The organism is Jeotgalibaca sp. A127 (assembly GCF_052266745.1).
Classification (GTDB): Bacteria; Bacillota; Bacilli; order Lactobacillales; family Aerococcaceae; genus Jeotgalibaca.
On the sequence record NZ_JBQPRC010000006.1, the window covers coordinates 1 to 57,671 of the forward strand.

Genomic DNA, 57,671 nt, shown 5'->3' on the forward strand with positions numbered 1-57,671 from the left:
TTTACCCAACTATCCAGCAGAAACAGTCTATTGAACGGAACTTTACGCTGAACCGATTCCTCTGGAACCAGTTACTGGCCATGCAGAAGGAACGCTATGAGAACGGCGGCTCCTTCGTCAATAAGTTTGGGATGAACTACCTCATCAAAGCGATGAAGTGGGAATTTCCGTTCCTGAAGGAGGCGGAGAGCACCAGCCTCCTGTATGCGTCCGCCGATTTGGCCGACTCCTTCGACCGCTTCTTCCAGAAACAGAACGCCTTCCCCCGCTTCAAGTCACGCAAGCGTCCGAAAAACAGCTACAAATCCAATTGCGTCAACGGGAACATCCAGGTGGTGGATAACCACTATCTGAAACTACCGAAGCTGGGGCTGATGAAGGCCTACGGCCTGGATCGCATCCGCGGAAAAATCAAGAGTGCCGTCATCCGGAAAGAATCGACCGGCAAATATACCGCCTCAATCCTGGTGGAGGAAGAGATGAAGAAGCTGCCCCTCACCGAAAAATCCATTGGTATTGACTTGGGTCTCACACATCTAGCTATCCATTCTGATGGAACAAAGCTTAATAACAAACACTTCGAACGCTCCCTGGCCAAAAAGAAACGAACGTGGGAACGAAAATTAGCCCGCCGCCGTCGGCTTGCTTTGGAAAAGATGGAAGCGCATAAGGAAACGACCGGAGAAGAGTTGGAACTGTCGTCCTTCCGCAACGTCCAGAAGGCGAAAGAGATGGTCGCGAAGTACAACCGCAAAATCCGGAATCAGCGCAACGATTATCTGCACAAGTACACGACCCACCTCGTCCAAAACTACGACACTATCGTCCTGGAGGATTTACGCACCCAAAACATGATGAAGAACCGGAAACTTTCCCGCTCCATCGCGGACGCCAGCTGGGCGATAATCAAGTCCATGCTGGCATACAAGTGCGCGTGGTATGGAAAGAACCTGGTCCTGGTTAACGCGTCTTACACGAGCCAGGATTGTTCTGCCTGCGGGCGTCCGGACGGAAAGAAGCCGCTCCACATCCGCGAATGGACCTGTCCGGGATGCCACGCGCATCACGACCGGGATATCAATGCCGCAAGGAATATCCTTGCCAAAGCGTCCGCCGGACGGTAAACGGCACGAGCCAGGGACTGGCTCTGGTCAAGAGACGTACCCGCTGCCCGTTGGAAACCCATCGGGTAAGGCAGCGTTGTTCCCAGAAGCTCGGGCATTCATGCCCGAGTAGTTCACCTGGGATTTAGAAAGGCTGAATGAAGCATGAATCAAATGATGTTACAACAACTAGTTGAGGATATTTCCTTAAAATATTTTTCCCGTCCGTTTTTACACCAAGCAACTTTCAACCCACGTTTGAAAACGACCGGGGGGCGCTATCTATTACGTAGTCATAATCTCGATTTCAATAAAAGGGTTTGGGAATTATATGGAAGAGAAGAGTTAATTTCTGTTATAAAGCACGAACTTTGTCATTACCATTTACATTTGGAAGGGAAAGGTTATCGTCATAGGGATCAAGATTTTAAGCAGTTATTAGCTGCGACAGGTGGTAGTCGCTACGTGAAGGATTTACGCTCTGAACTTGAAAAAGAAAAATTGCTTCATTATATGTGTTCAGATTGTGGGCAAATGATCCCAAGGAAAAAGAAAATAAATACCGCTAAATATGTATGTGGACGATGCAAAGGAAAGTTGACTTTGAAAATAATGTGAAACATGGGGATGAAGAGGATGGACTATTCCAAAGAAGAGCTGCTCGAAGCAAAAAGACAAATTGCTTCGATATTACATAAATTGAGGGAAACGTTGAAGACACTAAAAGCGAAAGAAAATAGCGAAAGATACAAATCACAAATTACTTTGGCTAAACGGCGAATAACGGCTTTCGAAATAGCAATAGATTTGATCGAGAAGGAATTAAAGACCTAAGGTAACAAAGAAACCAGGAACAGGTTTTGATAACAGTCTGTACAAGACTCTGTAAAATCCAAATAGTTGTGCATTTTTTTACTTACACTGCAATTTTTTTCTAACAGTTTTGTTTTCGCAAACAATTATTTATACAAAAAAAGCCACCCGATTAGGTGGCTTTAATAATTTATCGTATGCGGCCAAGAGGACTTGAACCTCCACGGGGTTGCCCCCACCAGCCCCTCAAGCTGGCGCGTCTGCCATTCCGCCATGACCGCGCAACTATTTCAGTATAGGTCTGAAAACGATTTTTGTCAACACAAAAAAACGTGTTCCAACGATAGTTTGTTGGAACACGGAAAATTTATTAATAGCCTAGTTTCTTCGTTTTAGGCAGGAATAAAGTAGGCGTGGTGCGAACAATGACCAACAATACAACGACTGTAAAAGTAGCTGTAGCAAAGGCACTGGCACCATTCATAACGATTGAATAAAACCAAGGGCTCCATCCTTCTGGTGCGTATTGCCCCCAGAAATAATAACCAGCGATTGTATGCCAGAAGAATCGAGCTGCGGTTCCGACAACAGAAGCGAGAACTATATATAGGCTAGCGCGAAATTTATCATCTGACTGCATCATTTTTTGTGTTTTGCTGGACCAAATTCCGGCAAACCCACTGAATCCGAATGCAACAAAATATTCAATAAAACCTTGCAGAGGAGTCAGGATGTCTGCATTTGCGACAAAAATATGCATGATTCCCCATAGAAAACTTGCTACCATACCGGGAACAAAGCCACGACGTAGGGCATATAAGATTAGTACAGGCTGGCCAACTGTAATAGTGAAGCTCGGACCAATCTCTAGTGGGACGAACGATAACGCCGTAGCTAAGGCTGCCATTATTGTGGCTTCAATCCAGACATTTAAATTTTTTGACATAAAAAAATCTCCTCCTTATTGTAGAATGGAACTAACCTACTACAAAGGAGGAGAAAACAATTATTAACGTGTTCTCAACTCACACAATCCCTACGCTCGCATTAACGAAACAGGTTCAGAGGGTTAGAATTCTCATTCAATCTCAGCCGTTTCCGGCTCCCCTTTGTGATAAGTGTCCTATTCAATTGTATATAGCTTACCATAGCCGATAAAACAATGCAACACAATCGTTTAATCTGTACTATTTTCTAATGTACGATTAAATTTTTCCTCGAAATTTTTTTTCTTGCGGAAATTGATAATAAAGTCGATGAGGGCACCTGTAAATAACCCGATTCCAAAGCCCCAATTTATTTCATTAAATAAATAACCGATGATCAAGCCAGCGAACATCCCGATTGTTGAGAATGTATACGAATTAACGTGTTCAGTTTGTTTAGTTTCTGTCTCTTTTTTATAATTACCCACAGAAGGGTGGATAATAGATGTTTTCGTTTGGATATTTTTTCGTTGGATGTTAGATCCTTTTTTCTTTGCCAAAAAAATCTCATTCCTTTTCTAATGTATTTATTTGCTAGTATAACAAATAAAGTTGCCTTGCCGCAACGTCAGAAAGGAACCTTCCATCTTATTCTTCGCCCGGTTCCATGTCGACTGAATCTTCTTCCTTGAAATCCAATACACCATCTTGAAGCATTTTGAAGGCATCATCTTTAGGTGTATAGCCAATGTCAAAATGCGCCTGGGAAATATCCATGCGCGGGAAGCGATTGTTCGAGACGCCATTGACCAATAAGAAAGGTTCAGCCAATTCGGCTTCCAGGCAGCAATCGATTAGATGGCACATGTCTCTTTTGGACAAATATATGGCAAGTCCGTCCATATCTGTTACACCGGGTTCAATTTTACTATCAAAACCGCCAATTCTGATTCCAATCGCTTCTTGCTTGGAAGTATAGGCATGGAAACTAGCCAATGCTTCCATGTATACTTTTGAAACACCATATGCATCTGCCGGTTTTGGATAATCTGATGTTTTTACTTGAACATTTTTAGGATATCCCATAATTGCGTGCACAGAGCTGGCAAAAATAATGCGTTTAACGTTGCTTTTTATAGCCGCTTCGAATAAATTATGGGGAACTTTATAATTTAAATCGAGTAAGGTACCGTAAAAATCTGCTTCAGGACTAGGATCACCGGCCAAATGGATAACGTACTCAATATCAGTCAACAAGTCATTCCAATTTTCTGGTTTGACTAAATCGATATCCAAATAAATGAGTCCTTCGAGTAATGTATCAGACAAATTAGTAAATTCGACATCAACTAAAGTTAGTTCATGATTTGGTTTTAAATATTCGGTTAATACGGTCCCTATATTCCCGTTAGCACCAGTAATCAATATTTTAGCCATTTTACATACCTCCTGCACGTTTATAGACTAAATTTATAAATATAGAAATTAAATGTCAATTAAAAGCCATCGAAAATGAAAGAAAGTATTCAACTTTTAGGATATACTACATTCACACATAAAATACCGAGGGGGGACCGAGTAATGCCGAATATGGATTACGAACTTTATATGGATACAGCGGTACTCGCTGGGAAAATAATGCTGGAAAGCAATGCAGAGACGTATCGCGTGGAGGAGACTGTTACACGAATATTGAATCTAACAGAATTAAAAATGATTGATGCCTTGGCGCTTACAACTGGATTGATAGCGACTTTGGATAGTCCGGAGATGGATGCCATAACTGTTGTCAAACGAATCAGTGTGCGCAGTACGAATCTGGGAAATATTACCAGAGTCAATGATATTTCACGTCGTGTGACTAGTGGGGTCATTACAATCGAAGAGGCTTATAAGCAACTGAACGATATTAATGGAAAAACGTATAATGAATTATTTCAATCGATTGCCCTTATCGGGTTTATCCAAGCGATTGCCATTATGTATCAGGGCGGATGGACAGAATTTACAGCTCTCATTCCCATTTCAATAGCTGTTGCTTTTATTCGCTATTATGGTGGCCGTTGGCGTGTAACATCTTTTATTATTGACATGGTCGCAAGTTTCTTTATTGCCCTGCTTACTTATTTTATTGGGACAAGCGTTTCAGTTCCGATTTCTCAAGATATTATGATAATTTCTGCAATTATGCCTTTATTGCCTGGTACGGCCATGACAAATGGGGTGCGGGATATATTCCGAGGAGATTATATGTCCGGAGGGGCAAAAATACTTGAAGCATTCTTAATTGCTGTTTTTGTGGCAATGGGGATTGGTTTTGGATTAGTTTTAGGAGGGAGATTATTCGGATGATTACGATAATTTTTGAATCACTCGTTGCTTTTATTGCCGATGTTTTATTTGCGGTACTGCTGCAGTCTCCTAAACGCTCTCTCTTCCATATCGGTTTAACGGGAGCTCTGGGATGGTTTGTATATTTGATTAGTTTACAGTTTTTTGAAAATGTGGTTGCGACTTTATTGGCAAGTTTGACCATAGCTCTCTTTTCGCAATATTTTGCCCGTATTTTGAAAACACCCACGACTATTTATTTTTTACCTGCATTTTTTCCGCTTGTACCGGGGGAAGGGATTTATCGAGCTGTTTTTTCTTTTATTGAAGGCGATTATAGTAGCGCCACGGTTTATTTAAACGGAGCTCTACTCGTGTCGGGCGCAATTGCTGTTTCCATATTTTTGGTTGATTCGATGTTTAATCTTCAAGCACGCCTGAAAGTAATCAGTTTATCAAAAAAGTAATCATGTTGTAATCAAATTATTAAACGGTAGTAAACTAGTAATGGTAAGATATTCGTTAGGAGGCGAGTTTTTTGTCAGATAAAATACAATCTCGTGCACAGCGAAATAAACACAATAAAAAAAATAATGGTCGTTCTGATTTAGTATTGAAATTATCTATTGGTTTACTTGTTCTTGCTATCTTTATATTACTGCTGGAATTAATTTATCCTGGATCAAACGGGGCAAACGAGAATGATTTAGCCCTTGATTCCAAACAATCTGAATCTTCAATGATCATTCAAGAAACAGAATCTGAAGTAGATTCGGAATCATCTGAGGAATCGGTGGAATCAACTGAAAGTAAAGAATCTGAATCGAAAGAATCAGAGGAATCAGAAGTACGTGAAGTGGCATCCAACGATCCAAATGTTATCAAAGCATATGTTGGAGATTGGGCACCTATCGGAACAACGCAAACCGGGACACATGTGACGAATTATAACGACGGAAGTGCGGATCGCATTGAAATAAAGCAAGCAACTGCTCAAGCCACAGGCATCCCTGAGGGGGACATGGTTGAGTATTGGATTGGAAACGACGGGGACCAGCGTGTTACCGCAACAATTATGCAAACTTCAACAGGACGTTTTTATAAAGCTTATCTCACCTGGGTTGACGGCAAGGGTTGGCAAGTGACCCGCTATGACGAAATTAAAGAAGTTGTACAATGATAAAAAGAGGCGAACCCATTGGTTCGCCTCTTTTTGACTGTGAAGTTTTGTTAAATCAGTTCTCTTCCTCGTATCGTAATTCCATCTCTTTCATTTCAGTGAAGCTAACTTGGTCGAGTGTTTTTGCTGCAAGAAACAGATTAAAATCGTCGCGCGCTTCGTGATCTGCGGCATCCCACACGGCGAAGTCTGCCTCTTCATTTTCGTCCCATTCCAAGTCTTCTTGAAAAAGCAACATACTATCCCGCCATTCACGATACGCTTCGTATCTCATAGAATCCATAATTACCTCCATCATCTAGCGAACAATAAAAACCATCTCATTTTCGCGTTTTTCTATATTTGTAAATCCCCGCATGAAACCAGCAGATTCAAGGGTTTTTCTACCGATTAAATCCCCTGTTCCAATAATACAACGTATATGTTGTATATGATTCAAGCCGTCGACATATGCAATAAACCTACGCAAGGCTTCTGTACCGAATCCTTTGTTTTGGTGCTGCCAAGCCATCATAAAATAGGGCAAGTTGATTGAATCACCAGTTTTTGAAAACTCGAATACCATAAAGCCGACAACTTCCTCTCGCTGGTTGATAACTAAAGGTATCCGTATATCAGGTGCAACATAAGCCTTGGCTATTTCTTCTGCCACAGTGGGTAATTTTCCGGCTTGCCAAGCTTCCATTTTAAGACTGAGTACTGCATCAAGGTTTTCCTCTGTTAGATTGGTTAACTTCAGCATCTCAACGATCCTTTCATATTGCTATTTTACTTATTATAGTAGAGAAGGTAGGAAAAGTCAGTGGTAACGTGATAAAATATAATTAATGAATTTCTGGAAAAGGGGGATATTGATGAGTACTGTGGCACGAAGGCAAGAGATTTTAGAATGCCTCAAACGGGTTGAGGTGGCTGTGAGTGCGAGGAAATTGGCAGAGCAATTCAATGTCAGCCGACAAGTCATAGTGGGGGATATAGCATTATTAAGAGCAGAGGGATATGATATCTTATCGACTCCAAGGGGTTACCTCCTCCCAAGGAATGAGGAAGAAACTTATCTTTATCAAGGTAAAATTGTCTGCTTGCACACCGCTGATCAAACGAAAGAAGAACTCCAGATCATAGTTGATAATGGGGGACAGGTGTTGGATGTCATCGTAGAACACCCATTGTACGGAACGATCTCGGGAAAATTAAGAATTGCCAATCGTTTTGACATTAAAGAGTATTTAAAAGAAGTGAAGAAAAATGAATCAAAAATGTTAGCTTCATTGACTGGTGGAATTCATACACATACCATTCAGTGTAAAGATAAGAAGACCTTTAACCGTATTAAATCTGAACTCGAAACAGCAGGGATTTTATATGGTTGACTTTTTCAATGAAAAAACTATAATCAAAAGGTAGGTGTCAAGACACCTGTTTTGACATAAAATTGTGATGAAGGGTTTTGATGTATTTTGAAAAATAGACAACGTACCAGAAAAATCACTATTGCAGCGTTATTGATTGCAGTAGGAATACTTATACCGATGATTTCTCCCTTGAAAATAATATTGGAACCCGCTTCTTTTACTTTAGCAAGCCATGTAGCTACTTTTATCGCGATGTTTATTTCCCCCTATGTAGCTGTTGCAGTTGCGATTGGAACTGCGTTTGGTTTCCTTTTAGGTGGATTCCCGATTGTTGTTACCCTTCGAGCAGCGAGCCATTTAATTTTTGCTTATTTAGGAGCAGTGTATTTATCTAAACACCCAAAAACTATGGCAATCACCAAAAATAGATGGATTTATAGTTTTTTAATTGGAATTTTACATGCATTATGTGAAGTGCTGGTTGTATCAGTTTTTTATTTCGCAGGCAATTTGTCGACCGCTTATTATGATCAAGGCCTACTTATTTCTGTTATGGGGCTCGTCGGTGTAGGTACGGTCATCCATAGTATGGTTGATTTGGAACTTGCTAGAATGGTATGGCGTGCTGTACCGAGTAAAACTGTCAAAGCTTAATGGTAAATACATCCTAGGTTGGATGTCTATTAAAACAATAAAGATTACTCTTATTGTTATAGGAGGGTGAATAAATGAAACATTTAAAAAAGTCGCTTGTATTATTAACTACTACTGTAACGCTAGGTGCTACGGGGACACTGGACCCTAAAAACGTATTAGCGAGTGAATCAGGAATTGATACGACTGTAATCAATGAAAAGTGGGGCAAACCCACCTTTGTCTATGGCGGGGGTCTGTCAGAAGTTCAAATAGAAGAAACAGCGGAATTATTAGGTATCGAAGTCATGGACAATGTTAATAGCATGGCTGTTACCGGTGAGGACCTGGCTAACTATTTAAATGAAGGTGCAGCCGACACATCAGTGATGATTTCATCTGTTCTTGTCCAGAAAGAGGATGCCGGTGAAGGTGTTGAAGTTACAATCCAAACACCTGACAATATCACTGAAATAACTGAAGAGCAATACACAAATGCCGCTATTACGGCTGGTGTTGCTGATGCAGATGTGATTGTTGCAAGTATCAGCCGTGTAACCGGTGAGAGTGCCTTGACGGGTATTTATAAAGCGTTTGATGCCAATGGTGAGAAACTAGATCAAGATCGTATGGAAGTTGCCCAGGAAGAACTGGAAACGACAAATGCAATTGCTCAAGAAAATGCTGCGGACGAAGGCTTTGATACTACCCGTTTGGATCAAGCTATCATTGAAATCAAGCAGGAATTGGCTGATTTAAAAGACCAGGTTGGCGAATTGGCTACTAGAGAAGATATTGAACGCATTATTAATGAGGCGTTGGCAAACAATCAACTTGAAGGCTATGTAACGCAAGAACAATTCCAACGGCTGCTTGACTTGTTTGAAAAGTACCAACAAACATCCGCGATTGACTCACAACAAGTGAAAGAACAATTGCAGGATTTGTCTAAAAATGTTCAAGGTAAAATCTCAGATTTAGTCTCAAAAGCTGAAGACAGTGGTGTCATTGACAAGATTGGTAATTTCTTCAATGAAATTTGGCAAGCAATTCTCAATTTATTTAACTAGGATATGAAAAAAGCGTTCTGCATTTTTGCAGAACGCTTTTTGTTATAAGGCATAGACTATTTCCGCTAATTGCAGCATTAAAGGAATCGTTATGATAGAAATGAGCGAAGTTAAAACGACTATGCGTGCTCCATACTCGTAGTTTCCTCCGAATAAACGCCCGAGAATTGCTGTGTTCGCTGCTGCTGGGGCAACGGAAGCAATCGTCATGACAAGTTCTACTTCGCTATTATTTATAGGCAACAATTTGATGATGATAATGGCCAGTATGGGGGTAATCACTAAGCGCATAGCTGCTGCTTTATATGAAGTCCTATTAGTGAAAATTTCTTTCAATTCGCTATTAGCCAGAAAACTACCGATAATAATCATTGCTAGAGAAGTATTCAGGGCTGCAACGCTATTAACTGCTTTCCACATGAATTGTGGAAGTGGCAGTTGGGTGATGTATATAGATAGGCCAATTAAAGCACCAACCATACCAGGATTGGTGAATACTTTTCGTAAACTCATGGAACTACGATCCCCAGAAATTAAAGCACGGCCATAAGTCCACTGAAGGATATTGTTGCACATAATATAGGCCGACATAAAAAATACTCCTTGTGTACCGATTAAAGCTGTAACAATGGGAATACCAAAGAATCCAGAGTTAGAAAAAGTAACACCATACTTTGCCGTGCGATCTTCTTCGTCGAATACAAAGTGATTTAATAAAATACGACTCGTAATTGTTAGGACAGCGGCAATGATAGCCCAGCCGAACAATTTTAATCGGTTGAAATCAAAGTCAGCATTAAAGGACGCAATCATCGATGCGGGCATCACATACATTGATAAAAGAGTAGAAATTTGTTTCGCGCCATTTCCGTCGATGACTTTTCTTTTAACCAAAGCAAAACCAAAAAGAATGAGTATCAGCATTGTTAACATTTGCTGTAATAATATCGTGAACATGAGTTAATGAATTTCTCCCCTCTGAAGTTAAAGATAATTACTATCTTACCATATTATTTTCTACCTTTTCGACCAAATTAGATTATAATGAGAATACTTTATATGACATTCGGAGGGAAAATTTATATGACTGATTTTTTAACGATTCACCCTGGTCCGCAAGAATACATTTGTGCAGAAGGTGTCTTGGCTAGTTTGCCAATGCGGCTGCATAGGATTGGGATTACTCGCATCCTTATCGTACATGGGACTATATCATGGAAAAAAGCACAACCATTCTTGGAGCCGTTGTTAACTTCAGATATTAATATAGAGGAATACCATTTTATGGGCGAGGCAAGTGAAGAGGCAATAGCGGCAGTATCAAAGCGTGCCACAGAAACGGGAGCCGAAGCCATTATCGGCTTGGGTGGTGGTAAAATTCAAGATACAGCCAAATATGCAGCCTATCTCTCTAATTCATTACCATTCATTGCTATCCCTACACTAGCGAGTAACTGCGCACCATGGACTTCAGTTACTGTTGTTTACCATCCAGAGGGGAGCATGTCTGGTTTGGAAGTCTTACCAGTCCAAGCAAAGATGTTATTGATCGAACCAGCATTGGTTATTAATTCCCCTAAAGAATATTTTATCGCAGGAATGGCAGACACTTTGGCGAAATGGTATGAGTCAGATGTCATCTTGTCGTTGCCTGGGAACCAAATGAGTCCCATGTTACTTATGGCACGTAGAGCAGCAGAACTTTGTCAGAACATCATTTTGGAAAATGGAAACAAGGCGCTAGCTGATTTAGAAATGGGAGTCATTTCTCCTGAAATAGTAGCCGTCATAGAAACAATTATTTCTATTAGTGGAACGGTTGGCGGTTTTGGAGATTACTTGGCCCGCACCACTGTTGCTCATGAAATTCATGATGCGATAACCGTTTTTCCGGAATCACATCAATTTTTACATGGCCATAAAGTAGGCTATGGTATTCTGGTTCAATTAGCAGTCGAGAATAAATGGGAAGAAATTTCAAAGCTGAAAGAATTCTATTTTCCATTAGGGATTCCAACGTCCTTGAAAGAGATGGGGCTTGATTATTTAAGCGATGAACAACTAATGGAAATCGGTCAATTTGCGGCTCGTAGTGAATCACCTGTTGGTATGCATCCTTATAATATAACGGCAAAAGTGATTGCTGATGGTATGAGAATCTTAGAAAAAACTAATAATTAAAGCATTACAGTGAACATCGGTTATAATAGGAATACTAAACATTATCAAGGAGGTTGACTAGTTTGGATATTCTGCAAAATCAAATCGAATCATTGGCTGCTGAAGCTAAAAAAATTAAAGAAAAAGCTTATGTTCCGTATTCTCATTTTCCGGTGGGAGCAGCTGTTCTCTATAAAGATGGTACAGTAATTCCCGGTGTTAACGTTGAGAATGTATCTTTCGGGGCTACGAATTGTGCTGAACGTACTGCTCTCTTTACTGGTGTCACTAAGGGCTACGGCAAGCATGATGTAGCAGCCATCGCAGTTGCTGCGAATGTAGAAGACTACATCATGCCTTGTAGTATTTGTCGTCAGGTAATGGTGGAATTGTGTGATTCTGACACACCGGTTTTCGTGACAAATGGAAAAGGTGATATCAAACGTTTAACCGTCTCGGATTTGGTTCCTTATGCATTTGATACAATGGATAATTAAAAAAACGTGTACCCAACTTAACCACTAGGGTGGTGAATGGGTATACGTTTTTTTATATTTTTATTAATAAGTATGCAATAACCACCATCAATAGAAAATGGATGCTTGTAGAAATGAGACCCTGGTAATATTTTTTGTTAGCATTTATATTGTCGATAGTTAAAAGGAAACTTACCAAATAACTTAATTGGTGGATCGCCACAAATAGAAGGGCCGGAATTCCCAATCCAATGGGAGCAACAAAAGATAATAAAAAGAATGCGAGTAAAATCAAAATGTAGAGTGCATTCATGGCGCTGAACTCAGCCAGCCAACTTCCAAAGGTTGAAGGCCCTTCAACTTTATTCTTTTGGAAGAGGTAGGATAGGATACCATATAATAAATAATTTAAGAAGAAAAAGAGACTTAATTTTATTAACCATTCCAGCCAGGAATAGGAAAAACTTAGAACAGGTAAGATTGAGATAGAGGATAAAACTTGGTATGTATTTTCTAAAGCTCCGACGACTCGCGTCACTATTCCAGCAGATAAAACAGCGGAAATAACGAGCGTTAAATATCCATATAAGGTCAGAATATTCAGGTCGGGAACGCTCTCTAGCGGGTGAACGGTTTTTCTAGCCAGGAAAGTCCCGTAATGTGATAAAGAAGATAATCCTTTTCTAAAGCTGAATTGCTTTTCATCTTTCCTAGATGAAGCTTCGACATTTATTTTGTAGGATTGCTTTTCTATGAAAGGCTTATTTCCCTTTTCTTCGATCACTTCCATTCCACACATGGGACACACAACGGCGTCATCAGGAATAGAGTGATTACAAAAATAACATTGTTTCATTTAAAAATTGCCCCTTTACAATTTCGGTCTCCCTTAGCATAATCGAGTTTCAATTTGAGCACAAGTAAAATTAACAAATTTCAAGGCTCATGTTACAATGGTGACATTACATTAAAAGGAGTCGATCTTATATGAAAATGGTTCACACTTGTATTCGGGTAAAGGATTTAGAAAAATCATTGGCTTTCTACAAGGAGGCTTTTGACTTCGAAGAAGTTTCTAGAAAAGATTATCCTGAACATAAATTTACTCTGGTTTATTTATCCTTGCCGGGTGACGATTATCAATTAGAGTTAACATATAATTATGATCATCCAGGCTATGAGTTAGGAGATGGCTATGGTCATATCGCAATAGCTGTGGAAGATGTTCCAGCGGCGCATGAAGCTCATAAAACTGCCGGTTTTGAAATGACGGATTTAAAAGGATTGCCTAATTCCGATTTCCGTTATTACTTTGTAATGGATCCAGATGGCTATAAAATTGAAGTTGTACAAGATCGTTAAAAAAAACTTGCGTATCCCATTTTAATATGATAATATATCATTTATGCGACGAGGCGACTTACGATCCATTTGCGATCGTAGTTGATGCGGGACATATGTGTTTAACACACCACGGTAAGTGGATGTTTGATAACAATTTGATGTGAACAAGGCGTTATCCATGATTATCATGCCGCAGGAGAGCTACACCCTTTTGGGTGTAGCTCTTTTTTTTGTGGTTCTATTATTTATGGTGTTGGTAGGTATTCTTCGCGGAAATCCCGCAGGACGGTTGGGTTGCTGGTGGCCGTGTCAAGGATGCAATGCGAAAGTAGGGACCGTTGATGCTTCAGCGTCTACGGTCCCTTTGAGGCTTGCAAGCCCGGAGACTACAGGCTCAGGGCGGTCCCACGGCAGTACACAAGCAAACACGCAGGCCAAAGGGCATTTCCTTCACCAACACTAGATAACCAAGAACCTTTTTTTGTTTGGTAAGTAGATTGAAGGGTACAAATGAAAATGAAAAAAATGACTTTTGATAGTCATGACCCAGCAACATTTCAATAACATCAATAATGAAAACCCTTTCTTATATCCCTGGAGATTGCTATAATAAAGGTATAGATTCCCCGGAGGTGAGTGGTATGAAAACGTGCTGGAAATATTTTATGCTTTTAGTTTCTTTTATTCTTATAGGCTGTTCCACAAATCAGGAAGATAATATGCAATCGGATGGCGGGCTTTCAACAGGTGACAGTGACATGCGCGACGAAGCTGCCGTAACCGGACAATCCGATGCAATTGAAGAGGGACTAATCGGGGAAAAAGTTATTACTACTATTTATCTTGAATATGAAACGCTACTTTATGAGGAATCCCGCGAACATATTTTGGAAACTGTACGGGAGCAGAATGCCTATGTAGAATACTCTTATGAATCGCAGTACACTCCTGCAGGTTCCTTTGGAGCAGATCCAAAAAAATTTCGACGTGTTGATTACACGGTAAGAGTACCCAAAGAAAATTTAGAACTTTTCATGGATGCTTTAATGGGGATGGATGCAGAAAAAATCAGTGAACAGATAGGTTCTGAGGACGCGACTAAAAATTATCGCGATACGGAATCCAGAATACGCGTCCTCAATCAGAAAGAAACACGTTTAAATGAACTTTTGGAACAAGCAGAAACAATAGAACAAATCCTGCAAATAGAAGATAATTTGAGTCAAACTATCGCCGAACGTGAAATTCTGCAATCACAATTAGATCAAATTGATGATTTAATCGATTATACAGCAGTGCATGTACAATTATTGGAACGGCAACGTATTTCCAATACGAGAAATCAATCACAGTCGTTTTGGGAACGTATCAGAGAAGCACTTCTTGATTCTCTATACAGCTTCTATTATTGGGTTCAAGATGCGGCCATTTGGTTGATTTATGCAATCCCTTATATTGTGATTATCGTGTTAATCACTATGGTCATTATCCTGATACGCAAAACTATACGCAAAAAGAAAAAATAATAGTAGCATATAACAGCACTCTCTAATATTTCGGAGAGTGCTGAATTGTTCAATAGACAGAATGAGGACTACTTACAATGATATGGTATTATAAAAGGGAAAAGGGAGGTTGAACTATGACAAAAAAAAGACTATATATTGTATCTTTAGATGCATTTGGTGATGCAGATTTAGAATTTGCCCGAACATTACCCCATTTCAAAGAGTTGATGGGAATAAGCGCCCAAGTAACTGGGATCCGAACAGTATACCCGTCATTAACATATATGGCTCATACTTCAATCGCTACAGGTATGTACCCAAATCAACACGGGATAACCAACAATACTTTATTGCAGCCGGAACGTATTTCTCCAGATTGGTTTTGGTATGAGAAAGCAATAAAAACACCCACTATTTTTCAAGTCGCTAAACAAGCAGGCTATACAATTGGTTCTCTTTTATGGCCTGTAACCGGTAGGAGTAAGGTAATTGATTATAATCTAGCGGAAATTTTTCCGAATCGTCCTTGGCAGAACCAAATTATGGTTTCGGGTTATGCTTCGAGTCTCAAATATACTGTTGAAATGAATAATAAATTTAAACACCTTCGTAACGGGATTGAACAACCACAACTCGATGATTTTATTACAGCGGTAGCGGTGGACACCATCAGCAATAAGAAGCCCGACATGATGGCTATTCATCTTGTTGATTTAGACAGTACCCGACATGAGTACGGAGTTAATAGCACACAAGCAAAAGAAGCAATTGTTAGAATGGATAAACATTTAGGCCAGATTTTAAGTGCTCTAAGTGAGAGTGGCATGAAGGAAGATACAGTCTTGGCCGTCTTGGGTGATCATTATCAAATCGATACCCATACTGTCATTAGACCAAATCATTTGTTTGTTGATAAAGGTTGGATTACTGTAAATAAACGCAATCAAATTACGGATTGGAAAGTTATCTTGAAATCTGCAGATGGTTCGGCATACATTTATCGCAAAGATCCAACCATCACCAATAAAATGATTCTTGATGCTTTAAAGGGAATCGATTCCCGTTTGGATAATATTTTTGGTAAAGAAGATTTTAAATACGATGGCGTCGATGAAAATGCAATTTTTATCCTTGAAGCTAAAAGGGGATATTATTTTAAAGATGACATTATTCATCCTTTTATGGAAAGTACCGCGAAAACGATAAAAGGCAGAACACTGGCGAAAGCAGCTCACGGATTCCACCCAGATAAAAATAACTATCAAACCATGCTGTTATTATCTGGCCCTGGCATCAATAAAGATGCTCGCTTAAATGGGGCCAGATTAGTGGATGAAGGCCCAACCCTATTGCATGCGATTGGTCTTCGTTTTCCTAATAAAACGGATGGACATGTGTTAAAAGATTTATTTTTATGAGAGACCATATTGAATTAAGAGGCCGAACAATTTAATGTAAAATTGTTGCTCTATATCGCATTATGAAATGATAGCGAAAACATTCTCATAATTTATGTAAGGGAATAAAATTATATTTAAATAATGTCCCGAAACGTTCTGATGTCGTGGAAAAATAAAGTTAGGAATGTTATCATGAAGATGAGAATTTTTTAATGTTAAATGTTTTTGAAAAGTTCTAACACAATATTTGATGGAGGAGGATAAGGAAAAATGAAAAGTTCGGCTTTAGCACACATCGAAAAAGAAATGTATTTATTCAATAATGGTCAACATTTTGAAAGTTACCGTTTTATGGGAAGCAAACCCAGCTCTGAGAATAATAAAAACGGTTGGCGTTTTACGGTTTGGGCTCCGAATGCCAAAACTGTATCATTAGTAGGTGATTTTTCCGAATGGGGTGAAATCCCAATGGAACGCATTGGGGAAACTGGGGCATGGTCAATTTTCACTGAAAAAGCAGAAGTGGGCCATTGCTATAAGTACTTCATTGAGACCCAGGATGGAAAAACTTTTTATAAAATCGATCCTTATGCACTCGCTTTTGAAGTACCACCAAAAGATGCTTCAATTGTCCAAGATTTACCAGAAAAAAAATGGAAAGATAGTTTATGGTATGCAAACAAAAAAAGAAAATCTATCTACAAAAAACCTCTTAATATCTACGAAGTGCATTTCGCTTCATGGAAGCGCCATCCTGATGGACGTTCTTATTCATTTAAGGAATTAGCTGAAACATTAATTCCATATGTAAAGGAAATGGGCTATACCCATATTGAATTCATGCCTTTAATGGAACACCCGCTTGAAGCATCTTGGGGCTATCAAATAACCGGTTATTTTGCTGTTGCAGCTCGTTATGGAAATGTGTTAGAACTACGGGAATTCGTTGAAGAAGCCCATAAAAATGGCATTGGTGTCATTGTCGATTGGGTCCCAGGACATTTTTGTAAAAATGACTATGCACTTCCTTATTTTGATGGCACACCAACTTATGAGTATCACGATCCAAATCGGGCAGTGAATAACCGATGGGGAACAATGAATTTTGACTTAGGAAAAATGCAGGTCCATAGTTTTTTAATTTCAAATGCAATTTTTTGGATGCAGGAATTTCACTTAGATGGGATACGTGTTGATGCGGTATCCAATATGTTATACCTGGACTACGATGAGGGTCCATGGACACCTAACGAAGATGGCAGTAACCATAATCAACAAGGTGTAGACTTCTTGAGGAAAATGAATAAAACAATCTTTGCACGTGATTCAGACATGTTGATGATTGCTGAGGAAAGCACCTCTTGGGCTAATGTGACGAAGCCTAATGAGCTGGATGGATTGGGCTTCAATTATAAATGGAATATGGGTTGGATGAATGATACTTTGCGATTCTTTGAGATGGATCCATTGTTCCGTAAAGATAATTTTAACCTCATTACATTTTCTTTTATGTATGCCTTCAACGAAAACTTTGTTCTGCCATTTTCACATGATGAAGTGGTGCATGGCAAAAATTCATTATTGGGCAAAATGCCAGGGGATCGTTACAACCAGTTCGCTACGCTTAGAACTTTACAAGCCTACCAAATGGCTCATCCCGGTAAAAAATTGAACTTTATGGGGTATGAAATTGGTCAATTTTTGGAATGGCGTTTTTATGAGGAACTAGAGTGGGATGCCCTGGAAAAAAATGAATTTAATAAAGAATATCAGCATTTTATTAAAACATTGAATCACTTGTATCGTAATCAGAAAGCGCTACACGAAATAGATGAATCTTATGAAGGAATGGAAATTATCGATGCGGATAACAATGAAGAGTCAGTCATATCGTTTATTCGTAAGTCTGAAAAAGAACGCGATTTCTTAATTATTATCACCAATTTCACTCCAGTTGAAAGACGTCATTTCAAAATTGGGGTTCCATATCGCGGAACCTATGAGGAATTATTAAATACTGAAATGCTGGAATTTGGAGGAACATGGACAAAAGCACAACCAGAAATGAAATCAGTAAATCAACCTTACAAACAGTTCGAGCACACAATTGAACTGGTTGTCCCAGCTATGGGGACAGTATATGTACGGCCCAAAAGAGTTTATGGCTTGAACAAAAACAAGAAAGCATAAAAAGGAGGGGAAGGGAAGAATTGGCTGTTCTTCCTGAAGCATATGAAAAATAAAATGATGGCAATGATTTTGGCTGGTGGCCAAGGAACACGATTGGGTAAATTAACAAGAGAAACTGCTAAACCAGCAGTTCCTTTCGGTGGACGTTACCGTATTATCGATTTCGTATTAAGTAACTGTGCGAATTCAGGCGTTAGACAAGTTGGAGTTGTAACGCAATACGAACCACTCGAATTGAATGATCATATTGGAAATGGTGAGCCTTGGGGATTAAGCGGACACGAAAAGGGAGCAACTATCCTTCAACCGTATACAAACTCAGAGGGTGAAAAATGGTTTGAAGGAACAGCAAATGCGATTACCCAAAACATCGCCTTTATCGACTCCAAAAACCCAGAATATGTATTGGTTTTATCAGGGGACCATATTTACAAAATGGATTATGATGCGATGCTGCAATCCCATATCGACAGAGATGCGGACTTAACAGTTGGGGTAATTCCGGTTGATATTAAAGAAGCCTCAAGATTTGGAATCATGAATACAGACGATAATGGCAAAATTATTGAATTTGATGAAAAACCAAAAGAACCTAAAAGTAATTTAGCATCAATGGGGATATACATCTTCAACTGGAAAAAATTACGGAAATACCTTGTGGATGATAACAGCGGCAGCAAAGGAATGATGGACTTTGGTCATGATGTGATTCCAGCCTATCTCGAAAATAATGAAAGCATATATGCTTATTCCTTCGATGGGTATTGGAAAGATGTCGGAACGATCGATAGCCTGTGGGAAGCCAATATGGAATTTTTAGATCCCAATCATAGTTTGAACATCAGGGACGACAACTGGAGAATTTATTCTAAAAATCCGGTCGCTCCTCCACAATTTATTTCCGAAAATGGGAAAGTTAACAATTCTATGTTAGCAGATGGTTGCTATATTGACGGTTCTGTTGAACATTCAATCGTGTCACAAAATGTAGAATTAGGAGCTAATAGTTCCATTGAAGATAGTGTTATTATGGCGAATGCAACAATTGGCAAAGATGTTACGATTAAATACGCTATTATTGGTGAATTTGCAAATATCCAAGATGGTGTAAAAATAATTGGGACGCGCGATAATATCCAAGTAATTGGTTTTGAAGAACAAGTAGGAGGAACAGACTATGAGAATGAATAAAATTACGGCAATTCTGAGTTTAACTGATCCTAGTACAAGGGAAATGCAACCATTAACAACGTATCGACCAGTTGCAGCTTTACCTTTTGCAAGTCGGTATCGGGCCTTAGACTTCCATTTGTCAAATCTTAGCCACGCAGAAATGGATTCTGCGGCCATCTTTATTGGTGGTTCTGGACGTTCTGTGTATGACCACATTAGAAGTGGTGCTGTATGGAACCTGGAATCAAATTTAAGCGGTGGGATTTTCACTTTTTCCCAAACTTACATGAAACAGCAAATGAGCGATCAACATTTCGATGAAAATTATTTCTATGAAAACCAAAAAGAGTTTTTAGTAAAATCAAAAGCAGAATTTGTTGTAGTTGGCGGTGGGAAAATTGTTGCTTCATTAGATTTTTCTGATATTCGCGATTTTCATATGGCACATAGTGGGGATATGACAGTCGTTTATAAAAACATGCCCGTCCAAGAAGTTCAAGGTCACCCTCACGAAAAGGTGCTTCGCCTAGACGGTGATCATGATGTATTAGGGTTTGTTTCGAGCGCTGATTTCGATTATACAGAAGATAAGGTTCCAATGAGTCTAAACTTCTATATGCTGAGTGTTTCTAAATTATTAGAATTAATTGACCGGGCAGACAAAGAAGGGATTCGTATGGATATTGACCGCCTCGTTGCTTACTATGCCCAGTTCTACCAAGTTGATGCGTATGAACACAAAGGTCCGATAGCTAATTTAGATTCGATTAAGTCTTACTTTGAAGCAAACATGGCATTGCTTGATAAGGATTACTATGATGCTGTTTTCCATGGTCCTAGAAGAATTATTACAAAAGTTAAAAATGAAGCACCTACCTATTATTGCGACGGTGCAAACGTAAAACGATCCTTATTGGCAACTGGTGGCTTCATTGCAGGTTCGATTGAAAATTCAATGGTTTTCCGCAAAGTAGAAGTAGCGAAAAATGCAGAAATTCGTGATTCGATCATTATGCAAGGAGCTAAAATAGGTGAAGGGGCTGTATTGGAATACTGTATCCTGGATAAAAATGTCACCATTGAACCGGGCGTTGTCCTAAAAGGTTCAAAAGATAATCTGATTGTGATTGAGAAAAATAGAACCGTTCAGGCTTAGAAAAGAGGAGACTTATGAAGATCTTATTTGCAGCAGCTGAAGCAGCACCTTTTATCAAGACGGGCGGATTGGGCGATGTAGCAGGAGCTTTACCAAAAGAACTAGTAAAGCAGGGAGTCGACATTCGCGTCGTTCTCCCTTTCTACAGCCAAATATCTGAAGAATATAAAGATATGGCTGAAGACCTGGTTTATTTTTATATGAGCGTAGGAAAAAAATGGGTTTACTGTGGCATTAAAACACTTGAACTTGAAGGCGTAACCTACTACTTTGTGGACAATCAAGACTACTTCAATCGCCCAGGCTTGTATGGTGAGTGGGATGATGGTGAACGCTTTGGATTCTTTTCGATGGCAATTATTGAAATGATGGAAAAGATTGGTTTTATTCCAGATATTATCCACGTTAATGATTGGCAAACCGCTATGGTGCCAGTCCTGTTGGTTGACAAATACCATTGGGTTGAGGCACTTAAGGGGATTCGCAAAGTGATTACAATCCACAATATTCTGTTTCAAGGTGTTTATCCGCAAGATGTTCTAAGTGAGGTTTTTGGCACGGGGTATAACATTTTCCATGAAGCCGGAGTAGCTTACTACGATAACGTGAATTACCTTAAAGGCGGCATCAATTTCTCAGATGTTGTTACTACAGTCAGCCCCTCCTATGCCCAAGAAATTCAAACGCCTGATTTTGGAGAAGGGTTAGATGGCACGTTACGGTATAACTCGTGGAAAATTCGGGGCATTATTAATGGCATAGATTACGATATTAACAATCCAGAAACAGATAAAAGAATCCCACACCATTACGATATCACTGACTTGGGTGGTAAAGTCGCGAATAAAAAAGCTTTACAAGAGCGTCTAGGACTTCCTGTTGATGAAAAGATTCCTCTCATTGGAGCCGTCAGTCGTTTAACTGGACAAAAAGGCTTCCAGCTTGTAGAGGAAAAAGTACAAGAGTTAATGCATACCCGTGAAGTTCAAATTGTGATATTAGGAACGGGGGAAGCACAATTTGAAAATTCATTCCGTTATTTTACGCAAGCTTATCCAGATAAATTTAAAGCAGTTATTGATTTTGACGTGGCTTTAGCACAACAAATTTACTCAGGAGCAGATATATTCTTGATGCCTTCTGCCTTTGAACCGTGTGGCCTTTCTCAAATGATTTCAATGCGCTACGGGACGATTCCAATTGTTCACGAAGTGGGTGGTCTAAAGGATACCGTGATACCATACAACCAAATTACCGGAGAGGGTACTGGTTTTAGCTTCTGGGGATTCAACGGATACAATCTATTAGGGACAATTTACCGTGCTCTGGATGTTTATGAAGAAGAACCAGAACAATGGGGAAAAATTATCCATCAGGCCATGAGTAGCGACTTCAGTTGGACCCATCCTGCTCAAGACTATTTGTCACTCTATCAATCTCTTGTATAGAACAACTACTTAGTTTTAAGGGGGATGTACATGGAAGCAATGGACGTTAATCAATTCAAGGAAAGATTCAAAAAAAAGTTTGAAGAAATGTATGCATTTGATTATAAAGAAGGCTCGAAACGTGAGCAATTCCTTGCTTTAGGCTATTTGGTCAAGAATTTATATTCTGCCGATTGGCGCCAAACTGTCAAAGATTACAAAGACAAAGGTTCGAAACAGGTTTATTATTTTTCAATGGAATTCTTGCCTGGGCGGATGCTGAAAAGTAATTTATTAAATCAAGGTTTGCTGGACGTTGTTAAAGAAGGGTTGTCGGAATTAGGGTTAAATCTCGATGAAGTGGCAGATGGTGAGATGGATCCAGCATTAGGAAATGGCGGGTTGGGAAGACTAGCAGCTTGCTTTATGGACTCGATTGCTTCAACAGGTTTAGCGGGTCATGGAAATGGTATTCGCTATCAATATGGGTTATTCAAGCAGAAATTCATCGATGGTAATCAAATTGAACTACCTGAAAATTGGTTAAGAAATGGTAATGTTTGGGAAGTTCGTCGTGAGAACAAAGCTGTAACTGTTCGCTTTGGCGGTCAGGTCACTTTGGAAAACGATGATAGGAATGTCGCTCGCGCGCATTACCATAATGCGATGAATATTCTGGCTGTTCCTTATGATACGGCTCAAGTAGGCTATGAAAATGGCGTCGTAAATAACTTGCGTCTATGGTCTGCGGAAATTCCATATGGAGAAGAATACTTGTATCCGACCGATGAAGCCCGTGATCAAATCAAACAGATCACTGAGTATCTCTATCCAGACGATTCTAATTATGAAGGACGATTACTACGTCTAAAACAAGAGTACTTCTTCTCGTCTGCCGGTGTTCAAAGTATTGTACGTTATTTCAGGGAACTAAATTTGGACTGGAGTTATTTCCCGGATAAAATTGCCATTCATATTAACGATACCCACCCAACGTTAGTAATACCTGAGCTAATGCGTATATTGATGGATGAAGAGGGCTTATCGTGGGACCAAGCTTGGGAAATTACGAAAAAAACAGTCAGCTATACCAATCATACCGTTCTCCAAGAAGCAATGGAACGTTGGCCAGTTGATATGGTCGCTCAATTATTACCAAGAATTTATCAAATCATCTTAGAAATAAACCGCCGTCATATTGAAAAGAAAATTCCTCTATATGGTGAAGAACTAACTTACCGTATAGCTATTATTGCAGACGGTCAAATTAAGATGGCAAACTTGGCTATTATTGGGAGTCATAGTATTAATGGTGTAGCGAAATTGCACACGGATATTTTGATGAATCAAACGTTACATGATTTCTACTTAATGTATCCGAGTAAATTCAATAATAAAACCAACGGCGTTACTATGAGACGTTGGGTTCAAATTTCCAATCCAGGATTAACAGCGTTATTGGATGATGTCATTGGCACGGAGTGGAAAAAATCACCTAATGAACTGGTAGTCTTTAAGGCTTATGCAAATGACAAAAATGTCTTGAAACGTTTAGATGATGTAAAACTTGAGAACAAAAAGAAATTTGCAAAGTATGTCTGGAATGAAATGGGTATTGAAATCGATCCTACAGCTATTTTTGATGTCCAAATCAAACGTCTGCATGCTTACAAACGTCAATTATTAAACGTTCTGCACATTTTGGATCGTTATAATTACATTAAAGATAATCCCGGTGTAGATTTACCGAAACGCGTTTTCATTTTTGGAGCAAAAGCTGCCCCGAGTTACCATTACGCAAAACAAATTATTAAATTGATTAATGAAATTGCCAATATGATTAACAATGATGAATCTATCAATGACTTAATCAAAGTGGTATTTGTTGAGAATTATGGTGTATCGTTGGCCGAGTTGATTATTCCAGCTGCAGATATCAGTGAACAAATTTCTCTTGCTGGTAAAGAAGCTTCGGGGACAAGCAACATGAAGCTGATGGCCAATGGCGCTTTGACGTTGGCAACAATGGATGGTGCGACAATCGAAATCCATGATTATGTAGGTAAAGAAAATATTTATATTTTTGGATTAACGAATGAAGAAGTGCAAGCTTTGAATGAAAACAGAACTTATAATTCACGCCAGATTTATGATTCAAATCCGCGGATAAATAGAATCTTGAACATGTTGATTGACGGATCAATTCCAGGGATTGAACATGTGGGGCAAGATATTTTTGATAGTTTAGTTAAATATAACGATGAGTATTATTTGTTACAGGATTTTGATAGTTATATCGAAGCGCATAAACAAGTGGATGAAGATTTCCTTGATCGGGAATTATGGAATAAGCGTGCACTTATGAATATCGCTAACGCTGGACCTTTCTCTGCGGATTATACAATTTTGAGATATGCAGATGAAATCTGGAAAATCAAACCGGAAGAAGAACATGTTATGCTTTAACTTGAAGCAGAATATACAAAAAGAGATTAACCAAATTATTGGTTAATCTCTTTTTTAGTTCAGGGAAAAATAATTTTCAAGATAAATGGCTAAGCCATCGTCATGATTTGAAAATTCAGTTATATCATTGGCAATGTTTTTAAGTTTATCGATTCCGTTACTCATGACGACACCGTGTCCGGCGTATTCAATCATTTCCATATCATTATCTTCGTCGCCGAACGCCAAGATATTTTTGCGTTCAATCCCATAGAAACGAGCGACTTCATCGACACCAACAGCTTTCTGGATTCCAGGTGCAACTATCTCAAGACAAGGCAACGTGCCGCCCCACGTTCTGATAGAAAGGAGGTCCCCATATCTTTCCATTATCCGTAAGCGAATTGCTTCTTGTTTATGTTCATCCATGAATAAACTTAAAGCTGTGGGTTTCTCATCTAATTTAGTTGCGGTCGAAATAAAAGTGGAGTGTGTATCTTTGGGATAGAATTCATTGACCGGGATTTCTTTGTATGTAGCATAAAGACGTTGCTTGCCTTCAACACTGATCCAGTCAATTCCTAAATCTTCTTGGTGTTCCAACAAATCCGTTACTAAATCCAAATCCAACGTTTTATGGTAAAAATCCTTTGTCTCAGGCAAGTGACAAAGCGCTCCGTTAAAATTAACCAGAGGAGATGTTAGACCCAATTTGTCATAGAATTCTTTACTGTTACGATAAGGCCTGCCTGTCGCTATCATGACAATATGGCCTTCGCTTTTTATTTGGTCTAATGTTGAGATGGTTCGAGGCGATAATTGAGAGTGATTATTTAATGTCGTACCATCCAAATCAATTGCTATTAATTTCTGATTCATTTGTCCTGAACCTCCCTTTGTTTATTGGCGCTTATTTCTGCATAATGTTACACTAAATATAGTAAAAAATCTAGTATTAGGTACTTGGCAAGGGGTTGGTAAAATGATTATAGTTGATAAAAAAATCGTAAATAACATTCCTGTTATTGAATTGGTAAAGAGTAATCAGATTGATAAAAAAATACCACTCGCTATCTTTTATCATGGCGTTACCAATCAGAAGGAGCAGGGCTTAACGGCAGGATACGAATTAGCACAACGTGGCTTTCGAACCATTATTCCGGATGCCTTTTTACATGGTGAGAGAAAAGAAGAGCCTTACCAGGGACCAAAAGAAATGGCGTTTTGGCATATCGAATTAAAGACCGTAGAAGAACTGCCGGCTCTCGTGGATTATTATGTAGCAAAGGGCCTAGCGACCAAAAATCAAGTTACAGTAACGGGACTATCGATGGGAGCTATCGCTACTTGCATGGCCTTCGCTAAATATCCCTGGATAAAAGCTGGCGGCTGTTTAATGGGAAATCCAGACCCTTCCTCTTTTACCCAGTGGCTACTGACTTCGCAGTGGCGCTCAGTAGTTGAAGGGCTCGAAAGTATCGATCAAGATGTTGTTTTGCAAGCAATGGCGCCTTTTAATCCACTAAGCTTAAAAAGAGCACCTGAAAAAATAGCAGGGAGACCTTTTTATATTTGGCATGGCGAAGAGGATGAAACAGTTCCTTTTGAACAGATGAAGGCATTTGTGGAGTCAATATCCCAAGAGCCTTATGCAAAAAACGTGCATTTTGAATTTTATGAAGGGCATGCACATAAAGTTCCCTATGAGGTATTCGTTAAGATGGCCGATTATCTTGGAGTTTAAAAATTCGGATGCGATTGTTATTTTATGAAAAAGTTGGTAAGATACCCTTAAAGATTTGAAGGAGGATTTGAATTGTCTGAATCACCATTAGAATATTCAAATGAAGAAATAGAAGCAATCAAAGAACGGGTATTGGCAGCTTTAGAGCAAGTCATTGATCCTGAATTAGGTATCGATATCGTAAATCTGGGTTTGATATATGAAGTCATCTTAGAAAAAAATGGTTATTGCCAAATAAATATGACCTTAACGACAATGGGATGTCCACTAGCAGATATTATTCAGGATGAAATCCACCGGGCATTAAAAACGGTTCCTGAAGTTAAAGATATAAATTTAAAATTGGTTTGGTATCCAGCCTGGACAACAGAACGCATGTCTCGTTATGCGCGAATTGCGTTGGGTATCAGATAAATAGATTATCAATAGAGAAACAAAAGCAAATAATTAATAGGGGCGACAAGGTAGGATAACTATCTTGTCGCTTTCTTTATTGTGATAATTGCGATAAAATTAAGCTAGAATCATCCATAAGTTCAAAAAGCATTTTGAGGGGGTGATAAATGTGTTGGAAACTATATTTTTAATTGTAGGATTCGTCAGTTTGGTCCTTCTGTTATTCACCAATCGTTTGGTGATATTTGGTTTACTTTCAATAATCAGCTTTTTTGGCTATTTTATGGTAGTTGATAGCGGTACATGGCTGACTTTTTTACTGTTTTTGTTTGGAATTTTACTTTTGATTGCAGAGGTATTTATTCCCGATTTTGGCTTAATAGGAATCATCGGAGTTACCCTAATTGGTTTTGGTTATTTTTCAAATAGAGCCGATTTATGGGGAAGCGTCATGGATTTGTCATTGGCACTTATAATTGCTGTCATTACTGCCTATGTTCTTTTGAAAAAAGGATACAGATTTTTACCTGGAAAGAATCTAGTGCTTGGTTCAGCCTTAAAAAGCAATAGGGGTTATTCCACTGGAAAGAATTATCAAGAGTATCTTTATGAAAAAGGAACAGCCCTTACAACCTTAAGACCATCTGGCAAAGTTGAAATAAACGGAAGAACGCTCGATGTTGTAAGTGATGGGAAAATTATCCAAGAAGGTTCAAGTGTAGAAGTTGTACATGTTGAAGGAATAAAAATCATTGTGAGGGAGTTGTAGAAAGATGCCAGAAGGATTAATTGGTTTAATAATTATTGCTGTTTTGGTTATTTTAGTATTATCATTGTTTTTCCGTTTTGTGCCAGTAGGACTTTGGATTACGGCCTACTTTTCAGGAGTAAAGTTAAAAATTTCTGATTTGATTGGAATGCGCCTTCGAAGGGTTGCACCAAGTATGATCGTTCAACCGATGATCAAAGCAACGAAGGCTGGTTTGGATATCGACATCGGTGAGTTGGAAGCCCATTATTTAGCTGGTGGGGACATCAACCAAGTTATCGATGCATTGATTGCAGCCCAACGCGCAAATATTGACTTGGAATTTGAACAGGCAGCGGCAATCGACTTAGCCGGCCGTAATGTTTTTGAAGCAGTTCAAGTTAGTGTTAACCCTAAAGTAATTGAAACACCCATTATTGCTGGGGTTGCAATGAACGGTATTGAAGTAAAGGCAAAGGCTAAGGTAACGGTTCGAGCAAATATCGAACGACTAGTCGGTGGTGCTGGTGAAGAAACCATTATCGCCCGTGTTGGAGAAGGAATCGTAACTACCGTTGGTTCTGCCATAACTCACTCTAAAGTATTAGAAAATCCGGATTCAATTTCCCAAACGATTTTACGAAAAGGCCTAGACTCTGGTACCGCTTTTGAAATTCTATCCATCGATATCGCGGACGTTGACGTCGGACGTAACGTCGGTGCGAAACTACAAGCCGAACAAGCTGAGGCCGACAAACGGGTAGCGCAAGCAAAAGCCGAGGAAAAACGTTCTCTAGCTGTTGCTGAAGAGCAAGAAATGATTGCCGAAGTTCAAAGACAACGAGCAAAAGTAGTAGAAGCTGAAGCACAAGTTCCATTGGCTCTAGCAGAAGCTTTGCGGAATGGCAACCTCGGGGTAATGGATTATTACCGTATGAAAAACATTAGTGCCGATACAGAAATGAGAAACTCACTATCCAACAATAAAGATAGAAGTGATACATAATGACTGCTATCATGATTTCCTATTTGTTTAATCTCTTGATATTTGCGTTTGTACTAGTTATTTGGGTGACTTTTATTCGAAACTTAATTCGTAGTGCCCGCAAGGATACGCGACAAACTACCAAACGTAACCAATGGGATAAAGCACCCATCACAAAAACTGTTAGACAAGTAAGTGTGGACAGTGCTCAAACTTATTCAAGAAGTCAAAGTAGAAGAACGAACCAATCACAAACCCAAACGCGAAACAAATCATGGCAAGAATTATTGAGTGACAATCCTCAAGAACTCTATCAGTTATTAAGGGATAATTTGCCTGATTCATATGAAGAAGAGATAAAAGCAATATTCAAGTCGCAGAGGCCAATGATGGAATTAATGAAATTTCTTCGTCGCAAAGATGTTTGGCCGGTTCTGCAATCCTTACCAAGGAAAATAAAAACCCCTGATATTAAAAAAGGGGAACTGTTTCAAACTCAAAAAGATGAACAGTCTATAGCTTCACCCTATCTAGAGGAGGAACAGCCGTTTTATGATGAAACATCTGATTTAGATAAGGATGCTGTTGTACTTAGCCAAGAAATTGATGCTGTGATAAACGAGTATGATGGTTATGCGGCCTATTTTGGTAGTTTGTTAAACGAAGTACCAAAATCATCGGTTGAGACATGGCAATCAATTTCGACCTCTAGAAACACTACATCGGGCACTAAGGGAAAAAAGTTAGATAAAAAATGGTTAAGAGATGCTGTTATTGCCACAGTCATTTTAGAAAAGCCAGAATATTAATCCAGGAGGAATGGCATGATTCGTTTAACAGGCGTCAATACACTCGTTTTTAACGATGAATTGACTAATAGCTCAAAACAACAATGGGAATATTTTTCAGAATTAGCGAAAATCGGTGTTCCATTTATTGAAGTTCGGAGAGAGTTTATCCGAGATTTCGAGGTTGAGCTACTAAAAACTAATAAAGAAGCTTCGAAACTAGGATTAGCGCTTTTGTACTCTATTCCGTCAACTTTATTTTTTGAAGGGAAAGTTAACAAGGAGTTAACTTCGTTCTTGAAGGAAGCAAAAGAGTTAGGTGCCATTCAGATAAAATTAACAATTGGCGATTACAGGGGTTTTAATCCAGAGTTGGTTTCGGAATTGAAGGAGATATTTGACAAATTCCCCGATGTCCGCGTGAGTATTGAGAATGATCAGTCCATCGAAAATGGTAGTATCCAAGCGTTGCAAACATTTATGGAGAGCGCATTGGCAAATGGTTTAAACTTTGGCCTAACATTCGATACAGGTAATTTTGTATACATAGACGAAGAACCACTAACTGCGGCTTCAAAACTAAATAAATACGTTAATTACATTCACATTAAAAATGTCACAAGAACCAAAGAGAATAATGTAGAAATGACACTATTCCAAAATGGTGATATTCCAATTAAGGAAGTAATGAAGGCAATTGATGAAGAAGAGAGAGTTATTGCAGCAATTGAGTACCCATGTGGTTCTACAGATGAGGCAATGGCTATCTTGAAGCAACAATTTAATTTAATAACACAGTAAATAATTATAATCGGCTCAGGCATTTTTGTCTGAGTTCTTTTTAATTTTAATCGCATCTTGTTATGTGATATACTTGAGAGCGACAAGTTTTAATCGGAAAGGAATAAAGAAATTGACAGAACCAGCAATCAAGTATCGTTTGATAAAAGAAGAAAAGCATACAGGTGCGCGTTTAGGTGAAATTACAACACCTCATGGAACATTTCAGACACCTATGTTTATGCCAGTCGGTACATTAGCTACCGTTAAAACCATGGCACCAGAAGAATTAAAAGAAATGGGCTCGCAAATTATTTTGAGTAATACTTATCATTTGTGGTTACGCCCAGGGGCTGAACTTGTTGAGGAAGCAGGCGGCTTACATAAATTTATGAATTGGGATCGGGGTATTTTAACGGATTCCGGAGGCTTCCAAGTATTCTCATTAGCTGAAAATCGTAAAATTACAGAAGAAGGTGTTCATTTCCGTAACCATTTAAATGGATCAAAAATGTTCCTTTCTCCAGAAAAAGCGATAGATATCCAAAATAAATTAGGTGCAGACATCATCATGAGTTTTGATGAATGTCCACCCTTTAGTGAAAGCTACGATTATATCAAGGACTCTGTGGCTAGAACGAGTCGTTGGGCAGAGCGTGGTTTAAAAGCACATAATAAAGCTGATAAACAAGGTCTATTCGGCATTATTCAAGGTGCTGGATTTAAGGATCTACGTTTACAGAGTGCAAGCGACTTGGTTTCAATGGACTTCCCAGGCTATTCAATCGGGGGATTGTCTGTTGGGGAAACGAAGCAAGAAATGAATGCAGTTCTTGATTATCTAACGCCAGTTATCCCTTCTAACAAGCCGCGTTATTTGATGGGGGTCGGCGCACCGGATTCATTGATTGACGGCGTCATTCGTGGTATCGATATGTTTGACTGTGTTCTACCGACAAGAATTGCCCGCAATGGTACATGCATGACAAGTCAAGGTCGTCTGGTTGTAAAAAATGCTAAATATGAACGGGACTTCCGTCCGCTAGATGAAAAATGTGACTGCTATACATGTAAAAATTATACACGTGCCTATATTCGACATTTATTCAAAGCTGACGAAATTTTTGGATTGCGTTTGACAACGTATCACAACCTGCATTTCCTGCATAATTTGATGAATAATGTCAGACAAGCAATCATGGATGATAATTTGTTGGAGTTTCGTGAAGCATTCGTCGAAGAGTATGGCTTCAACAAAGAAAATGCTAAACTGTTTTAAAATGTTATGGTATCATTTAAATACGATGATAAAAATGACTAACTAGTGGAGGAATTTTAATAATGGATACAATTGTAATGATAGCTTTTTATGCTTTATTATTTGGTGTTATGTATTTCTTGATGATTCGCCCTCAAAAGAAACAAGCTAAGAAAACACAAGATATGTTGAGCCAAATGAAACATGGCGACCAAGTTGTCACTATTGGTGGCTTGCATGGTACGATTGAGGAAGTAAATACTGCGGAAAACACGGTAACACTTGATTGCGAAGGTATTTTCTTAACTTTTGAGAAAAGAGCAATTGCCCGTATCAAAAAATCTGCACCAACAGCTGCAGAACCGACTGTTGTTCTAGATGAAAACACTGAGGATATCTCGGAATAAATAGTTTTTAGGCAACGTGATGGAGTGAAAGTGGATGGCTGAAGAATCGAAAGATTTTTATGAGGAGTTGCTTCCATGGTTTGAACGTAAGGTATCTGAATTTTCTGTAGAAGGTTATCCAAATATTGAAGCCAGAGATGTTTATCTTTGTTTCAAGAATTTTGTGTGGAAGCACTACGTGCCACAACACTACTACCAACGTGTATTCGATATCATGAAATTCACCGTGAATCAATATTTTGACTTTAAGTCACTAGAAGCACAGGTTTATAAGGTCTCATCTTTGGATGATATTAATTTTGATGAGTTTTTATAAAAAATAAATAAGAAGCGGTTAGGGTTAATGCCTTAATCGCTTCTTTTTGAATTACCGGCATTTTTAAGTGAAATAAGAGGTGAAAAATAAGACTTGAACTATATGTGCACAATTTGTATAGTAATTCACAATATAAAACCACTTAGGAATGTTGTTGTCATTCAAATGAAAACGCGTTCAAATGCTTTTCAATTAAACATGTGATTAAAATCACAATAAAGCATTTACTTGCTATGGTGGGTGTTGTACAATTTACTTGTGAAATGATTATCAAGCGATTAGGGGAGATTATTATGGCTACAGAAGTTGAAGAAAGAATTCAAACTGCAGAAGAAGCAATTGCTATCCTGGCAGCAAAAGGTAAAGAAGCTTTAGCAATAATGGAAAATTTCGATCAAGAACAAGTGGATCATATTGTCCATCAAATGGCAATCGCAGCATTGGACCATCATATGGAATTAGCAAAAATGGCTGTTGAAGAAACAGGCCGTGGAGTTTATGAAGATAAATGCATGAAAAATATATATGCATCTGAAAATATTTGGCATGCAATTAAAAAAAATAAAACAGTAGGAATTATCGAAAATAATGATGTGGATCAATTAATCAGAATTGCTGCACCTTTAGGCGTTATTGCAGGAATTGTACCAACGACAAATCCTACTTCAACGACAATTTTCAAATCATTGATCAGTATGAAAACAAGAAATCCGATTATTTTTTCTTTCCATCCAAGTGCAGAAAAATGCTCGACACGTACTGCAGAAATTTTATATGAAGCTGCATTGAAAGCTGGTGCTCCAGAAGGGTGTATCCAATGGGTAGAAGGAGTTTCAATGGATAAAACAGCTGCTTTGTTACATCACCCTGACATAGCGTGCGTATTGGCAACCGGGGGATCTGCAATGGTAAAAGCAGCCTATTCAACTGGTAAACCCGCACTTGGTGTTGGACCAGGAAATGTTCCAGCTTACTTGGAAAAAACTGCTAACATCAAGAAAGCAGTTAATGATTTAGTTGTCTCAAAAACATTTGATAACGGTATGATTTGCGCTTCTGAACAAGCAGTGATTGTTGATAAAGAAATATATGAAGAAGTAAAAGCCGAATTCAAAAAACGACATGTCTATTTTGTAAAGAAACAAGAGCTTTCTAAGCTTGAAAACGCAATGATGCGCGAAGATATGAGCGGTGTAAACGGTCATGTTGTTGGGATGGCAGCTACAAAAATAGCAGAATTAGCGGGAATTACTGTTCCAGCCGATACTAAAATGTTGATAGCCGAAATAGATGGTGTTGGAGCAGATTATCCATTATCTCGCGAAAAACTTTCTCCTGTTTTAGCAATGCTTAAATCGGACACAACAGAACATGGCTTCCAGTTAGCTAAGCAAATGCTGGACCTTGATGGCTTAGGCCATTCAGCAGCTATTCATACCAGACGTAATGATTTGGTAGAAAATTATGGAAAAGAAATGAAAGCTTGTCGTATTTTGGTTAATTCACCATCTGCTCAAGGGGGCATTGGCGGTCTGTATAACCATAACATCCCTTCGTTAACGCTTGGATGTGGATCATACGGACACAACTCAGTTTCTGGAAATGTGTCATCTTTCGACTTGCTAAACATTAAAACAATTGCTAAAAGGAGAAATAATATGCAATGGATTAAAGTTCCAGATCGTATCTACTTTGAAGAAAATTCTATCCGTTACTTACGTGATATGCGTGACATTGAACGTGTATTCATTGTTTGTGATGACGGTATGATGAAACTTGGATATGTTGACACGGTGTTGGAACAATTGAAACAACGTAACAACAAAGTTGTGTATACTATTTTCTCTGATGTGGAACCAAACCCATCGACTGATACTGTACAACGCGGAACGGAAAAAATGGCAGACTTTGAGCCAGATACGATTATTGCAATCGGTGGTGGTTCCCCAATGGATGCTGCTAAAGCAATGTGGTTATTCTATGAACATCCAGAAAGTAGTTTCTTTGGAGCAAAACAAAAATATCTTGATGTTCGTAAACGTACATATAAAATTGAACCAATGACTAAAGCTAAATTAGTATGTATTCCAACAACTTCCGGTACTGGTTCAGAAGTAACGCCATTTGCGGTTATTACAGATAGCAAAACACACATCAAATACCCATTAGCTGATTATGCTTTAACACCTGATGTGGCAATTGTTGATGCACAATTCGTTTACAGTGTTCCTAAATCAGTTACAGCAGATACAGGAATGGATGTATTAACACATGCAATTGAATCTTATGTCTCAGTATTGGCAAGTGACTATACGAAAGGATTGAGTCTGCAAGCAATCAAACTTGTTTTTGAACATTTACGTCATTCTTATGAGTACGGTGATCAAGAATCGCGTGAAAAAATTCATAACGCATCTACGATAGCTGGTATGGCTTTTGCAAATGCATTCTTGGGAGTTTCACACTCGCTCGCACATAAAATAGGCGGACTTTGGGATCAAATCCATGGTCGTACAAATGCCATCTTGCTACCACATGTTGTTCGTTATAATGCTAAAGAGCCAAGCAAATTAAGTATGTGGGCTAAGTATGAACACTTCCAAGCTGATGAGGATTATGCAACAATCGCACGCTATATCGGTTTGAAAGGTGAAACGACTGAAGAATTAGTTGAAGCGTTAGCGACAGCAATTCATCAACTAGGTGAAGATGTCGGAATTAAGATGAGTTTCAAAGAACAGGGAGTACCTGAAGAATGGTTGCTACGAGATGCAGATAAAATCGCAGAATTAGCGTTCGAAGACCAATGTACGACAGCTAATCCAAAACAACCACTTATTTCTGAATTGCACGACGTTCTAACAGCAGCATACTATGGTGCTGAACTAAAAAAATAATAAAAAAAGGGCTCTATAATAAATGGTGTTGGTGAATCGTAATGATTCGCCAGCACCATTATTGTTTTTAAAGACAAGGTTCTATTATTTATGGTGCTGGCAAAGTATTCTTCTCGGAAATCCCGAAGGACGGTGGGGTTGCTTGTGGCCGTGTCCAGGATGCAATGCGAAAGGAGGGACCGTTGATGCTTCAGCGTCTACGGTCCCTTTGAGGCTTGCAAGCCCGGAGACTACAGGCTCAGGGCGGTCCCACGGCGGTACACAAGCAAACACGCGGGCCGAAGAGCATTTCCTTCACCAACACCAGATAACCAAGAACCAAAAAAAGACAACCTTGTGAGTTATTCCTGAAGTTGTTTTTAAGTTGTATAAAAATCATTTGGTGGTATAATGTAAATATAATTTAGGCGCGCCTAAAAAGGAGGGCGGTTATGACACCGCAAAAAGAAGATTACTTAAAAGTGATTGTGGAGTTAGGGGGAGATGAAAATCTCGTCAATAATAAATTAATCGGAGCAGCTCTTTCAGTTTCGGCGGCATCGGTTACCGAAATGTCATTTAAATTATTAAAAGAAGGCTATATCATTCATGTTCCTTACCAAGGCGTCAAATTAAGCGATAAAGGAATTATCTATGCTAATCAAATGATTCGAAAACATCGGCTTTGGGAAGTATTTTTAGCCAAAAAACTTGGTTTTGGATGGGAAGAAGTTCATGATATGGCAGAAGCTCTGGAACATGTCTCTTCTGATATTTTGATTGATCGTTTGGAAGAGTTTTTGGAATATCCAAGCGTTGATCCACATGGTGGGCTGATTCCAGATCGCGAGGGGAAGGTACCAAACCTTGAAACGTGTTATCTACATGAAATGGAAGCAGGTTGTCGCTTCATGATTATGGAAGTAGATGATGACACACACTTCTTGAAATATCTATCTGATAAAAGGATTAAACTGGGCACTTCTTATCAATTAATAGAAAAAGAACCCTTTGAAGGTTCGATTCATTTCTCAGATGAAGTTGGGGAAGTATTTCAAGTTTCATTCAAGGCGAGCCATAAAGTGATGGTGCAGGAGAAACGGGACTGAAGGTGTTTATAAATGGACTATGGAATTCTCACATTTAAAGAACCTACCAATCAAACGGATAGGAAAATAATCCATGTGGATATGGATGCATTCTACGCTTCGGTTGAAATTCGTGATAATCCTTCTTTGAAGAATAAACCAGTTGTCATTGCACACGATCCCCGTACTAGAGGTGGAAGAGGTGTGGTTACGACAGCGAATTATGAAGCAAGAAAGTATGGCATTCATTCAGCTATGAGCGCGCAGCTTGCTTTAGAGAAATGCCCCCATGCTATCTTTATTTCTCCGCGCATGAATTACTATGCGGAGGTCTCTCAAAAAATTAGAAGTATATATGAGCGTTACACGGATATAATTGAACCGCTCGCTCTTGATGAGGCTTACTTGGATGTTACCCATAACAAATTAAATATGAGAAGTGCGACCATTATTGCCAGGAATATTCAGCGCGATGTCTGGAAAGAAATAGGCCTCACATGTTCAGCGGGTGTTTCATACAATAAGTTCTTGGCCAAAATTGCCTCGGATTTTAAAAAACCAGCTGGGCTAACAGTTATAACCCCTGAAGAAGCGCAAGCGTTCTTGTGGGAACTCCCCATTGGGAAATTCTATGGTGTAGGACAAAAGACCGCAGAAAGACTGGAGCAACTTGAAATCAAGACTGGAAAAAATCTCTATGATTTGCCAGCTAAATTTTTAATTGATGAATTTGGAAAAATGGGTTATAGCCTTTATCGACGAGTTCGGGGTATCGACAACAATCCAGTTGCTGTAAATCGGGAAAGAAAATCAGTCGGGAAAGAAAATACTTATGGACCATTCTTGGTTTCTGATGAACAGGTCATAGGAGCTTTACGAGAATTAGCCGGAAGGGTTAGCAATAGTTTAGAAAAGCACAAAGTTCACGGTCGCGTAGTGACGGTCAAGATTAGATACGCGGATTTTGAAACGATTACGCGGCAAAAAAACTTTTCGACTTACACGGAAGGCGAGCAAGATATTTTTTGGAAAGCATATGATTTGTGGCAAGAGCATGGCGAAATCGAAAAAGAAATAAGGTTGTTGGGCATCACTGTATCGCATTTGGCACCGCAATATTACAGTAATATTCAGTTGCCATTATGGGATGATTATAAATTATAACTTGAAGAAAGAAGGTTTATTATGTTAGAGACATTTAGTGGATTTAATCCTGTTTTGCAATCGTTCATTGCAGGCCTCTTTACTTGGGGATGCACAATTATCGGATCATCCTTTGTTTTCTTTTTTAAAACAGTTAATAGAAAAGTACTGGACGTTATGAGTGGTTTTGCAGGAGGGGTTATGATTGCTGCTTCATTCTGGTCCTTGCTAGCACCTTCCATTTCGTATGCAGAAGAAAACGGATATGGAACCTGGTCTTTTATTCCAGCAGCTGTTGGTTTTCTATTGGGGGGCGTATTTTTGCGACTCACTGATGCGATTATTCCTCATCTACATTTGGGAGAGCCTATTGAAAATAGAGAAGGTCCATCAACTGGCGCATCACGAAATTTGCTATTATTTTTAGCAATTACCATTCACAATATTCCTGAAGGCTTGGCAGTCGGAGTTGCCTTTGGGGCTGCAGCACATGGTTTATCTTCTGGTAATACTTTAATGGGTGCAATTGGACTTGCATTGGGTATTGGATTACAAAACATTCCGGAAGGTTCGGCATTGTCAATGCCCATTCGTGCTGACGGAAGTAGCCGTTGGAAATCATTTAATATTGGGCAATTGTCAGCAATTGTAGAACCAGTAGCAGCGGTTGTTGGTGCAGCAGCAGTTATTTCTATGCAAGCGATTCTGCCATATGCATTGGCATTTGCGGCAGGAGCCATGATTTTCGTTGTAGTTGAAGAATTAATTCCAGAGTCTCAAACAAACGGTAACAGTGATATTGCGACCATGGGATTAATGGTAGGTTTTACAATCATGATGATTTTAGACGTAGCGTTAGGGTAACGAGTGGTGCTAAGTGTCTTGTTCCGAAGTTCTTAAAAATAGTCTCGTATATGAAAAATAGAGGGAAGCCCAAATGGCTACCCTCTATTTTTTACTTCTTTTTGTCAGTCAAATTAGCGATGCCAGTGATTACAGTTGTTAATATTCCAAAACCAATACCCACAATTGGAAAAACAATCCAGGCTGTACCCCAAGCTCCGTTGACAAAGCCTTGATAAAGATAGAATAGAGTGGCTAATGGAAATATCACTGCGGAAATTCGCTCGCTATATTTATTTGAAATAACTTGAGCACGGGTATGCGAACCCATGGTTAACAATTTTTCGAATGTATCATTCTGAATACCATAATAGACGAACAAGAATACCCCCACTGCTATGAAGCTCATCAGGAATACGATGCTGATCATATTATCTTCACCCAAGAATACAATGGATAATAACAAAAATACCGGTCCTAATATACAGGAGATAACACCAGCTGCTATAGCATAGCTGAGTTTTTGTTTAAATATTTCATATTGTGCTTTTACTTCAGCATATGTTGCAGGATCCAATCGTAATATTTTTTTATCGAACGGATAGCTGGATTCCTGCATTCCAAAAATGATGAATAATCCTATCCCCATTGCTATTGTCAAGAGCATGAGGACGGTACCCACCAAAGCAAACACATCATTGGATGCACCTCTATTTAATAAAGAACCGATGACCATAGATAGAAAAAGAAAGGCCACAGAAATAATACAAAGAAAAACACCTGTTGCCATTGCCAGTGAAAACTTCTGTCTATGGAAAAGATAATTATCGACTTCACTTCTGGACATGACAATCACATCTGGATCATATTCCTGTTCATCTATTTCCAGGTTATATGCTTCAATTATTTCGTCGATATTCCCAAATTCAGCCAAGACGGTGCCGATTGCTTCATTCTCAGTTGTTCCTTGCTCAATCAAATCGCGGTACTTTTCTTCCATACTTGCCAGCATTTCTGCCTTCAAGCGATTCATTTCTTGATTTTTGGGTAATTTTTCGAAAACAGAATCGACGTAACTGTGAATCGTATTCATGTAAGTTCCTCCTCATATGATAAATCTATGAAATGGTTAACAATTGCCGTAACTTCTTTCCATTCAATTTTTTTTTCAGCTAATATCGCTTTTCCCAATGGCGTGATTGTGTAGTAGGTTCTAGGTTTCCCAAAAGTTTCATTTGAAGAGTAGGCCCGAATGAACTCTTTTTTTTCCAAGCGGGCAAATGCAGAATAGAGGGTTGTTTCTTTCATGGAATATTTGCCATTTGTCAGTTCTTTAATGGTACTTGAAATTTGATAACCATACGAATCCTTGTTGGACAGGAGAGAAAGAATAATTAAATCGTTAAAACCTCTCATAACATCACTTGTAACCATCTTATCACCTCATTTTACTTCACCTGTCGTAGTAACTATACTATAGCATGTTTACTACGACAGGTAAAGTAATGTCTACCATATTATTGTTTGAGTTTCTTTACTTTCGTGGTACGATAGAAACAGAATATAACAGTTTAAAGATACAGATGATACAGAAAGGAAGATAAATATGGAAATATCATGGCACGGACAGTCTTGTGTCCGATTTGAGACACCAAGTGGCAAGAAAATAATTATTGATCCATTTATTACTGGTAATAAGATGAGTGATTTAAATGCGGATACTATCGAAAGCGATATCATCATTGTTACTCATGGGCACTCAGATCATGTTGGGGATACGGAAATGATAGCAAAGCGTACAAACGCATTAGTTATTTCTACTGTAGAAATTGCCGATTATTTTTCTGACCGTGGGCTAAACACCCATGGGATGCAACCAGGTGGGGGCTATGAATTTGATTTTGGATATGTAAAATTGACACCTGCCATTCATGGATCCGCATATCCAATAGGGGACAAACCCTTTACATTAGGAATTGCATCGGGTGTACTCCTTCATATTGAGGGAAAAACAATTTATCATGCAGGGGATACAGCGTTATTTTCGGATATGAAATTGATTGGTGAAACGTACCCCATCGATGTGGCCTTTGTACCTATTGGCGACAATTACACAATGGGGCCAGTAGATGCAGCCAAGGCAGTTACTTTTTTGAATGCAAAAAAAGCTGTTCCCATCCATTACAATACTTTTCCGTTAATTGAACAAAACCCTAGCGATTTCACGTCCTTATTATCAAAAAATCAAGGTATCATTTTACAACCAGGAGAATCAATAAAAATTTAGTATTATAATTTATGTGTGAGGGATCTTAATGGCAACTAAACATGAACAAATTATCCAATATATCGAATCCATGCCGGTTGGAGAAAAACTGTCAGTCCGTACTATTGCCAAGAATATGGGAATGTCGGAAGGGACAGCTTACCGAGCAATTAAAGAAGCTGAAAATAATGGTCTCGTTTCCACTATTGAAAGGGTAGGAACGATAAGGATAGAAAGAAAAAATAAAGAAAATATCGAAACGCTATCCTTTGGCCAAATCGCAAATATCATTGAAGGTGACATCTTGGGCGGCCGAAAAGGGCTGGATAAAACGTTAAGTAAATTCATTATTGGGGCTATGCAAAAAGACGCGATAGATCGCTATATAAGTCCTGGCTCTTTGATGATAGTCGGTAACCGGAATGACATTCAGCGTTATGCGCTTGAAAATGGTGCAGCAGTGCTGATTACCGGTGGCTTCGAAACAGAACCGGAAATTGTTGCCTTGGCTGACAAATTAGAAATGCCCATTTTAAGAACGACTTATGATACCTTTACGGTAGCGACCATGATTAACCGGGCAATGACTGATCAATTAATCAAAAAGGAAATCATGCTTGTTGGTGATATTTATACACGATTAGCAGAAACGAGATATCTAAAAATAGACGATACGATTCTGGATTATCGTAAATTAAACCATGAAAGTAAACATTCTCGTTTCCCGGTTGTCAACCACAATATGCGCCTAGTAGGCGTTATTACGGCAAAAGATATACTCGGGAAAGCAGATTCCATTACGATGGAACGTGTTATGACAAAAGATCCCATCATAGCAAAAGAACACATGAGTGTAGCAAGTATCGCTCACCGTATGATTTGGGATGGCTATGAAGTGATGCCGGTTGTTAAAGACAATTTGCAGTTGTTGGGTATTATTTCCCGTCAGGATGTCATGAAAGCCATGCAGTTAGCCCAAAGACAACCACAAGTCGGGAATACAATAGAGGATCAAATTCTGGAAGGGCTGGAAGTCAGCCATACAATGATTGAGGAAAAAGGTGTGCCGGTTTACCAATTCCAAATCACTCCCCAGATGACCAATAACTTGGGAACTGTTTCCTTCGGGGTGTTATGTGAAGTTATTTCTAGTGTAAGTAAAAAAGTTTTATTTCAGTTCCAAAAAAGAAATGCTGTAATTGAACAAATGGATGTCCATCACTTTAAAATGATTCAAATTGACGGTATTATTGACATTCACACAACTGTTTTTGAAGTGGGCAGACGCTCGTCTAAGTTGGATGTGGAAGTTTATTTAGAGAATTCGATTGTGGCTAAGGCTATAGTTGTTTGCCAAATGATGGAACGAACATAGGGGGAAGTTATTTGATAACCGATTTATTTGAAGAAATTTACGCTAAAATTTTGGAATATGACACAATTATTATTCATCGTCATGTGCGACCAGACCCAGATGCACTTGGATCGCAATTAGGTCTCAAAGCTTTAATTACTAAAAAATTCCCTGAAAAGAAAGTTTATGCAGTGGGGACAGATGTGGAAAATTTGTCTTTTATGGGGACAATGGATCAAGTGGAAAATGAAGCTTATGAGAATGCCTTGGTTATCATTACCGATACGGCCAATCGTCCCCGCATAGACGATAAAAGATATACTAAAGGTAAATTCCTCATTAAGATAGATCATCATCCTGACGAAGATATTTATGGGGATATTAGTTTAGTAAATACCCAGGCAAGTAGCTGTAGTGAAATAATCGCTGACCTAGCCATCTCTCTAGATGCCAGATTACCCATGAATACGGAAGCTGCTCGTTTATTTTATGGAGGGATTATCGGTGATACAGGACGATTCCTCTATCCGGCCACAACTTCCAAGACAATGCGTATCGTTTCTGAATTAATGGAATATGATTTTTCTGCTTCGGAAATGGGTCAGATGATGAATACCAATTCCAAGAAGATTGCTAATTTATCGGGCTATGTGTTACAAAACATCGAAGTGAACGACTTGGGGGTTGCCCATGTTATTCTGACACAAGAAGCTCTGGAGCAATTTGGAGCTGACGATAGTGATACTGCACCCGTTGTGCCTCTACCGGGTACAATTGAAGGCATCGTTTGTTGGGGGATATTTGTTGAGCAAGCAACCGGAGGCTTCCGTTGCAGATTGCGTTCCAAGGGACCCGTCATTAATGAAGTGGCGAAGCGCCATGGTGGGGGAGGCCATCCTTTGGCTAGTGGAGCGAATGCTGCAGATATAGCAGAAATTGAAGAAATAATTCGTGAATTTGATGAATTAGTAGTTGCTTGGCAAAAATAAAGTAAATAACAAAAGCGGCTTGGTTAAACCAGCCGCTTTTGTCATTTAAATTATTTTTTTTTGTATTTCGTTGACCAGTTAAATTCGATCCAGTCAAATCCATCCTGATGCAATAGGTCATAGCTTTCTTTGGGTCCCATTGTACCACTTGCATACTCGTAGATGTGCTCCTCATCTTGATCCCAAGCGTTACGAATGAAGTCGATAAATCTCCAGGATTGTTCAACTTCTTTCCAATGCGTAAAGTTGGTTGGATCACCATTTAAACAATCCAGTAGAAGGCGTTCATATGCCTCTGGGCTATTTGAAACGGTTTGTTCGTCAAGGATTTGATGCATCCGAATATTCTTCATTTCTGTACCTTGTCCAACGCGTTTCGTATTCAACCGCAATGAGAATCCTTCAAGAGGAGAAATGTGAATGGTCAAAATGTTTGGCTGAGCGACTTCCTCAACCCCTTCAGTAGGGAAAAGGTTCATGGAAACGTGTTTGAACTGAATGTGAATATAAGTATCTTTTTGGGACATCCGTTTTCCAGTTCTTACATAAAAAGGCACGCCTGCCCAACGGAAATTATCAACCATAATTTTGCCTGCGACGAATGTTTCAGTACTTGATTCTGGATTCACTTTAGGTTCATCCGTATAACCTGCTTGATCATTCCCAGCAGTGTATTGACCGCGTACAAAATTATTGATTACATCTTTTTCGTTTTCGTAAAGGCGTAAAGAGCGCAATGCTTTTATTTTTTCATTACGGATATCATTACCATTGAGGGACAATGGCGGTTCCATGACTAAAAGTGCAACAATTTGTAGAATATGATTTTGAACCATATCTCGTAAAGCACCTGTATGGTCGTAGTAATCTCCCCGGTCTTCGACGCCAACGGTTTCAGATAAGGTAATTTGTACATTGTCGATATACTTGTTATTCCATAACGCTTCAAAAATCATATTAGAGAAACGGACAGCGGAAATATTTTGTATCATTTCCTTGCCCAAATAGTGGTCGATACGGTAAATTTGGTCTTCTGAGAACGAGCGGGTTAATTGCTCATTCAATTCAGTTGCTGATTTTAAGTCATGACCAAAAGGTTTTTCGATAATAAGGCGGTTGAAACCATTCTCTGTGATTAAATGATTAGCTTTAAGCATATTTCCGATTGTTCCAAAGAACTGCGGTGCCATCGCTAAGTAAAATATACGATTACCATTGGTTTGATATTTTTCATCTAATTGATCGGAAAGTTTCTTCAACTCGACATAATGGTCGGCATCTTTTACGTTATGGGAAATATAATAGAAGTGGGAAGTGAATGCTTTTAATTCTTCTTCATTTTCTACTACATCTTTCAAAGAATCAGCAATTACTTCATGGAAATAATCATTTGACCATTCGCGACGTGCCGTACCGATGACAGCAAAGTTATTTTTAATGAAGCCTTTTTTATAAAGATGGTATAAAGATGGATACAATTTGCGATGGGCTAAATCCCCAGTTGCACCAAATATGGTGAATAATGCGCTGATCTCGGTATTCATGAGAAACCTCCTCAATTTAGTTAGAAATGTTCATTTATACATTATACTATTATCATTTTTTATCTGCAACAAGTTTTGTGCTATAATGACACGTAACAACAAGAGAGACAAGAGGTGTGCAATGAAATTCGAATCATATAATCTAAAGCCCTTTATATTGAAAGCAATCGAGGAGCTAGGTTTTTCGGAACCAACTGAGATTCAAAAACAAATTATTCCTATTATCCAAGCCAAAAAGAGTGTTGTAGGTAAGTCACAGACTGGTTCAGGAAAGAGCCACAGTTTCTTAATTCCACTAGTCAATGATGTGGATGCAGCCAGCGCTGAAACACAGGTCGTCATCACAACGCCAAGCCGTGAATTAGCGGAACAACTTTATCAAGTGACAAGTCAATTGATATCCCACGCTCCTGAAGAAATTAGAATTTCGAATTTCGTGGGTGGAACAGACAAACAACGTCAAATCGCAAAATTAAAACAACAACAAGCGCATATTGTAATTGGAACACCTGGTCGAATTTTAGATTTGATTAATGAGCAGGTTTTAAAAATCCATACTGCACAAGCTTTCGTAGTAGATGAAGCGGATATGACTTTAGATATGGGCTTTTTACATGATGTTGACCAAATCGCTAGTCGCATGCCTAAAAAATTACAAATGCTTGTTTTTTCAGCGACAATTCCACAAAAATTACAGCCTTTCCTAAAAAAATATATGGAAAATCCACAAGTAATCAATCTGGAACCCAAACAAGTCATCGCTCCCACAATAGCTAACTACTTGCTAGCAACTAAGAGCGGCAACAAGATAGACGTTTTAGACCAAGCGTTATCGATTGGCCAACCATACTTCACGCTTATTTTTGCAAATACGAAGCAAAAAGTAAACGAAATTGCCCATGAGCTAAGAGGGCGCGGATATGAAGTGGCAGTTCTTCACGGTGATATTCCTGCCCGTGAGCGGAAACGTATTATGCGTCGTGTACATAATATGGAATTCCAATATATGGTTGCAACGGACCTGGCAGCTCGTGGAATTGATATCGAAGGTGTATCACATGTAGTAAACTATGAGATTCCTAAAGACACAGAATTTTTCGTGCATAGGATTGGGCGTACAGGCCGTAAAAATTTGCCTGGAACGGCAATAACACTTTATGGGCCGGACGAACTGGAAAATGTTGAAGCATTAGAAAAAGTGGGCATTAAATTCCAGACTGTTACTATCAAAGATGGTGGTTTTGTGGAAACGGATGATCGCAGAAATCGCGATAAACGCGTATCCAAAAACCCTGAAGAAGTGGATCCACGAATCAAGGGCATGGTAAAAAAAGCCAAGAAGAATGTCAAGCCAGGTTATAAACGCCGTTTAAATGAACAAATTAAACAACAGGTTAGAAAAAACAAAGGCTCCGATGGGAACCGTAAAAAGAAACGTTAGTAGCACAAGAGAGGGTGAGATAATAGATCTCACCCTCTCTTTTGTCATTATAATTTTCTGATGTGCTGGACAATTCCTTTATAGTAGATATATAAAGTGATCATGCTAATAATCGCGGTTTGAGCTGCCGGGAATATCCCTACCACATTCATTATCGTTAGGATAAGTGTTGGGATGAATGAAGCAACCAGAACTAATTTAAAATTTTGACTGAACGGCAATCTCATCTGGAATAGTAACGAGAGAATATTAGCCATCAAAGCAATTAAAACAATTTGAAAAGCACCATCAATAATTCCGACCAAAAAACTAACAATCATAACAGGAATCAAGGTGTATGCATTCAAAGAACCGAAATCGGTTAACATCGCTTTAAGGGTTTCTTCAGTCATTCCTTCTAGAAGGGAGTATGATAAATCGAAGTGTGTTTCAGGTGTAGCAATTCTTAAGTACGTTCTTTCCATCAAAAACGAAATAGGTGCCCGTTCAATTTCTCTTTGAACAAGCGCTTGGCTAGGTGCTTTTTCTCTGTTTATGATGAAATTTGCACTATCAGATTTCACTACAAGCGCTTGGTTGAGGTTTTCCTGAAGTTTTAACTCGCCCCCTTCAACCATGAAGGCGGGTAATCTTTCTGAAATAATTTGCATATCCTTGCCGATGATTTCCATACTCTGGATACTTGCTGTGGCATAGGGGATTCCTGTAATGAGTCCAAAAAGCAGGAAAATTGCAGTCGCTTTTTTTCGTGTTAGGCTCGTAATCTTCCACAGATTTTCCGGAAACATAAATACATTCAGGATTATTTGAAAAATAGAAATAATAATCACACTCTTCTCTATAAAAATATAAGTATAGCTTAGCGAAAAAATAATAAAAACGCAACGCAACAAAATAGTGAGCAATTTTTTTGAATTCTTCGAATTCGAATGGTATCATGAACGTAATGTAATTAAAATACAACTTTTTGGGAGGAATTTTTAATGGCTTTCACATTACCAGAATTACCATATGCACACAATGCACTTGTTCCACATATCGATGAGGAAACAATGCATCTACATCACGGAAAACATCACGCTACATATGTAAGCAACGCAAACGCTGCATTGGAAAAACATCCAGAATTAGCTGACAAATCCATTGAAGAATTATTGAGCGACTTGAATGCTGTTCCAGAAGATATCCGTACGGCTATCCGTAATAATGGTGGCGGTCATGCTAACCACTCATTGTTCTGGGAAATTCTATCACCAAACGGTGGTGGCGAACCTACAGGTGAGATTAAAGATGCTATCGAAGAAGCTTTTGGTAGTTTTGATGAATTTAAATCCCAATTTGCAACTGCAGCAACTGGTCGTTTTGGATCAGGTTGGGCATGGTTAGTAGTAAATAATGGTAAGGTAGAAATTACTTCTACACCAAACCAAGACAGCCCACTTTCAGAAGGCAAGACACCAGTTCTTGGCTTGGATGTTTGGGAGCATGCTTATTACCTAAACTACAAAAACGTTCGTGCTGACTACATTGCTGCATTCTGGAACTTGGTTAACTGGGATGAAGTTAACAAACGTTACGCTGCTGCAAAATAAATTAAATAAAAATACCGTTCCCTGTTAAAAAGGGGAACGGTATTTTTTCTTGTCTAAAATTAAGAGGATAATGAGTGAGGCAACTGAGGTGGCGATTCCAACCCATAGGTAAGGTGTTCTATATGTTAATCGAACAGAATGGTTACCAGGCGGGATGTCAACTGCAAGCAAGCTATCGAGTACTGCGTATGTTTCACTCGGTACACCATCAATTGAAACAGACCATCCTTTGGAATAAGGGATAGTAAACATTAAAACACTTGAAGTGCTATCTGCCGTTACATTTCCTTCAATATTTGTTTGACTAAACGAATCAATAGTCATTTGATTATCTTCTATATCTGCCATAACTTTATTGAATTGGGATAAATTTAAACGGAAGAGATTTAAATCCCTTAAGGTTAAAAGATCTTCTTTCAATTCAATCGAAAACTGGACTGATTCGTTCTCAGACCCGCTTGCCAGGTTAAAAATTTGATCCGTCCGATAGGATTTGTAATAAGGGAAAGATTCGCCGTTTAACCTAAAATCGGCATTGTCTTCGTCAATACGGGAATCCAGAACGAGATAATAAGGTTCTTCAGACTGGGTTGTGAACTGTAATTCGATGAAAGCAGGTTTATCCAGATTTTCCTTAGTATAGGTTTTATTGATTTCTTCATTACCCCCGGTGGCGATGTTTTGAGTGATGATACTATCAATATTTTCTTTTGTAAAGAAAGGTTCATTAACATTTTCGGAATAGAGTGCCCGCATAATTTTTTCTTGATTAGCCATGGGCTGGCCATCCAGCAATTCTACTGTTTTCATTTTTGTTGGGACTGTAAACCCTAATGAAAAAGCATTGGGGTTTTCGTAAGTTTTAGTTCGCAATGATTCAGAATAGGGGTGATAGTGTGCAAAATCCGGTCGGTTGGCATTCGGGCGGATATGATAATAACTGTCATTATCAATTAAATCATCAGATATAGGTTTATTTTCTGCATAGTAGCGAACGCCAAAAAAAGCATCAGTAATTAGTGTCCCGGTAGAATAAGAAATGACAAAGCTACTTTCTGGAAAACCTAAACGTCCAAACAGAGCAGGGACTTCTGCTTCAAATGTTGAACTGAAATGAGAAACACTGGGATAATTAGCTTGGAAACTATCGTTTTTAGACCGCTGAAAAGTCTTCTCTATGCGATAAAACTCATCTTCACCTGGTTTGATGTCATCTAACATATTATTGAGAACAGATTGGTAGTCATTCAAGGGCGCCATATCTACATATCCCAAACGAACTAAATCAATGGTAGCATTTGCGCTCATCTCGATAACGGTCATAACCAACATGACAAGTGGCAACCAATTATAGTCTGTTTCACGGAGCAGAAAGAGAACAAGGAAAAGAACTAAAAACAAGGCGGTCACCAGTACTTGTAGAGGTTCCAGAAAAGAGAAGTTTTTTTCTAAGACATAAAAGGCACTTGCTGTTTGACCAACTAAGAGCGTGATTGCGAACCAAAGAGGAAATTTTTTTGTTTGGTTCATACTCCGAAAGCCGTTTAGGATAAAAAAGAAACAAACTACGAATGAAAAACGGTACGGATACCAAGCTGGATTTTGAAAAGCATGCCAAGCTTTATTCAAAATATCGACATTCATCGAAAATATAAAAAACAGCGTCATGGCTAGAGCTGCGAGACGTTCTTTCCATGCAAATTTTGGATTAATTAAATAGTACAAAAAACTCACCAAAGCAACGGTTCCAATAAAGATGTTTGGTAGCCCCGATGGAAGTTGGTCAAAATCGAAAGCACCAATATAAAATTTCGAAAGTATCTCAGGAAAAGGATACTTGAAACGCCAATCTAAAATTTCACTCGTATGTGAAGCTTTTCCACCCAATAAGGAAACAAAGTTAGGAATTAATGAGAAAGCTGCAGTTCCAGCTCCTAATAAGGAATAAATGGAAAATTTCCAGAAACGATTCCAGTAGAATTTGGCTCTTTCTTGAGAATGAAGTTCTGCAGTATATTTCTGTTTCATTAAAGCAAAGGGGAAATAAAGGATCAGGAATAAACAAATCATATAAGTAAGATAGTATTGGGAAAATAAGGCAAGCCCCAGTGTCAAACTATAAAAATAACCACGTTCTCCATCAACTATTTTTTCCAGACCCAGAACAATGAGAGGCAGGAATACAAGACTATCCAGCCACATAACATGTAATTGATTAACGATGACATATCCCATTAAAGCGTAAGATAAGGAGAATAAGGGTACCAATAAATCTTTTCCTTGAAACTTTTTCAATAATAAATAGCCAAACGAGAGTCCAGAACTGGCAATTTTTATTAATATTAAAAGGGTGATACCCACCGGAAGCAAGCGTTGCGGGAATAAGAGCATTAAAATATTAAACGGGCTATTTAAATAATAGGACCACAAGCCAGTCATCTCACCTCCGATTCCTTTTGCAAATGAATAAAAGAGCGCTTGGGGTTCGTTTAAAAGTGTATGACGATAATAACTAAAAAAGTCGACATACTGCTGGGCCAAATCAATGGTTAGCAAGGTTTCCTTTCCCGCGGGATAGACACCCATGGCCATATAAATGATAGTCATAATAATAAAAGGTAAACCAAAGGATAATAACAATAACATCTTTGGGCTATATTTAGATTTCAGATTTAGCGACATGACATAGTTCCTCCTCAGACAGTTGCACTTACATTATAAAATAACATAGTAAAGAAAGTTTTGCATTTTCGAGTTACCGTTGAATTGAATCATCTTTTTGATATAATAGGGTATTGAAAATGAAAGAACCAGGAGTGTGTATATTGGATAAATGGAACCGCGAAAGTAACAAATTAAAGTCGCATATACCTTTTCGATTGAACTTGCTGTTCTTCATTGTTTTTATCCTTTTTTCGGCAATAATCGTCCGTTTGGGCTATTTACAAATTATCCGTGGAGAAGAATTTGAAGCAATTGTAAGGAGAACAGAAACAACTACTATAACGCAAACGGTCCCTCGTGGTCTTATATATGATCGTAACGGCAATGTCCTTGTTGGAAATGAAGCACAACATTCAATCACCTATACACGTGGAACCAATGATAGTGCCTCGTCAATGGCAGAAACGGCTACGATGCTTGCGGACATGATCTCTGTTGATACAGAAGGAGTAACCGAGCGGGACAGAAAAGATTTTTGGGCCGCCAATAATCGCGAAGTACTTTTGGATAGGTTAACGGAAGAAGAAAAATTACTTTCCGGTGCCGAAGTTTACGAAGTGGAACTATCTAAAATAACCGCAGATGACATCGCCTTTTCTGAGAAGGAAATGACTGCAGTGGCAATATTTAAAAGTATGAATAGTGCTACTTCATTGACAACAGTAAATATTAAAAATATGGATGTTACTGATCAGGAGTTAGCTGTCGTCAGCGAGAATTTAACCAGTCTCAATGGTGTAGAAGTTTCTAAAGACTGGACCCGTGTCTACCCAAATGGTGAACTATTGGCAACTATTTTTGGCGGTGTAACCTCCGAAAAAACGGGGATACCGACCAATTTGGTGGAAACTTATTTAGCAATGGGTTATTCGCGTAATGATCGAGTTGGAAATGCCTATTTAGAGCAACAATATGAAACGGTATTGCGTGGTACAAAATCCCGCTACGACACTGTTACGAACCAGGATGGGGATATTGTTGCGACGACCCAGACTTATGAAGGCAAACCAGGAGACAATCTGATATTGACAATTGATATCGAGTTCCAAAAAGAAATCGAAAAAGTTGCAACTGACTTTTTGAAAAGTCGTCAAGATACGTGGAATGATCGTGTGTATATCGTTGCACTGGATCCCAGAAACGGTGACGTCATTGGAATGACTGGGAAGAAGATTGATGCAACTACTGGAGAAATATCAGACAGTGTTCATGGTGTTCTGAATGAAAACTTTATTGTTGGATCCAGCATGAAGGGGGCAACCGTCCTGACGGGTTACATGTCGGGGGTCATTGACTTCGATAACAATGTTCTTTTGGATGAACCAATGACGTTTCAAGGTTCCCCTACAAAATCTTCTCTTTTTAATCGTACGGGACGTGTTGAACTCGATGACATTGGAGCGTTGGAGAAATCATCTAACGTTTACATGATGAAAATTGCCATGATGATTGGTGGACAAAATAATTATAGCCATGAAATTCCTTTATCAATAGATCCTGACTATACACTTGAGACTTTACGTGCTCATTATGCGCAATTTGGACTTGGTGTAAAAACAGGTATAGATTTGCCGTTTGAATCCACGGGGTACTTGGGAATTCCACCAAATTCCGGAGCGATTCTTGATGAATCATTTGGCCAATTCGATAACTACACGGCTATGCAGTTAGCACAGTACGCCGCGACAATCGCCAACAAAGGAACGCGTTATGCGCCGCGTTTAGTGAAAGAAATTCGGGGAACGGAAAGTGATGGAAGCCTAGGAAAAATTGAAATGGCAAAAGAACCATTGATCATGAATCAAGTTAACGTTGATCCTGAGGCATTTGAACGTGTTCATAAAGGCTTTTGGGCAGTAACGCACGATTTTGGAAGTCGTTCTTATAATAACTTCGGTAATTATCCAGTTGGAGTCGCAGGGAAAACAGGTTCCGGGGAATCCTTCTACCAGGGAGAAGTTGAGAAAATAATCAATGAACCAACGACTAACTCTACTTATGTGGCATTTGCACCTTATGAAGACCCGGAAATAGCCGTAGCTGTGATTGTACCGTACATTCGTGATGAATCGGTACTTCCAGCTGGAGATATCGTAAAAGCAACCTTGGATGCTTATTTTGGATTTTAGATAACTAAAACGCCACTCCTCATAGTTAGGAGTGGCGTTTTATTATTGTAGGGTTAAAGTATCCAGGATTTCTGTGTCGGACATTTCTTTTGAAAGTTCATAAGTACCATACTGAATACTATTCAATAAGCCATGTTCTTCAAGGTATGTTTGTGCTTCTTCAGGGTCTTCAATCAAACCAATTGTATAGAGGTTCTCGATTACGACCGATGAAGGCTCACCTTCATTCACAATAAATTCAAAGGAATCTCTTTCATCAGATTCTTCCTGAGAATTTCCAGATTCTGAAGATTCAGCTTGAGATGATGATTGACTCGATTCTATTTCACTATTATTAACCGTTCCTGGTCTAGCTTCTTTCGTTGAGGAAATACTTGATTCGATAGAGGATTCGACCGCTATAGCAGATTCAGTATCCTTGGTTGTTCCAACGTTACCAACTAGCTGGAACAACGTCATGATGAGCGCAGAAAGAAAGAATCCCAAGGCCAGAAAACGTAATTTATCTTTTTTCATGATGGTTCCTTTCTATTGTTCCTCTTTTAGTGAGTCTTGATGGTTATCAATTACTAATTCGACTGTTGTTTCCGGCAAGGAAAGTTGTTCTGCAATCTCGTCGAATGTTTTACCTTTTTTGTATAGAGACAGAACTTGTTGTTTAGTAACGTCACTAAGTTTTTTGACGGTGATCGATTGATCCTCCGTTTCTGTATTTCCCAACGCTTTTTCTAATTGCGAGACGCGTGTCTTTAAAATATGCATTTCTTCTGTCATTTGGAGTGTAAATTCTGCTACTTCGGTAATTACTCCATCATCATCTTCCTTTACAAAGAAAGAAACAACTAAAAGGATAATTGCTAAAGCAAATAAGACGATGACAATTGGCCATAATTCCATTTTTTCACCTCAATTCTAAACGTTTAAATCACTTCTAATATTCTAATACGCTAAATTACTTTGTGCAACTGCAAGTTTCTCTTTTTTTTCCAGGGGAAAGTGTGTATAATAATAACAGTTGTGATTAAAGACTGGCTATTTAGCTTGGGAAATGATACAATGCAACGTGCAAGAAGAACTAGTATTCTTCAATTTTCTTATGTTTGGAGGTTAGAAAAATGAGACTTAACATTACTTTAGAATGTACGGAATGTAAAGAACGTAATTATCTTTCTAAGAAAAACAAACGTAACAACCCAGATCGTTTGGAATTCAAAAAATACTGCCCACGTGAAAGAAAAGTAACTCTTCACCGTGAAGTTAAATAACAACAGGTCCTCCTGTTGTTTTTTTATTACAAAAAGAAAGGGGTTTCTTGTTCTTGATGAAAAAAGATATGCGACAATTCATATTAGAAAAGTTAACCCACCTTACTGATAGTGAGAGAAATAAGTACGATTCAAATTTGTTGGAACAGCTTGTATCGAGTGAAGAATGGAATAATGCTCAAACGATAGGGGTAACACTTTCCCGTCACCCAGAAGTTGAAACGCAAGCAATTATTCAAAAAGCCTGGTCTGCGGGGAAGGATGTCTTTATTCCTTATAGTGGGAGGAATAGGCAATTATCTTTTTATCGTTATAGCCCTGAGACTGAATTGGAATTAAGTCGTTTTGGATTAATGGAACCCAAAATCCGGACCACGGAGCAACCAAAAGCGGGAATAGATTTGTTGATTGTTCCAGGTCTGGCTTACAATGAAGCTGGCTATCGTGTTGGTTTTGGCGGTGGTTATTATGATCGTTATTTGGCCGATTATGAAGGGGCAACCTGTTCGCTTTTATACCCATTCCAATTAGATGAGCGGGTTAATCCATTAGTGGAACCATTCGATATACCTGTAAAGAAATTGTTCATAGCCTGGAGATGAACTATAATGGCCATAGGTTAACTGGGAGGGAAACTTATGAGAAATATAAATTTTCGCAATTATTTTCGAAAGAACCAACCAATTGTAACGTATGTTTTTTTTGCAATTCAAATACTGGTCTTTATTGTCATGTCTTTCGATGGCGGGACAACCAACATTTACACTTTAATTAAATATGGTGCTAATTTCAGTCCAGCCATTATAAGCGGCGAATGGTGGCGTTTCGTTACACCGATATTCATCCATATTGGTTTCACTCATATTCTGATGAATAGTATTACTCTCTATTATTTAGGGAGCCAATTAGAGTGGATTTATGGAAGTTGGCGCTTCTTTTTACTTTATTTATTAGGTGGCATCATGGGTAACGTGATGAGTTTTGGTTTTTCTGCGTCCGTGTCAGCAGGTGCAAGTACCTCATTGTTTGGTCTATTCGCTGCCGCAGTAGTCTTGGGCAGGATTTATCCCCATAACTACACACTGCGTAGTATGGCACAAGGATTCCTGATACTTATTGTATTAAACTTCTTTACTGGTTTTCTTTCTTCCGGAATTGATAATTGGGGTCATTTTGGTGGCGCCATAGGAGGAGCCTTAGCAGCCTTCTTCATTGATGTACCAAATTTAGCGCCTGTGGCTAACAGTACGCGATTAAAAGCGGCACTTGGGTATATCGCTTTATTAGTTATGTTTATAGTGATTGGTTTTATGCGTTTTAAATAATATAAGATACGGTAATTTTAGGAGGCTTGAATCATGACTAAAAAAATCTTGGGTATCGATTTAGGTGGTACCTCTGTAAAATTTGCAATCTTAACCCAAAATGGAGAAATTCAACAAAAGTGGAGTATTGGAACCAATATTTTAGATAATGGTACTCATATTGTTCCCGATATAATCGAATCCATTCAACATCGCATGGCATTATATGGAATGACAGCTGATGATTTTCTGGGTATCGGGATGGGATCACCTGGAGCTGTCCACCGGGGAAATGGAACCGTTTATGGTGCATATAACTTAAACTGGAAGCAAATAGTTGAAGTTAAAGAACCGATAGAAGAAGCAACTGGACTTCCTTTTTTCATCGACAATGATGCAAACGTGGCAGCGTTGGGAGAAAAATGGCAAGGCGCAGGTGCGGATGATGATAATGTGGTTTTCGTAACGCTTGGAACGGGTGTGGGTGGTGGTGTTATAGCCAATGGTCAGCTTGTTCATGGTGTTGCAGATTCTGGGGGAGAAATCGGGCACATTACAGTTGACCCTAAGCATGGATTTGATTGCACGTGTGGGAAAAAAGGCTGTCTTGAAACGATTGCTTCAGCATCAGGCGTTTTAAATTTAACCCGTAAATTCTCCGAAGAATATGCAGGAGCATCTGAGTTGAAACAAAGGGTGGATGATGGTGCGGAGATAACTTCCAAGGAAGTTTTTGATTTAGCTAAACAAGGTGATGATTTAGCTGAAATGGTTGTTGAAGAATTTGCTTATTATCTAGGCTTGGCTTGTAGTCACCTTGGGAACATCCTCAATCCCAAATTCATCGTTATCGGTGGGGGCGTCTCTAACGCAGGAGAGTTTCTGCTCGAGAAGGTACGAAATAACTTTTCCGAATTTTCGTTCCCGAATGTTCGAGAAACAACACATATTAAAATTGCAGAATTAGGCAATGATGCAGGTGTCATCGGGGCGAGTTATTTAGTGAAAACAGGTGTTATAAACTGAAAAATTAGAAAATCATAGATTAATATCTTAAATTTGTGTAGAATTAAGAGGTATTGTTTATGGAAGGATGGGAATAAGTCGTTATGAATGGTTTTGATATTTTTTCTATTATTTTATGGTCTGGTTTAATCATTTATGGAATCTTTTGGCTTTATCGCTTTATTGAAGGTAGAAGAGCCGCTAAAGTCTTGACTCCTGAAGAATTCCGTCAAGATATGCGCAAGGTTCAAATTGTTGACGTTAGGGAATCCCCAGAATTTGAAGCGGGTCATATCTTGGGAGCACGTAATATTGCTTTTTCGCAATTCAAAGAACGTTATCTTGAACTTCGTAAAGATCAACCTATTTATCTTTATGACCAACGTAATATTGTCTCAGGTCGTGCTGCAGCAATTTTGAAGAAAAAAGGCTACACAAATATCTATGCACTCAAGGGTGGATACGATAATTGGGATGGTAAAATCAAAAAAGGTAGATAATAAATAAAAAGCCACTGTCCTTCTTCTAAATAAGGACAATGGCTTTTATTTTTAATTGTGAAAAAACACGCAAGTGAATAGGTGTAATATGCTATACTACTACTATCTATTAGGCAAAAAGGAGTGTTTTGATGAAACTCGAAGAAGTAATGAAGATATTGCAAGAACAGATGAAAGTCGCTGTTTTTGCTACTGTTGACGAAGATGGTAAGCCGCATGCCCGCCATGCCCATATTGGAGTCGCCAATGAGCAAGGCGTCTTTTTCATGACTCATCCTAAAACAAATTTTTATGCACAATTATCACAAAATCCAAATATTGCTATAACGGCAATGTCTGAAGAAGGCTATTTAGTGCAAGTCATCCGGATTGAAGGGAAAGTCCGTAAGGTAGACAAAAGTATGCTGAAGGAACTATTGCAAGACAATCCTTATGTAAAACATGTCTATCCAGATGAATCTGAACGCCAAGGTGCGCAAGTATTCCAACTGTATCAGGGAGAGGGTTTTTACCACAGCTTAACCCAAGGGCACCGCTACGTTTTCAGTATTGATGCTGAGTAAAATAAAAACCAATTACCTTTAGCTAACAAGGTAATTGGTTTTTTTACATTTAGAATGACAGCGGGAGTTATAGATTGAAGAAAAGTGAATACAGAACTGAAATGAACATACTACCAACCATTGCTAATACCATTAGCCAAATGATAATCTTTGAAAATTTACGTGTCTTGGAAGTAGTCGTGTTTGTTTTTTTTGCCAAACGAATTCCCACCTTTATTTAATTTCATAATTAAGTCTACAGGATTCTATGAAAAAAGTAAACATTTCTCAATTTTTGTCATTTGATTTTAAACTTTACTTCCCATTTTAAGGCTTTTTTGATAGGATTATCCTTAGAGTAGAATGTGTTTATCGTGAAGGGAGTATTAAATATGTCTAAACAACAAATAGGTGTCGTAGGTATGGCCGTTATGGGTAAAAATCTTGCCTTAAATATTGAGAGTAGAGGGTACTCAGTATCCGTTTTTAACCGTACAGGATCCAAAACGGAAGCAGTCATTAAAGAGAATCCGGATAAAAATCTGGTACCTACTTATACGATTGAAGAATTCGTGGATTCATTAGAAAAACCAAGACGTATTTTGTTGATGGTAAAAGCTGGAGCCGCTACTGACAAAACGATTCAATCGTTATTGCCTCATTTAGATAAAGGAGACGTATTGATTGATGGTGGGAACACTTTCTACCAAGAAACAATTCGTCGTAATAAAGAATTGGAGAACTCTGGTGTAAACTTCATTGGAACGGGTGTATCGGGTGGAGAAGAAGGCGCATTGAAGGGACCTTCCATTATGCCGGGCGGACAAAAAGAAGCTTACGAATTGGTAGCCCCGATTTTAGAAAAAATAGCTGCTAAAGCTGAAGATGGTACGCCGTGTGTAGCATATATCGGTAATGACGGTGCTGGACATTATGTAAAAATGGTTCATAACG

The 57,671-nt window shown here is 38.8% G+C and carries 61 protein-coding genes, 1 tRNA gene and 1 riboswitch (1 of these 63 running past the window's edge); of the genes, 45 read left to right on the plus strand and 17 right to left on the minus strand.

The window, feature by feature from the left end:
- The 3 genes from ACTVAI_RS07375 to ACTVAI_RS07385 form a co-directional block, all read left to right on the plus strand.
- The coding region (locus ACTVAI_RS07375) for an RNA-guided endonuclease TnpB family protein (protein WP_443486300.1) at positions 1-1,124 on the plus strand (1,124 nt) is incomplete at its 5' end.
- A gap of 144 nt (positions 1,125-1,268) precedes the next feature.
- Positions 1,269-1,721 carry a SprT family protein gene (locus ACTVAI_RS07380; RefSeq protein ID WP_443472903.1) on the plus strand — a complete coding sequence of 151 codons (453 nt, stop codon included), beginning with the start codon at positions 1,269-1,271 and terminating at the stop codon, positions 1,719-1,721.
- Positions 1,722-1,739: 18 nt separating this feature from the next.
- Entirely contained in the window at positions 1,740-1,937 is a 198-nt protein-coding gene (locus ACTVAI_RS07385; RefSeq protein ID WP_443472904.1) for a hypothetical protein, read from the plus strand.
- A 177-nt stretch (positions 1,938-2,114) separates the two neighbouring features.
- Here the strand turns inward: ACTVAI_RS07385 and ACTVAI_RS07390 are convergent.
- The 4 genes from ACTVAI_RS07390 to ACTVAI_RS07405 form a co-directional block, all read right to left on the minus strand.
- Positions 2,115-2,197: transfer RNA gene (locus ACTVAI_RS07390), tRNA-Leu, on the minus strand.
- A gap of 89 nt (positions 2,198-2,286) precedes the next feature.
- Complete coding sequence (thiT, locus tag ACTVAI_RS07395) at positions 2,287-2,862, minus strand: energy-coupled thiamine transporter ThiT (protein WP_443472905.1); 576 nt, start codon at positions 2,860-2,862, stop codon at positions 2,287-2,289.
- Positions 2,863-2,932: 70 nt separating this feature from the next.
- Positions 2,933-3,035: riboswitch (TPP riboswitch) on the minus strand.
- 58 nt (positions 3,036-3,093) lie between these two features.
- Entirely contained in the window at positions 3,094-3,402 is a 309-nt protein-coding gene (locus ACTVAI_RS07400; protein WP_443472906.1) for a hypothetical protein, read from the minus strand.
- Positions 3,403-3,490: 88 nt separating this feature from the next.
- Positions 3,491-4,279 carry an NAD-dependent epimerase/dehydratase family protein gene (locus ACTVAI_RS07405; protein ID WP_443472907.1) on the minus strand — a complete coding sequence of 263 codons (789 nt, stop codon included), beginning with the start codon at positions 4,277-4,279 and terminating at the stop codon, positions 3,491-3,493.
- A gap of 144 nt (positions 4,280-4,423) precedes the next feature.
- Between ACTVAI_RS07405 and ACTVAI_RS07410 the strand changes: the two genes are divergently transcribed.
- The 3 genes from ACTVAI_RS07410 (at position 4,424) to ACTVAI_RS07420 (ending at position 6,353) form a co-directional block, all read left to right on the plus strand.
- Positions 4,424-5,194, plus strand: a complete 771-nt coding sequence (locus tag ACTVAI_RS07410) for a threonine/serine ThrE exporter family protein (RefSeq protein ID WP_443472908.1) — start codon at positions 4,424-4,426, stop codon at positions 5,192-5,194.
- Positions 5,191-5,640: a threonine/serine exporter family protein gene (locus ACTVAI_RS07415; protein WP_443472909.1), complete on the plus strand. Its 450-nt coding sequence runs from the start codon at positions 5,191-5,193 to the stop codon at positions 5,638-5,640. The genes ACTVAI_RS07410 and ACTVAI_RS07415 overlap by 4 nt, the downstream gene beginning before the upstream one ends.
- 71 nt (positions 5,641-5,711) lie before the next feature.
- Positions 5,712-6,353, plus strand: a complete 642-nt coding sequence (locus ACTVAI_RS07420) for a YrrS family protein (protein WP_443472910.1) — start codon at positions 5,712-5,714, stop codon at positions 6,351-6,353.
- A 55-nt stretch (positions 6,354-6,408) separates the two neighbouring features.
- On the opposite strand, the gene ACTVAI_RS07425 is transcribed toward ACTVAI_RS07420, so the two are convergent.
- Together ACTVAI_RS07425 and ACTVAI_RS07430 are read right to left on the minus strand one after the other, a co-directional pair.
- Complete coding sequence (locus ACTVAI_RS07425) at positions 6,409-6,636, minus strand: hypothetical protein (protein ID WP_443486301.1); 228 nt, start codon at positions 6,634-6,636, stop codon at positions 6,409-6,411.
- A gap of 15 nt (positions 6,637-6,651) precedes the next feature.
- Positions 6,652-7,095 (minus strand): GNAT family N-acetyltransferase, encoded by a 444-nt coding sequence (locus tag ACTVAI_RS07430; RefSeq protein WP_443472912.1) that lies wholly within the window; start codon positions 7,093-7,095, stop codon positions 6,652-6,654.
- Between the two features lie 112 nt (positions 7,096-7,207).
- Here ACTVAI_RS07430 and ACTVAI_RS07435 point away from each other — a divergent pair, with 112 nt between their 5' ends.
- From ACTVAI_RS07435 to ACTVAI_RS07445, 3 genes are all read left to right on the plus strand, one after another.
- Positions 7,208-7,726 (plus strand): transcription repressor NadR, encoded by a 519-nt coding sequence (locus tag ACTVAI_RS07435; RefSeq protein ID WP_443472913.1) that lies wholly within the window; start codon positions 7,208-7,210, stop codon positions 7,724-7,726.
- An 87-nt stretch (positions 7,727-7,813) separates the two neighbouring features.
- Positions 7,814-8,362, plus strand: coding sequence for a hypothetical protein (locus tag ACTVAI_RS07440; RefSeq protein ID WP_443472914.1), 549 nt, complete (start codon positions 7,814-7,816; stop codon positions 8,360-8,362).
- A 74-nt stretch (positions 8,363-8,436) separates the two neighbouring features.
- On the plus strand, positions 8,437-9,411 hold the full coding sequence (locus tag ACTVAI_RS07445; RefSeq protein WP_443486302.1) for a DUF1002 domain-containing protein: 975 nt from the start codon (positions 8,437-8,439) through the stop codon (positions 9,409-9,411).
- A gap of 42 nt (positions 9,412-9,453) precedes the next feature.
- Here ACTVAI_RS07445 and ACTVAI_RS07450 read toward each other — a convergent pair whose 3' ends face one another.
- Positions 9,454-10,368, minus strand: a complete 915-nt coding sequence (locus ACTVAI_RS07450; RefSeq protein WP_443472916.1) for an AEC family transporter — start codon at positions 10,366-10,368, stop codon at positions 9,454-9,456.
- Positions 10,369-10,494: 126 nt separating this feature from the next.
- Here ACTVAI_RS07450 and ACTVAI_RS07455 point away from each other — a divergent pair, with 126 nt between their 5' ends.
- Entirely contained in the window at positions 10,495-11,592 is a 1,098-nt protein-coding gene (locus ACTVAI_RS07455; RefSeq protein ID WP_443472917.1) for an iron-containing alcohol dehydrogenase family protein, read from the plus strand.
- Positions 11,593-11,660: 68 nt separating this feature from the next.
- Positions 11,661-12,068 (plus strand): cytidine deaminase, encoded by a 408-nt coding sequence (gene cdd, locus ACTVAI_RS07460; protein WP_443473130.1) that lies wholly within the window; start codon positions 11,661-11,663, stop codon positions 12,066-12,068.
- 52 nt (positions 12,069-12,120) lie between these two features.
- On the opposite strand, the gene ACTVAI_RS07465 is transcribed toward cdd, so the two are convergent.
- Positions 12,121-12,903: a hypothetical protein gene (locus ACTVAI_RS07465; protein WP_443486303.1), complete on the minus strand. Its 783-nt coding sequence runs from the start codon at positions 12,901-12,903 to the stop codon at positions 12,121-12,123.
- A gap of 131 nt (positions 12,904-13,034) precedes the next feature.
- On the opposite strand from ACTVAI_RS07465, the gene gloA reads away from it, so the two are divergent.
- The 8 genes from gloA to ACTVAI_RS07505 all read left to right on the plus strand — a co-directional run bounded on the left by gloA (position 13,035) and on the right by ACTVAI_RS07505 (position 24,711).
- Positions 13,035-13,409 (plus strand): lactoylglutathione lyase, encoded by a 375-nt coding sequence (gene gloA, locus ACTVAI_RS07470; RefSeq protein ID WP_443472919.1) that lies wholly within the window; start codon positions 13,035-13,037, stop codon positions 13,407-13,409.
- A gap of 623 nt (positions 13,410-14,032) precedes the next feature.
- Positions 14,033-14,917, plus strand: a complete 885-nt coding sequence (locus ACTVAI_RS07475) for a DUF4349 domain-containing protein (protein ID WP_443472920.1) — start codon at positions 14,033-14,035, stop codon at positions 14,915-14,917.
- Positions 14,918-15,033: 116 nt separating this feature from the next.
- Positions 15,034-16,317 carry an alkaline phosphatase family protein gene (locus tag ACTVAI_RS07480; protein WP_443486304.1) on the plus strand — a complete coding sequence of 428 codons (1,284 nt, stop codon included), beginning with the start codon at positions 15,034-15,036 and terminating at the stop codon, positions 16,315-16,317.
- 252 nt (positions 16,318-16,569) lie between these two features.
- Entirely contained in the window at positions 16,570-18,489 is a 1,920-nt protein-coding gene (glgB, locus tag ACTVAI_RS07485; RefSeq protein WP_443486305.1) for a 1,4-alpha-glucan branching protein GlgB, read from the plus strand.
- Between the two features lie 42 nt (positions 18,490-18,531).
- Entirely contained in the window at positions 18,532-19,680 is a 1,149-nt protein-coding gene (locus tag ACTVAI_RS07490) for a glucose-1-phosphate adenylyltransferase (RefSeq protein ID WP_443486306.1), read from the plus strand.
- Positions 19,667-20,818: a glucose-1-phosphate adenylyltransferase subunit GlgD gene (gene glgD / locus ACTVAI_RS07495; RefSeq protein ID WP_443486307.1), complete on the plus strand. Its 1,152-nt coding sequence runs from the start codon at positions 19,667-19,669 to the stop codon at positions 20,816-20,818. The genes ACTVAI_RS07490 and glgD overlap by 14 nt, the downstream gene beginning before the upstream one ends.
- Before the next feature lie 14 nt (positions 20,819-20,832).
- Positions 20,833-22,266 carry a glycogen synthase GlgA gene (gene glgA / locus ACTVAI_RS07500; protein ID WP_443486308.1) on the plus strand — a complete coding sequence of 478 codons (1,434 nt, stop codon included), beginning with the start codon at positions 20,833-20,835 and terminating at the stop codon, positions 22,264-22,266.
- A gap of 39 nt (positions 22,267-22,305) precedes the next feature.
- A complete protein-coding gene (locus ACTVAI_RS07505; protein WP_443486348.1) occupies positions 22,306-24,711 on the plus strand; it encodes a glycogen/starch/alpha-glucan phosphorylase in 2,406 nt (801 codons plus the stop codon).
- Positions 24,712-24,765: 54 nt separating this feature from the next.
- Here the strand turns inward: ACTVAI_RS07505 and ACTVAI_RS07510 are convergent, their stop codons facing one another.
- Complete coding sequence (locus ACTVAI_RS07510) at positions 24,766-25,569, minus strand: Cof-type HAD-IIB family hydrolase (RefSeq protein WP_443486309.1); 804 nt, start codon at positions 25,567-25,569, stop codon at positions 24,766-24,768.
- A 103-nt stretch (positions 25,570-25,672) separates the two neighbouring features.
- On the opposite strand from ACTVAI_RS07510, the gene ACTVAI_RS07515 reads away from it, so the two are divergent.
- From ACTVAI_RS07515 to ACTVAI_RS07575, 13 genes are all read left to right on the plus strand, one after another.
- Positions 25,673-26,434 carry a prolyl oligopeptidase family serine peptidase gene (locus tag ACTVAI_RS07515; RefSeq protein ID WP_443486310.1) on the plus strand — a complete coding sequence of 254 codons (762 nt, stop codon included), beginning with the start codon at positions 25,673-25,675 and terminating at the stop codon, positions 26,432-26,434.
- A gap of 72 nt (positions 26,435-26,506) precedes the next feature.
- The gene (locus ACTVAI_RS07520) at positions 26,507-26,848 is read left to right on the plus strand and encodes a metal-sulfur cluster assembly factor (RefSeq protein ID WP_443472928.1); all 342 of its coding nucleotides are present in this window, start codon (positions 26,507-26,509) and stop codon (positions 26,846-26,848) included.
- Positions 26,849-26,999: 151 nt separating this feature from the next.
- A complete protein-coding gene (locus ACTVAI_RS07525; RefSeq protein ID WP_443486311.1) occupies positions 27,000-27,599 on the plus strand; it encodes an NfeD family protein in 600 nt (199 codons plus the stop codon).
- 4 nt (positions 27,600-27,603) lie between these two features.
- Entirely contained in the window at positions 27,604-28,584 is a 981-nt protein-coding gene (gene floA / locus ACTVAI_RS07530; protein WP_443472930.1) for a flotillin-like protein FloA, read from the plus strand.
- Positions 28,584-29,372 carry a hypothetical protein gene (locus tag ACTVAI_RS07535; RefSeq protein ID WP_443472931.1) on the plus strand — a complete coding sequence of 263 codons (789 nt, stop codon included), beginning with the start codon at positions 28,584-28,586 and terminating at the stop codon, positions 29,370-29,372. The genes floA and ACTVAI_RS07535 overlap by 1 nt, the downstream gene beginning before the upstream one ends.
- Positions 29,373-29,387: 15 nt before the next feature.
- Entirely contained in the window at positions 29,388-30,152 is a 765-nt protein-coding gene (locus ACTVAI_RS07540; RefSeq protein WP_443472932.1) for a sugar phosphate isomerase/epimerase family protein, read from the plus strand.
- Between the two features lie 112 nt (positions 30,153-30,264).
- The gene (tgt, locus tag ACTVAI_RS07545) at positions 30,265-31,410 is read left to right on the plus strand and encodes a tRNA guanosine(34) transglycosylase Tgt (protein WP_443472933.1); all 1,146 of its coding nucleotides are present in this window, start codon (positions 30,265-30,267) and stop codon (positions 31,408-31,410) included.
- Between the two features lie 62 nt (positions 31,411-31,472).
- On the plus strand, positions 31,473-31,796 hold the full coding sequence (gene yajC / locus ACTVAI_RS07550) for a preprotein translocase subunit YajC (RefSeq protein ID WP_443472934.1): 324 nt from the start codon (positions 31,473-31,475) through the stop codon (positions 31,794-31,796).
- A 34-nt stretch (positions 31,797-31,830) separates the two neighbouring features.
- Positions 31,831-32,112 carry a post-transcriptional regulator gene (locus tag ACTVAI_RS07555; protein ID WP_443472935.1) on the plus strand — a complete coding sequence of 94 codons (282 nt, stop codon included), beginning with the start codon at positions 31,831-31,833 and terminating at the stop codon, positions 32,110-32,112.
- Positions 32,113-32,405: 293 nt separating this feature from the next.
- Positions 32,406-35,009 carry a bifunctional acetaldehyde-CoA/alcohol dehydrogenase gene (gene adhE, locus ACTVAI_RS07560; protein WP_443472936.1) on the plus strand — a complete coding sequence of 868 codons (2,604 nt, stop codon included), beginning with the start codon at positions 32,406-32,408 and terminating at the stop codon, positions 35,007-35,009.
- A 431-nt stretch (positions 35,010-35,440) separates the two neighbouring features.
- Complete coding sequence (locus ACTVAI_RS07565; protein ID WP_443472937.1) at positions 35,441-36,097, plus strand: metal-dependent transcriptional regulator; 657 nt, start codon at positions 35,441-35,443, stop codon at positions 36,095-36,097.
- A 12-nt stretch (positions 36,098-36,109) separates the two neighbouring features.
- The gene (gene dinB, locus ACTVAI_RS07570; protein ID WP_443486312.1) at positions 36,110-37,240 is read left to right on the plus strand and encodes a DNA polymerase IV; all 1,131 of its coding nucleotides are present in this window, start codon (positions 36,110-36,112) and stop codon (positions 37,238-37,240) included.
- Between the two features lie 21 nt (positions 37,241-37,261).
- Positions 37,262-38,083, plus strand: a complete 822-nt coding sequence (locus ACTVAI_RS07575) for a ZIP family metal transporter (RefSeq protein ID WP_443472939.1) — start codon at positions 37,262-37,264, stop codon at positions 38,081-38,083.
- Between the two features lie 91 nt (positions 38,084-38,174).
- On the opposite strand, the gene ACTVAI_RS07580 is transcribed toward ACTVAI_RS07575, so the two are convergent.
- Both ACTVAI_RS07580 and ACTVAI_RS07585 read right to left on the minus strand, forming a co-directional pair.
- Positions 38,175-39,155 (minus strand): permease prefix domain 1-containing protein, encoded by a 981-nt coding sequence (locus tag ACTVAI_RS07580; protein ID WP_443486313.1) that lies wholly within the window; start codon positions 39,153-39,155, stop codon positions 38,175-38,177.
- Entirely contained in the window at positions 39,152-39,496 is a 345-nt protein-coding gene (locus ACTVAI_RS07585) for a PadR family transcriptional regulator (RefSeq protein WP_443472941.1), read from the minus strand. Before ACTVAI_RS07585 ends, ACTVAI_RS07580 begins: the two co-directional genes overlap by 4 nt.
- 172 nt (positions 39,497-39,668) lie before the next feature.
- On the opposite strand from ACTVAI_RS07585, the gene ACTVAI_RS07590 reads away from it, so the two are divergent.
- Genes ACTVAI_RS07590 through ACTVAI_RS07600 form a run of 3 tightly spaced genes read left to right on the plus strand, consistent with a single transcriptional unit; the run spans position 39,669 to position 42,671 of the window.
- On the plus strand, positions 39,669-40,349 hold the full coding sequence (locus ACTVAI_RS07590) for a metal-dependent hydrolase (protein WP_443472942.1): 681 nt from the start codon (positions 39,669-39,671) through the stop codon (positions 40,347-40,349).
- A 28-nt stretch (positions 40,350-40,377) separates the two neighbouring features.
- Complete coding sequence (locus tag ACTVAI_RS07595) at positions 40,378-41,703, plus strand: DRTGG domain-containing protein (protein ID WP_443486314.1); 1,326 nt, start codon at positions 40,378-40,380, stop codon at positions 41,701-41,703.
- Between the two features lie 11 nt (positions 41,704-41,714).
- Positions 41,715-42,671 carry a DHH family phosphoesterase gene (locus tag ACTVAI_RS07600; protein WP_443486315.1) on the plus strand — a complete coding sequence of 319 codons (957 nt, stop codon included), beginning with the start codon at positions 41,715-41,717 and terminating at the stop codon, positions 42,669-42,671.
- A gap of 50 nt (positions 42,672-42,721) precedes the next feature.
- Here ACTVAI_RS07600 and zwf read toward each other — a convergent pair whose 3' ends face one another.
- The gene (zwf, locus tag ACTVAI_RS07605; protein WP_443486316.1) at positions 42,722-44,215 is read right to left on the minus strand and encodes a glucose-6-phosphate dehydrogenase; all 1,494 of its coding nucleotides are present in this window, start codon (positions 44,213-44,215) and stop codon (positions 42,722-42,724) included.
- A gap of 121 nt (positions 44,216-44,336) precedes the next feature.
- On the opposite strand from zwf, the gene ACTVAI_RS07610 reads away from it, so the two are divergent.
- Positions 44,337-45,656, plus strand: a complete 1,320-nt coding sequence (locus ACTVAI_RS07610; RefSeq protein ID WP_443472946.1) for a DEAD/DEAH box helicase — start codon at positions 44,337-44,339, stop codon at positions 45,654-45,656.
- A gap of 47 nt (positions 45,657-45,703) precedes the next feature.
- On the opposite strand, the gene ACTVAI_RS07615 is transcribed toward ACTVAI_RS07610, so the two are convergent.
- Complete coding sequence (locus tag ACTVAI_RS07615) at positions 45,704-46,486, minus strand: DUF1189 family protein (RefSeq protein WP_443472947.1); 783 nt, start codon at positions 46,484-46,486, stop codon at positions 45,704-45,706.
- A 153-nt stretch (positions 46,487-46,639) separates the two neighbouring features.
- Between ACTVAI_RS07615 and ACTVAI_RS07620 the strand changes: the two genes are divergently transcribed.
- Positions 46,640-47,248 (plus strand): superoxide dismutase, encoded by a 609-nt coding sequence (locus tag ACTVAI_RS07620; RefSeq protein ID WP_443486317.1) that lies wholly within the window; start codon positions 46,640-46,642, stop codon positions 47,246-47,248.
- A 24-nt stretch (positions 47,249-47,272) separates the two neighbouring features.
- Here the strand turns inward: ACTVAI_RS07620 and ACTVAI_RS07625 are convergent, their stop codons facing one another.
- The gene (locus ACTVAI_RS07625; protein WP_443472949.1) at positions 47,273-49,930 is read right to left on the minus strand and encodes a YfhO family protein; all 2,658 of its coding nucleotides are present in this window, start codon (positions 49,928-49,930) and stop codon (positions 47,273-47,275) included.
- A 134-nt stretch (positions 49,931-50,064) separates the two neighbouring features.
- On the opposite strand from ACTVAI_RS07625, the gene ACTVAI_RS07630 reads away from it, so the two are divergent.
- The gene (locus ACTVAI_RS07630) at positions 50,065-52,101 is read left to right on the plus strand and encodes a penicillin-binding transpeptidase domain-containing protein (RefSeq protein ID WP_443486349.1); all 2,037 of its coding nucleotides are present in this window, start codon (positions 50,065-50,067) and stop codon (positions 52,099-52,101) included.
- Between the two features lie 42 nt (positions 52,102-52,143).
- On the opposite strand, the gene ACTVAI_RS07635 is transcribed toward ACTVAI_RS07630, so the two are convergent.
- Together ACTVAI_RS07635 and ACTVAI_RS07640 are read right to left on the minus strand one after the other, a co-directional pair.
- Positions 52,144-52,617 (minus strand): hypothetical protein, encoded by a 474-nt coding sequence (locus tag ACTVAI_RS07635; RefSeq protein WP_443486318.1) that lies wholly within the window; start codon positions 52,615-52,617, stop codon positions 52,144-52,146.
- A gap of 12 nt (positions 52,618-52,629) precedes the next feature.
- Entirely contained in the window at positions 52,630-52,998 is a 369-nt protein-coding gene (locus ACTVAI_RS07640; RefSeq protein ID WP_443486319.1) for a DUF6115 domain-containing protein, read from the minus strand.
- 218 nt (positions 52,999-53,216) lie between these two features.
- Between ACTVAI_RS07640 and rpmG the strand changes: the two genes are divergently transcribed.
- From rpmG to ACTVAI_RS07670, 6 genes are all read left to right on the plus strand, one after another.
- The gene (rpmG, locus tag ACTVAI_RS07645) at positions 53,217-53,366 is read left to right on the plus strand and encodes a 50S ribosomal protein L33 (protein WP_443472952.1); all 150 of its coding nucleotides are present in this window, start codon (positions 53,217-53,219) and stop codon (positions 53,364-53,366) included.
- A 56-nt stretch (positions 53,367-53,422) separates the two neighbouring features.
- The gene (locus ACTVAI_RS07650) at positions 53,423-53,968 is read left to right on the plus strand and encodes a 5-formyltetrahydrofolate cyclo-ligase (protein WP_443486350.1); all 546 of its coding nucleotides are present in this window, start codon (positions 53,423-53,425) and stop codon (positions 53,966-53,968) included.
- Between the two features lie 36 nt (positions 53,969-54,004).
- Entirely contained in the window at positions 54,005-54,691 is a 687-nt protein-coding gene (locus tag ACTVAI_RS07655) for a rhomboid family intramembrane serine protease (RefSeq protein ID WP_443486320.1), read from the plus strand.
- A 33-nt stretch (positions 54,692-54,724) separates the two neighbouring features.
- Positions 54,725-55,696 carry an ROK family glucokinase gene (locus ACTVAI_RS07660; RefSeq protein ID WP_443486321.1) on the plus strand — a complete coding sequence of 324 codons (972 nt, stop codon included), beginning with the start codon at positions 54,725-54,727 and terminating at the stop codon, positions 55,694-55,696.
- A gap of 83 nt (positions 55,697-55,779) precedes the next feature.
- Positions 55,780-56,175 carry a rhodanese-like domain-containing protein gene (locus ACTVAI_RS07665; protein ID WP_443472955.1) on the plus strand — a complete coding sequence of 132 codons (396 nt, stop codon included), beginning with the start codon at positions 55,780-55,782 and terminating at the stop codon, positions 56,173-56,175.
- Positions 56,176-56,306: 131 nt separating this feature from the next.
- Positions 56,307-56,738: a pyridoxamine 5'-phosphate oxidase family protein gene (locus ACTVAI_RS07670; protein WP_443472956.1), complete on the plus strand. Its 432-nt coding sequence runs from the start codon at positions 56,307-56,309 to the stop codon at positions 56,736-56,738.
- Between the two features lie 67 nt (positions 56,739-56,805).
- Here ACTVAI_RS07670 and ACTVAI_RS07675 read toward each other — a convergent pair whose 3' ends face one another.
- Positions 56,806-56,937, minus strand: a complete 132-nt coding sequence (locus ACTVAI_RS07675) for a DUF4044 domain-containing protein (RefSeq protein ID WP_443472957.1) — start codon at positions 56,935-56,937, stop codon at positions 56,806-56,808.
- A gap of 172 nt (positions 56,938-57,109) precedes the next feature.
- Between ACTVAI_RS07675 and gndA the strand changes: the two genes are divergently transcribed.
- Positions 57,110-57,671 carry the beginning of an NADP-dependent phosphogluconate dehydrogenase gene (gene gndA, locus ACTVAI_RS07680; protein ID WP_443486322.1) on the plus strand. 869 nt of this gene lie beyond the right edge of the window, so the window shows 562 of its 1,431 coding nt (coding positions 1-562); its start codon is at positions 57,110-57,112; the stop codon falls past the right edge of the window.

Excerpts from the sequence above, each read along its gene's own strand:
- ACTVAI_RS07380 (WP_443472903.1), top strand. The coding sequence starts at position 1,269 with ATGAATCAAATGATGTTACAACAACTAGTTGAGGATATTTCCTTAAAA.
- ACTVAI_RS07385 (WP_443472904.1), top strand. The coding sequence starts at position 1,740 with ATGGACTATTCCAAAGAAGAGCTGCTCGAAGCAAAAAGACAAATTGCT.
- thiT (WP_443472905.1), bottom strand. The coding sequence starts at position 2,862 with ATGTCAAAAAATTTAAATGTCTGGATTGAAGCCACAATAATGGCAGCC.
- ACTVAI_RS07405 (WP_443472907.1), bottom strand. The coding sequence starts at position 4,279 with ATGGCTAAAATATTGATTACTGGTGCTAACGGGAATATAGGGACCGTA.
- ACTVAI_RS07410 (WP_443472908.1), top strand. The coding sequence starts at position 4,424 with ATGCCGAATATGGATTACGAACTTTATATGGATACAGCGGTACTCGCT.
- ACTVAI_RS07415 (WP_443472909.1), top strand. The coding sequence starts at position 5,191 with ATGATTACGATAATTTTTGAATCACTCGTTGCTTTTATTGCCGATGTT.
- ACTVAI_RS07425 (WP_443486301.1), bottom strand. The coding sequence starts at position 6,636 with ATGGATTCTATGAGATACGAAGCGTATCGTGAATGGCGGGATAGTATG.
- ACTVAI_RS07430 (WP_443472912.1), bottom strand. The coding sequence starts at position 7,095 with ATGCTGAAGTTAACCAATCTAACAGAGGAAAACCTTGATGCAGTACTC.
- ACTVAI_RS07435 (WP_443472913.1), top strand. The coding sequence starts at position 7,208 with ATGAGTACTGTGGCACGAAGGCAAGAGATTTTAGAATGCCTCAAACGG.
- ACTVAI_RS07445 (WP_443486302.1), top strand. The coding sequence starts at position 8,437 with ATGAAACATTTAAAAAAGTCGCTTGTATTATTAACTACTACTGTAACG.
- ACTVAI_RS07450 (WP_443472916.1), bottom strand. The coding sequence starts at position 10,368 with ATGTTCACGATATTATTACAGCAAATGTTAACAATGCTGATACTCATT.
- ACTVAI_RS07455 (WP_443472917.1), top strand. The coding sequence starts at position 10,495 with ATGACTGATTTTTTAACGATTCACCCTGGTCCGCAAGAATACATTTGT.
- ACTVAI_RS07465 (WP_443486303.1), bottom strand. The coding sequence starts at position 12,903 with ATGAAACAATGTTATTTTTGTAATCACTCTATTCCTGATGACGCCGTT.
- gloA (WP_443472919.1), top strand. The coding sequence starts at position 13,035 with ATGAAAATGGTTCACACTTGTATTCGGGTAAAGGATTTAGAAAAATCA.
- ACTVAI_RS07475 (WP_443472920.1), top strand. The coding sequence starts at position 14,033 with ATGAAAACGTGCTGGAAATATTTTATGCTTTTAGTTTCTTTTATTCTT.
- ACTVAI_RS07480 (WP_443486304.1), top strand. The coding sequence starts at position 15,034 with ATGACAAAAAAAAGACTATATATTGTATCTTTAGATGCATTTGGTGAT.
- glgB (WP_443486305.1), top strand. The coding sequence starts at position 16,570 with ATGAAAAGTTCGGCTTTAGCACACATCGAAAAAGAAATGTATTTATTC.
- ACTVAI_RS07490 (WP_443486306.1), top strand. The coding sequence starts at position 18,532 with ATGAAAAATAAAATGATGGCAATGATTTTGGCTGGTGGCCAAGGAACA.
- glgD (WP_443486307.1), top strand. The coding sequence starts at position 19,667 with ATGAGAATGAATAAAATTACGGCAATTCTGAGTTTAACTGATCCTAGT.
- glgA (WP_443486308.1), top strand. The coding sequence starts at position 20,833 with ATGAAGATCTTATTTGCAGCAGCTGAAGCAGCACCTTTTATCAAGACG.
- ACTVAI_RS07505 (WP_443486348.1), top strand. The coding sequence starts at position 22,306 with ATGGACGTTAATCAATTCAAGGAAAGATTCAAAAAAAAGTTTGAAGAA.
- ACTVAI_RS07510 (WP_443486309.1), bottom strand. The coding sequence starts at position 25,569 with ATGAATCAGAAATTAATAGCAATTGATTTGGATGGTACGACATTAAAT.
- ACTVAI_RS07515 (WP_443486310.1), top strand. The coding sequence starts at position 25,673 with ATGATTATAGTTGATAAAAAAATCGTAAATAACATTCCTGTTATTGAA.
- floA (WP_443472930.1), top strand. The coding sequence starts at position 27,604 with ATGCCAGAAGGATTAATTGGTTTAATAATTATTGCTGTTTTGGTTATT.
- ACTVAI_RS07535 (WP_443472931.1), top strand. The coding sequence starts at position 28,584 with ATGACTGCTATCATGATTTCCTATTTGTTTAATCTCTTGATATTTGCG.
- ACTVAI_RS07540 (WP_443472932.1), top strand. The coding sequence starts at position 29,388 with ATGATTCGTTTAACAGGCGTCAATACACTCGTTTTTAACGATGAATTG.
- yajC (WP_443472934.1), top strand. The coding sequence starts at position 31,473 with ATGGATACAATTGTAATGATAGCTTTTTATGCTTTATTATTTGGTGTT.
- ACTVAI_RS07555 (WP_443472935.1), top strand. The coding sequence starts at position 31,831 with ATGGCTGAAGAATCGAAAGATTTTTATGAGGAGTTGCTTCCATGGTTT.
- adhE (WP_443472936.1), top strand. The coding sequence starts at position 32,406 with ATGGCTACAGAAGTTGAAGAAAGAATTCAAACTGCAGAAGAAGCAATT.
- ACTVAI_RS07565 (WP_443472937.1), top strand. The coding sequence starts at position 35,441 with ATGACACCGCAAAAAGAAGATTACTTAAAAGTGATTGTGGAGTTAGGG.
- dinB (WP_443486312.1), top strand. The coding sequence starts at position 36,110 with ATGGACTATGGAATTCTCACATTTAAAGAACCTACCAATCAAACGGAT.
- ACTVAI_RS07575 (WP_443472939.1), top strand. The coding sequence starts at position 37,262 with ATGTTAGAGACATTTAGTGGATTTAATCCTGTTTTGCAATCGTTCATT.
- ACTVAI_RS07580 (WP_443486313.1), bottom strand. The coding sequence starts at position 39,155 with ATGAATACGATTCACAGTTACGTCGATTCTGTTTTCGAAAAATTACCC.
- ACTVAI_RS07585 (WP_443472941.1), bottom strand. The coding sequence starts at position 39,496 with ATGGTTACAAGTGATGTTATGAGAGGTTTTAACGATTTAATTATTCTT.
- ACTVAI_RS07590 (WP_443472942.1), top strand. The coding sequence starts at position 39,669 with ATGGAAATATCATGGCACGGACAGTCTTGTGTCCGATTTGAGACACCA.
- ACTVAI_RS07595 (WP_443486314.1), top strand. The coding sequence starts at position 40,378 with ATGGCAACTAAACATGAACAAATTATCCAATATATCGAATCCATGCCG.
- zwf (WP_443486316.1), bottom strand. The coding sequence starts at position 44,215 with ATGAATACCGAGATCAGCGCATTATTCACCATATTTGGTGCAACTGGG.
- ACTVAI_RS07610 (WP_443472946.1), top strand. The coding sequence starts at position 44,337 with ATGAAATTCGAATCATATAATCTAAAGCCCTTTATATTGAAAGCAATC.
- ACTVAI_RS07620 (WP_443486317.1), top strand. The coding sequence starts at position 46,640 with ATGGCTTTCACATTACCAGAATTACCATATGCACACAATGCACTTGTT.
- ACTVAI_RS07625 (WP_443472949.1), bottom strand. The coding sequence starts at position 49,930 with ATGTCGCTAAATCTGAAATCTAAATATAGCCCAAAGATGTTATTGTTA.
- ACTVAI_RS07635 (WP_443486318.1), bottom strand. The coding sequence starts at position 52,617 with ATGAAAAAAGATAAATTACGTTTTCTGGCCTTGGGATTCTTTCTTTCT.
- ACTVAI_RS07640 (WP_443486319.1), bottom strand. The coding sequence starts at position 52,998 with ATGGAATTATGGCCAATTGTCATCGTCTTATTTGCTTTAGCAATTATC.
- rpmG (WP_443472952.1), top strand. The coding sequence starts at position 53,217 with ATGAGACTTAACATTACTTTAGAATGTACGGAATGTAAAGAACGTAAT.
- ACTVAI_RS07650 (WP_443486350.1), top strand. The coding sequence starts at position 53,423 with ATGAAAAAAGATATGCGACAATTCATATTAGAAAAGTTAACCCACCTT.
- ACTVAI_RS07655 (WP_443486320.1), top strand. The coding sequence starts at position 54,005 with ATGAGAAATATAAATTTTCGCAATTATTTTCGAAAGAACCAACCAATT.
- ACTVAI_RS07660 (WP_443486321.1), top strand. The coding sequence starts at position 54,725 with ATGACTAAAAAAATCTTGGGTATCGATTTAGGTGGTACCTCTGTAAAA.
- ACTVAI_RS07665 (WP_443472955.1), top strand. The coding sequence starts at position 55,780 with ATGAATGGTTTTGATATTTTTTCTATTATTTTATGGTCTGGTTTAATC.
- ACTVAI_RS07670 (WP_443472956.1), top strand. The coding sequence starts at position 56,307 with ATGAAACTCGAAGAAGTAATGAAGATATTGCAAGAACAGATGAAAGTC.